At 55.0% G+C, this 57,439-nt stretch carries 54 protein-coding genes and 2 tRNA genes (1 of these 56 cut by a window edge); 19 read left to right on the top strand and 37 right to left on the bottom strand.

The features are described from left to right. The 4 genes from yjfF to ytfQ all read right to left on the bottom strand — a co-directional run. Positions 1-262, bottom strand: partial view of a galactofuranose ABC transporter, permease protein YjfF gene (yjfF, locus tag ACERJC_RS11515; protein WP_152401731.1) — the start only. The gene continues 740 nt to the left of window position 1, outside the view; the window shows 262 of its 1,002 coding nt (coding positions 1-262); the start codon lies at positions 260-262; the stop codon falls past the left edge of the window. Next, entirely contained in the window at positions 249-1,271 is a 1,023-nt protein-coding gene (gene ytfT, locus ACERJC_RS11510) for a galactofuranose ABC transporter, ATP-binding protein YtfT (RefSeq protein ID WP_152401730.1), read from the bottom strand. The genes yjfF and ytfT overlap by 14 nt, the downstream gene beginning before the upstream one ends. A 13-nt stretch (positions 1,272-1,284) precedes the next feature. Further along, the gene (gene ytfR / locus ACERJC_RS11505; RefSeq protein WP_152401728.1) at positions 1,285-2,787 is read right to left on the bottom strand and encodes a galactofuranose ABC transporter, ATP-binding protein YtfR; all 1,503 of its coding nucleotides are present in this window, start codon (positions 2,785-2,787) and stop codon (positions 1,285-1,287) included. A gap of 142 nt (positions 2,788-2,929) precedes the next feature. Next, positions 2,930-3,886 carry a galactofuranose ABC transporter substrate-binding protein YtfQ gene (ytfQ, locus tag ACERJC_RS11500; protein WP_042999211.1) on the bottom strand — a complete coding sequence of 319 codons (957 nt, stop codon included), beginning with the start codon at positions 3,884-3,886 and terminating at the stop codon, positions 2,930-2,932. Positions 3,887-4,193: 307 nt separating this feature from the next. Between ytfQ and ppa the strand changes: the two genes are divergently transcribed. Then, positions 4,194-4,724: an inorganic diphosphatase gene (ppa, locus tag ACERJC_RS11495; protein WP_008460444.1), complete on the top strand. Its 531-nt coding sequence runs from the start codon at positions 4,194-4,196 to the stop codon at positions 4,722-4,724. A 161-nt stretch (positions 4,725-4,885) separates the two neighbouring features. On the opposite strand, the gene ACERJC_RS11490 is transcribed toward ppa, so the two are convergent. The 3 genes from ACERJC_RS11490 to tamA are packed head-to-tail and all read right to left on the bottom strand — an operon-like array spanning position 4,886 to position 10,739. Continuing rightward, positions 4,886-5,230, bottom strand: coding sequence for a gamma-glutamylcyclotransferase family protein (locus tag ACERJC_RS11490; protein WP_042321581.1), 345 nt, complete (start codon positions 5,228-5,230; stop codon positions 4,886-4,888). 2 nt (positions 5,231-5,232) lie between these two features. Beyond that, a complete protein-coding gene (tamB, locus tag ACERJC_RS11485) occupies positions 5,233-9,009 on the bottom strand; it encodes an autotransporter assembly complex protein TamB (RefSeq protein ID WP_373671717.1) in 3,777 nt (1,258 codons plus the stop codon). Further along, entirely contained in the window at positions 9,006-10,739 is a 1,734-nt protein-coding gene (tamA, locus tag ACERJC_RS11480; RefSeq protein ID WP_152401723.1) for an autotransporter assembly complex protein TamA, read from the bottom strand. Before tamA ends, tamB begins: the two co-directional genes overlap by 4 nt. Before the next feature lie 213 nt (positions 10,740-10,952). On the opposite strand from tamA, the gene msrA reads away from it, so the two are divergent. Next, positions 10,953-11,591, top strand: a complete 639-nt coding sequence (msrA, locus tag ACERJC_RS11475; protein WP_152401721.1) for a peptide-methionine (S)-S-oxide reductase MsrA — start codon at positions 10,953-10,955, stop codon at positions 11,589-11,591. 2 nt (positions 11,592-11,593) lie between these two features. Here the strand turns inward: msrA and ACERJC_RS11470 are convergent, their stop codons facing one another. Further along, a complete protein-coding gene (locus ACERJC_RS11470; RefSeq protein ID WP_373671716.1) occupies positions 11,594-12,649 on the bottom strand; it encodes a LacI family DNA-binding transcriptional regulator in 1,056 nt (351 codons plus the stop codon). A 190-nt stretch (positions 12,650-12,839) separates the two neighbouring features. On the opposite strand from ACERJC_RS11470, the gene ACERJC_RS11465 reads away from it, so the two are divergent. From ACERJC_RS11465 to paeA, 6 genes are all read left to right on the top strand, one after another. Next, entirely contained in the window at positions 12,840-13,994 is a 1,155-nt protein-coding gene (locus tag ACERJC_RS11465; RefSeq protein WP_286631161.1) for a Gfo/Idh/MocA family protein, read from the top strand. A gap of 15 nt (positions 13,995-14,009) precedes the next feature. Beyond that, positions 14,010-15,194 carry a Gfo/Idh/MocA family protein gene (locus tag ACERJC_RS11460; protein ID WP_373671715.1) on the top strand — a complete coding sequence of 395 codons (1,185 nt, stop codon included), beginning with the start codon at positions 14,010-14,012 and terminating at the stop codon, positions 15,192-15,194. Further along, entirely contained in the window at positions 15,191-16,258 is a 1,068-nt protein-coding gene (locus tag ACERJC_RS11455; protein ID WP_373671714.1) for a Gfo/Idh/MocA family protein, read from the top strand. Before ACERJC_RS11460 ends, ACERJC_RS11455 begins: the two co-directional genes overlap by 4 nt. A gap of 10 nt (positions 16,259-16,268) precedes the next feature. Then, the gene (locus tag ACERJC_RS11450) at positions 16,269-17,291 is read left to right on the top strand and encodes a Gfo/Idh/MocA family protein (RefSeq protein ID WP_373671713.1); all 1,023 of its coding nucleotides are present in this window, start codon (positions 16,269-16,271) and stop codon (positions 17,289-17,291) included. 70 nt (positions 17,292-17,361) lie between these two features. Next, entirely contained in the window at positions 17,362-18,906 is a 1,545-nt protein-coding gene (locus ACERJC_RS11445; RefSeq protein WP_373671712.1) for an MFS transporter, read from the top strand. Between the two features lie 144 nt (positions 18,907-19,050). Then, the gene (gene paeA / locus ACERJC_RS11440) at positions 19,051-20,388 is read left to right on the top strand and encodes a polyamine export protein PaeA (protein ID WP_046495436.1); all 1,338 of its coding nucleotides are present in this window, start codon (positions 19,051-19,053) and stop codon (positions 20,386-20,388) included. An 81-nt stretch (positions 20,389-20,469) separates the two neighbouring features. Here the strand turns inward: paeA and ACERJC_RS11435 are convergent, their stop codons facing one another. Next, positions 20,470-20,676, bottom strand: coding sequence for a DUF1107 domain-containing protein (locus ACERJC_RS11435; protein WP_004857160.1), 207 nt, complete (start codon positions 20,674-20,676; stop codon positions 20,470-20,472). Positions 20,677-20,999: 323 nt separating this feature from the next. On the opposite strand from ACERJC_RS11435, the gene ACERJC_RS11430 reads away from it, so the two are divergent. Beyond that, complete coding sequence (locus tag ACERJC_RS11430; RefSeq protein ID WP_152401707.1) at positions 21,000-21,557, top strand: YtfJ family protein; 558 nt, start codon at positions 21,000-21,002, stop codon at positions 21,555-21,557. Here the strand turns inward: ACERJC_RS11430 and cysQ are convergent. Further along, on the bottom strand, positions 21,547-22,287 hold the full coding sequence (gene cysQ, locus ACERJC_RS11425) for a 3'(2'),5'-bisphosphate nucleotidase CysQ (protein ID WP_152401704.1): 741 nt from the start codon (positions 22,285-22,287) through the stop codon (positions 21,547-21,549). The two genes, ACERJC_RS11430 and cysQ, sit on opposite strands and share 11 nt — an antisense overlap. 188 nt (positions 22,288-22,475) lie before the next feature. Between cysQ and cpdB the strand changes: the two genes are divergently transcribed. Further along, positions 22,476-24,419: a 2',3'-cyclic-nucleotide 2'-phosphodiesterase gene (cpdB, locus tag ACERJC_RS11420; RefSeq protein WP_373671711.1), complete on the top strand. Its 1,944-nt coding sequence runs from the start codon at positions 22,476-22,478 to the stop codon at positions 24,417-24,419. A 38-nt stretch (positions 24,420-24,457) separates the two neighbouring features. Here the strand turns inward: cpdB and ACERJC_RS11415 are convergent, their stop codons facing one another. After that, a complete protein-coding gene (locus tag ACERJC_RS11415) occupies positions 24,458-24,838 on the bottom strand; it encodes a winged helix-turn-helix transcriptional regulator (protein ID WP_371895031.1) in 381 nt (126 codons plus the stop codon). A 90-nt stretch (positions 24,839-24,928) separates the two neighbouring features. Between ACERJC_RS11415 and ACERJC_RS11410 the strand changes: the two genes are divergently transcribed. The 4 genes from ACERJC_RS11410 (at position 24,929) to ytfE (ending at position 28,520) form a co-directional block, all read left to right on the top strand. Beyond that, complete coding sequence (locus tag ACERJC_RS11410) at positions 24,929-25,777, top strand: SDR family oxidoreductase (RefSeq protein ID WP_371895030.1); 849 nt, start codon at positions 24,929-24,931, stop codon at positions 25,775-25,777. An 81-nt stretch (positions 25,778-25,858) separates the two neighbouring features. After that, positions 25,859-26,683, top strand: coding sequence for an AraC family transcriptional regulator (locus ACERJC_RS11405; RefSeq protein WP_373671710.1), 825 nt, complete (start codon positions 25,859-25,861; stop codon positions 26,681-26,683). A gap of 76 nt (positions 26,684-26,759) precedes the next feature. Further along, positions 26,760-27,731, top strand: coding sequence for a DMT family transporter (locus tag ACERJC_RS11400; protein ID WP_178825160.1), 972 nt, complete (start codon positions 26,760-26,762; stop codon positions 27,729-27,731). Positions 27,732-27,857: 126 nt separating this feature from the next. After that, on the top strand, positions 27,858-28,520 hold the full coding sequence (gene ytfE, locus ACERJC_RS11395; RefSeq protein WP_371895029.1) for an iron-sulfur cluster repair protein YtfE: 663 nt from the start codon (positions 27,858-27,860) through the stop codon (positions 28,518-28,520). Positions 28,521-28,619: 99 nt separating this feature from the next. Here ytfE and cycA read toward each other — a convergent pair whose 3' ends face one another. Both cycA and bamJ read right to left on the bottom strand, forming a co-directional pair. Next, entirely contained in the window at positions 28,620-30,029 is a 1,410-nt protein-coding gene (cycA, locus tag ACERJC_RS11390) for a D-serine/D-alanine/glycine transporter (RefSeq protein ID WP_286631170.1), read from the bottom strand. A gap of 323 nt (positions 30,030-30,352) precedes the next feature. After that, on the bottom strand, positions 30,353-30,973 hold the full coding sequence (gene bamJ / locus ACERJC_RS11385) for a BamJ family beta-barrel-assembly machinery protein (protein WP_152401692.1): 621 nt from the start codon (positions 30,971-30,973) through the stop codon (positions 30,353-30,355). Between the two features lie 221 nt (positions 30,974-31,194). On the opposite strand from bamJ, the gene ACERJC_RS11380 reads away from it, so the two are divergent. Further along, positions 31,195-31,839, top strand: a complete 645-nt coding sequence (locus ACERJC_RS11380; RefSeq protein ID WP_152401690.1) for a LysM-like peptidoglycan-binding domain-containing protein — start codon at positions 31,195-31,197, stop codon at positions 31,837-31,839. Positions 31,840-31,917: 78 nt separating this feature from the next. Here the strand turns inward: ACERJC_RS11380 and ACERJC_RS11375 are convergent, their stop codons facing one another. The 6 genes from ACERJC_RS11375 to ACERJC_RS11350 all read right to left on the bottom strand — a co-directional run bounded on the left by ACERJC_RS11375 (position 31,918) and on the right by ACERJC_RS11350 (position 35,355). Beyond that, positions 31,918-32,847, bottom strand: a complete 930-nt coding sequence (locus ACERJC_RS11375) for a DMT family transporter (protein ID WP_373671709.1) — start codon at positions 32,845-32,847, stop codon at positions 31,918-31,920. Between the two features lie 144 nt (positions 32,848-32,991). Next, complete coding sequence (rplI, locus tag ACERJC_RS11370; protein ID WP_152401685.1) at positions 32,992-33,441, bottom strand: 50S ribosomal protein L9; 450 nt, start codon at positions 33,439-33,441, stop codon at positions 32,992-32,994. Between the two features lie 41 nt (positions 33,442-33,482). Continuing rightward, positions 33,483-33,710, bottom strand: coding sequence for a 30S ribosomal protein S18 (rpsR, locus tag ACERJC_RS11365; RefSeq protein ID WP_000135199.1), 228 nt, complete (start codon positions 33,708-33,710; stop codon positions 33,483-33,485). A 4-nt stretch (positions 33,711-33,714) separates the two neighbouring features. Further along, a complete protein-coding gene (gene priB, locus ACERJC_RS11360) occupies positions 33,715-34,029 on the bottom strand; it encodes a primosomal replication protein N (protein WP_042321531.1) in 315 nt (104 codons plus the stop codon). Positions 34,030-34,035: 6 nt separating this feature from the next. Beyond that, the gene (rpsF, locus tag ACERJC_RS11355; protein WP_042321529.1) at positions 34,036-34,431 is read right to left on the bottom strand and encodes a 30S ribosomal protein S6; all 396 of its coding nucleotides are present in this window, start codon (positions 34,429-34,431) and stop codon (positions 34,036-34,038) included. A gap of 159 nt (positions 34,432-34,590) precedes the next feature. Further along, positions 34,591-35,355, bottom strand: coding sequence for a TSUP family transporter (locus ACERJC_RS11350; RefSeq protein ID WP_152401683.1), 765 nt, complete (start codon positions 35,353-35,355; stop codon positions 34,591-34,593). 300 nt (positions 35,356-35,655) lie between these two features. Between ACERJC_RS11350 and yjfY the strand changes: the two genes are divergently transcribed. Next, entirely contained in the window at positions 35,656-35,931 is a 276-nt protein-coding gene (yjfY, locus tag ACERJC_RS11345; protein WP_152401681.1) for a DUF1471 family protein YjfY, read from the top strand. Between the two features lie 99 nt (positions 35,932-36,030). Here yjfY and yjfP read toward each other — a convergent pair whose 3' ends face one another. Further along, positions 36,031-36,780, bottom strand: a complete 750-nt coding sequence (yjfP, locus tag ACERJC_RS11340; protein ID WP_152401679.1) for an esterase — start codon at positions 36,778-36,780, stop codon at positions 36,031-36,033. Positions 36,781-36,962: 182 nt separating this feature from the next. On the opposite strand from yjfP, the gene bsmA reads away from it, so the two are divergent. Both bsmA and yjfN read left to right on the top strand, forming a co-directional pair. Then, a complete protein-coding gene (gene bsmA / locus ACERJC_RS11335) occupies positions 36,963-37,292 on the top strand; it encodes a biofilm peroxide resistance protein BsmA (RefSeq protein WP_046494428.1) in 330 nt (109 codons plus the stop codon). Positions 37,293-37,439: 147 nt separating this feature from the next. Continuing rightward, on the top strand, positions 37,440-37,715 hold the full coding sequence (gene yjfN, locus ACERJC_RS11330) for a DUF1471 family protease activator YjfN (protein WP_080950102.1): 276 nt from the start codon (positions 37,440-37,442) through the stop codon (positions 37,713-37,715). Positions 37,716-37,752: 37 nt separating this feature from the next. On the opposite strand, the gene ACERJC_RS11325 is transcribed toward yjfN, so the two are convergent. From ACERJC_RS11325 to nnr, 15 genes are all read right to left on the bottom strand, one after another. Further along, positions 37,753-39,375 (bottom strand): isovaleryl-CoA dehydrogenase, encoded by a 1,623-nt coding sequence (locus ACERJC_RS11325; protein WP_152401677.1) that lies wholly within the window; start codon positions 39,373-39,375, stop codon positions 37,753-37,755. Between the two features lie 113 nt (positions 39,376-39,488). Further along, the gene (rlmB, locus tag ACERJC_RS11320) at positions 39,489-40,220 is read right to left on the bottom strand and encodes a 23S rRNA (guanosine(2251)-2'-O)-methyltransferase RlmB (protein WP_042321448.1); all 732 of its coding nucleotides are present in this window, start codon (positions 40,218-40,220) and stop codon (positions 39,489-39,491) included. Between the two features lie 66 nt (positions 40,221-40,286). Continuing rightward, on the bottom strand, positions 40,287-42,740 hold the full coding sequence (gene rnr, locus ACERJC_RS11315) for a ribonuclease R (RefSeq protein WP_152401675.1): 2,454 nt from the start codon (positions 42,738-42,740) through the stop codon (positions 40,287-40,289). 156 nt (positions 42,741-42,896) lie between these two features. Further along, positions 42,897-43,322: a nitric oxide-sensing transcriptional repressor NsrR gene (gene nsrR, locus ACERJC_RS11310; RefSeq protein WP_042321442.1), complete on the bottom strand. Its 426-nt coding sequence runs from the start codon at positions 43,320-43,322 to the stop codon at positions 42,897-42,899. Positions 43,323-43,539: 217 nt separating this feature from the next. Beyond that, complete coding sequence (locus ACERJC_RS11305) at positions 43,540-44,838, bottom strand: adenylosuccinate synthase (protein ID WP_152401673.1); 1,299 nt, start codon at positions 44,836-44,838, stop codon at positions 43,540-43,542. A 103-nt stretch (positions 44,839-44,941) separates the two neighbouring features. Beyond that, entirely contained in the window at positions 44,942-45,139 is a 198-nt protein-coding gene (locus ACERJC_RS11300) for a DUF2065 domain-containing protein (RefSeq protein WP_046494405.1), read from the bottom strand. Between the two features lie 86 nt (positions 45,140-45,225). Then, positions 45,226-46,230, bottom strand: a complete 1,005-nt coding sequence (gene hflC, locus ACERJC_RS11295; protein WP_178825513.1) for a protease modulator HflC — start codon at positions 46,228-46,230, stop codon at positions 45,226-45,228. Between the two features lie 2 nt (positions 46,231-46,232). Then, the gene (hflK, locus tag ACERJC_RS11290; protein ID WP_373671708.1) at positions 46,233-47,489 is read right to left on the bottom strand and encodes an FtsH protease activity modulator HflK; all 1,257 of its coding nucleotides are present in this window, start codon (positions 47,487-47,489) and stop codon (positions 46,233-46,235) included. Between the two features lie 189 nt (positions 47,490-47,678). Continuing rightward, positions 47,679-48,959, bottom strand: a complete 1,281-nt coding sequence (gene hflX, locus ACERJC_RS11285) for a ribosome rescue GTPase HflX (protein ID WP_285923554.1) — start codon at positions 48,957-48,959, stop codon at positions 47,679-47,681. 74 nt (positions 48,960-49,033) lie between these two features. Beyond that, positions 49,034-49,342, bottom strand: coding sequence for an RNA chaperone Hfq (gene hfq, locus ACERJC_RS11280; RefSeq protein WP_042321423.1), 309 nt, complete (start codon positions 49,340-49,342; stop codon positions 49,034-49,036). Between the two features lie 83 nt (positions 49,343-49,425). Beyond that, positions 49,426-50,376: a tRNA (adenosine(37)-N6)-dimethylallyltransferase MiaA gene (gene miaA, locus ACERJC_RS11275; RefSeq protein ID WP_373671707.1), complete on the bottom strand. Its 951-nt coding sequence runs from the start codon at positions 50,374-50,376 to the stop codon at positions 49,426-49,428. Then, positions 50,369-52,231 (bottom strand): DNA mismatch repair endonuclease MutL, encoded by a 1,863-nt coding sequence (gene mutL / locus ACERJC_RS11270; RefSeq protein ID WP_373671706.1) that lies wholly within the window; start codon positions 52,229-52,231, stop codon positions 50,369-50,371. The genes miaA and mutL overlap by 8 nt, the downstream gene beginning before the upstream one ends. A 9-nt stretch (positions 52,232-52,240) precedes the next feature. Further along, on the bottom strand, positions 52,241-53,563 hold the full coding sequence (gene amiB, locus ACERJC_RS11265) for an N-acetylmuramoyl-L-alanine amidase AmiB (RefSeq protein ID WP_373671705.1): 1,323 nt from the start codon (positions 53,561-53,563) through the stop codon (positions 52,241-52,243). Positions 53,564-53,579: 16 nt separating this feature from the next. Continuing rightward, positions 53,580-54,041, bottom strand: coding sequence for a tRNA (adenosine(37)-N6)-threonylcarbamoyltransferase complex ATPase subunit type 1 TsaE (gene tsaE, locus ACERJC_RS11260; protein WP_152401661.1), 462 nt, complete (start codon positions 54,039-54,041; stop codon positions 53,580-53,582). After that, the gene (gene nnr, locus ACERJC_RS11255) at positions 54,013-55,560 is read right to left on the bottom strand and encodes a bifunctional ADP-dependent NAD(P)H-hydrate dehydratase/NAD(P)H-hydrate epimerase (RefSeq protein ID WP_373671704.1); all 1,548 of its coding nucleotides are present in this window, start codon (positions 55,558-55,560) and stop codon (positions 54,013-54,015) included. Before nnr ends, tsaE begins: the two co-directional genes overlap by 29 nt. On the opposite strand from nnr, the gene queG reads away from it, so the two are divergent. Then, positions 55,559-56,698 (top strand): tRNA epoxyqueuosine(34) reductase QueG, encoded by a 1,140-nt coding sequence (queG, locus tag ACERJC_RS11250; protein ID WP_178823109.1) that lies wholly within the window; start codon positions 55,559-55,561, stop codon positions 56,696-56,698. The genes nnr and queG overlap by 2 nt on opposite strands. Before the next feature lie 269 nt (positions 56,699-56,967). Here the strand turns inward: queG and ACERJC_RS11245 are convergent. Next, positions 56,968-57,043 (bottom strand) — tRNA-Gly (locus ACERJC_RS11245). A gap of 157 nt (positions 57,044-57,200) precedes the next feature. Further along, a tRNA-Gly gene (locus tag ACERJC_RS11240) sits at positions 57,201-57,276 on the bottom strand. Between the last annotated feature and the right edge of the window lie 163 nt (positions 57,277-57,439).

The following is a 57,439-nucleotide window of genomic DNA, read 5'->3' as shown; positions in this document are numbered from 1 at the left end:
GCGGCGAGATCCCCCAGTAGCCGATAGCCTTTGCCAGGAATACGCCGGTGAAGGCGATGACCGATCCGACGGAGAGATCGATCCCACCGGAGAGGATCACGAAGGTCATCCCCACGGCGATGATCCCCAGAAAGGCGTTATCGGTCAGAATGTTGCAGATAACCCGCGTGGAGGCAAAGCCGGGGAACTGGGTTAAGCAGTAGAGATAGCCCAGCACGAAAACCCCGAGGGTGATCATTAACGGTAAATTACGTTTTATCACGACCACGCACTCCTTTTAGCAGACTGATAAAGCGCTGTGACTGCACAATCAGTACGCACAGCACCACGATGGCTTTGACCACCTGGTTCATCTCCGGCGGGAATCCGGACAGCAGGATCCCGGTGTTCATCCCCTGAATAATCAGCGCACCCACCACTGACAGCAGCAAATTAAAACGCCCGCCCATCAGGGAACCGCCGCCGATCACCACCGCCAGAATGGCGTCCAGCTCCAGCCACAATCCGGCATTGTTGGCATCAGCACCGCGAATATCCGCCGTGACGATAATCCCGGCAATCGCCGCGCACAGCCCGCTCAGCACGTAGGTGAGCATGACGATGACCCGCGTGTTCACCCCGGCATTTTTCGCCGCCCGGATGTTGATCCCTACGGCTTCAATAAACATCCCAAGCGCCGTTCGCCGGGTCAGCAGCCAGAACAGCACCAGCGTGATCAGCGCGATAATGACCGGTGTGGGAAACAGCAGCAACGAACCGCTACCAAACCAGGAGAGCGTGGACGAGTCGAAGGTGACAATCTGTCCGGAGGTGATCAGTTGCGCCACGCCGCGCCCCGCCACCATCAGGATCAGCGTGGCGACAAAGGGCTGAATTTTGAGGATTGCCACCAGAACGCCGTTCCACAGGCCGGCCAGAACGCCGGTCCCCAACGCGGCGAGCAGCACCACCGGCAAGCTGTGACCCGCGACGGTCATCGCGGCGGTCGTGGCCCCGGCAATCGCCATCACCGCGCCAACGGAAAGGTCAATGCCGCCTGTGGCAATCACCAGCGTCATCCCTATCGCCAGCAATGCGACGGGGGCGGCGCGGTTCAGGATATCAATCGGGCTGCCGAACAGACGCCCGTCCTGCAACACAATCTGGTAAAAGTGGGGGGCGACAAGGCTGTCCACCAACAGCACCAGCAACAGCGCAATCAGTTGCGGCATGCCGGTCGGCCAGCGAAAGCGTCGCTTCGGCGGCGTGGTTTGCGGGAGAGATTGGGGCATCACAAGAGTCTCCTTACGCCGCGATGGCGTTCATGATCGCCGGAACGGACAGTTCAGCCAGCGGGATCTCCGCCACCTGTTTGCGGTCACGCATGATGATCACCCGATCCGCATACCCCACCAGTTCCTCCAGCTCCGAGGAGATCACCAGCAACGCCAGACCATCAGCGCACAGGGTTTCGATCAGGCGAATAATCTCGGCATGCGCCCCCACGTCGATCCCTCGCGTCGGTTCGTCGAGGATCAGAAACTGCGGTTTGGTCAGTAGCCAGCGCGACAGCAGCACTTTTTGTTGGTTGCCGCCGGAGAGAAATTCGATCGGCTGTTCTGCGCTGGGGGTGCGAATGCCAAGCTGGCGGATAAACCGCTCGGCAATGTCATTCTGTTCTTTGCGCGCAATCGGCCGCAGCCAACCGCGCTGGGCCTGTAGCGCCAGGATGATATTTTCCCGCACCGAGGCGGCGGCAATAATGCCGTCCGTTTTCCGGTCTTCCGGGCAAAAACCGATTCCCAGGCATGACGCCTGGTGAGGGGATCGCAGCGTCTGCGCTTTGCCTTTGATCTGCGCGCTGCCGCTGTCCGCCGGTTTGATGCCGAAGATCACCTCAGCCGTTTCGGTGCGTCCGGATCCGAGCAGTCCAGCCAGACCGACGATCTCACCGGGACGAACGTCGAGATCGAACGGGGAGATAGTCCCTTTCTTGCCGAAATTTTTGAACGCGGCAACCGGTTTGTCGCTAAGCAAGGTGCGTCCCGCGCGCTGTAGCGCATGGGTGTCCAGCTCGCGTCCCAGCATCATTTTGACCAGTTCTATCTGCGGCAGCTCGCGGGTTTCACGGCAGCCGACAAAACTGCCGTTACGCAGGACGGTGATCCGATCGCTAACCTGATAGACCTGATCGAGAAAATGGGTAACAAAAATCAGACTCACGCCGCGATCGCGCAGATGACGCATCAGGCCGAACAGCATCTCAACCTCTTGCGTATCGAGGCTGGCGGTGGGTTCATCGAGGATCAGGACTTTAGCGGAAAGATCGATCGCCCGGCAGATAGCCACGATCTGTTGCATCGCCACCGAATAGCGGTTCAGCGGTTCGCGCACGTCGAGGGAAAAGCCGTAAGACGCCATCAGTTCCGTGGCGCGCTTTTCCATCTCTTTGCGCCGCAGCAGGCCAAAGCGCTTAGGTTCACGGCCAATAAACAGATTGTCCGCCACCGACATATTCGGCAGCAGGTTCACTTCCTGATACACCGTGCCAATACCCAGTTGTTGAGCATGTGCGGTATTTCTGGGGGAGATGGCGCTGCCTTCCAGCCAGATGGTACCGCGATCGGCGTGATAGACGCCGGTCAGCGCTTTAATGAGCGTGGATTTTCCGGCGCCGTTCTCGCCGAGCAGCGCCATGATTTCCCCGCGACGCAGGCTGAAATCGACGTTATCCAGCGCTTTGACGCCAGGAAAGAATTTACTTAACCCCTCTGTACGGAGGATCTCCTGGTGTTGTTCAGTCGTCATGATCTTCCTCCGGTACAAAGCGTGGCCGTAGGCCCGTAGGCCGGATAAGGCGGTTACGCCGCCATCCGGCAGAACATTTGCCTGATGGCGCTTCGGTTATCAGGCCTACGGTGTAAGGTATGCCACCAGAACGGGTCTGAACTTAGTAGCCCATGTTTTTCTTCTTCTCTAACTCTTCTTTCGCGGTATCCGGCAGGTACAGCGTCGATTTGGTGATAGTGACCTTCTCAGGCATCGTGCCATCTTTCTTGAACTTCTCGAGTGCGTCGAAGGCTGGACCCGCCATGTTCGGCGTCAGTTCAACGCTGGCATTCGCTTCACCGTCAATCATTGCTTTATAAATGTCCGGTACGCCGTCGATAGAACCGGTCAGAATATCTTTGCCCGGCTTCAGCCCCGCTTCTTTGATAGCCTGGATAGCCCCGATCACCATGTCATCGTTATGGGCGTAAACCATGCAGATGTTCTTGCCGTTGTTCTCCGCTTTGATAAAGCTTTCCATGACCTCTTTACCTTTACTGCGGGTGAAGTCACCGGACTGGGAACGGATGATTTTGATGTTTGGCGCTTTGGCAATGGCCTCAGCAAACCCTTTCTTACGGTCAATGGCCACACTGGCACCGACGGTGCCCTGTAACTCAACCACATTACACGGCTTACCATTAACCTCTTTGATCAGCCAGTCACCGATCAGTTGGCCTTCGAGCACGTTGTTGGCGGTGACGGTGGTCATATAGAGAGATTTGTCTTTTACATCGATGGAACGATCGAGCAGGAAGACCGGAATCTCGGCATCTTTCGCTTCCTTCAGCACCGGCTCCCATCCTGTCGCCACCACCGGCGCAATGAAGATGGCATCAACGCCCTGAGCGACAAATGAACGCACGGCTTTAATCTGGTTTTCCTGCTTTTGCTGACCGTCAGCGATTTTCAGCGTAATGCCGCGCTTCTCGGCCTCGCTTTTCGCCACGTTGGTCTCTGCGGCGCGCCAGCCGGACTCAGAGCCGACCTGCGAAAATCCTACGGTTAATGGGGCGGCCATGGCCATAGACGACATGGCTGCCGAAACTGCTGTGACGATAAGTAAGCGCTTCCACATAACTGTGTCCTCGTAGGGTAGGTTATTGTTGGTTAAGAAACAGTCGCGAAAAAACTATAGACAATCGAGCATGTAACGGATTGCGTTACATCACACTTCAAAAAAGTAAATAGAACGTTAATCACAAGTTTGTAATCGCTTCCATTTCCCTATGAAAAAAGCGGCTGAAGATATGGATTTTCCTGTCATGCGAGTGGTCTGAAAAGACCGGTACGAGGCGAGTGAAAACAAAATCAGGCGAAGACATTCGTCGCGAGATCGCTATAATACTCGCCACTTGTTTACGACACAGTTAAAGGAAACAGACATGAGCTTACTCAACGTCCCAGCAGGTAAAGACCTGCCGGAAGATATCTACGTTGTTATCGAGATCCCGGCTAACGCAGATCCGATCAAATACGAAGTCGACAAAGAGAGCGGCGCACTGTTCGTCGACCGCTTCATGTCCACCGCGATGTTCTATCCGTGCAACTACGGTTACATCAACCACACTCTGTCTCTGGACGGTGACCCGGTTGACGTTCTGGTCCCGACCCCGTATCCGCTGGAACCAGGCTCCGTTATCCGCTGCCGTCCGGTTGGCGTACTGAAAATGACCGACGAATCCGGTGAAGATGCGAAACTGGTTGCCGTGCCGCACACCAAACTGAGCAAAGAGTACGATCACATCAAAGATGTGAACGACCTGCCGGAACTGCTGAAAGCACAGATCACGCACTTCTTCGAGCACTACAAAGATCTCGAAAAAGGCAAGTGGGTGAAAGTGGACGGTTGGGACAACGCTGAAGCCGCTAAAGCTGAAATCATTGCCTCCTTCGAGCGCGCCGCGAAGAAATAAGTTCGCTGAACGCTGAAAACCCTGAACGCCGGGTACCGGTCAGTAAGGGTTTTTTTATGCCTGCGTTTTGGCAAAAGGGGAAAAGAGCACCGGAAGGCCGGCAATCCGGAATGCGAGTGACATCGCATAAAACAACGCCACCCGAAGGTGGCGCGGAGGTTTCAGTACTGGTCTCTGTCTAACCAGTTACCGCTGTCGATCAGCGTTAATCCGTCCACCGGGCGCTGGTACACGTACATCCATGCACTGCCGTACGGCGTCTGGATCAACTGGCGTGCGTATTCACCGCCGCGGGTGCGCAAAGCATCCAGCTCGGCCAGAGTCGCATTATCAATACGATAAACCTCACCGTGTACCGTTCCGTTCCCCGGAACTGCGCCTGGATAGTGGCCCAGACTGTACAACTGGTAGTTATCGATACTGTAATTTCCCAGCAACTGGGCGTTGGTCATCCAGTGGCTGTTGCCTTGTTTGGTTCGTAAACTGCCGTAGACAAATATTCGCATTGCTAAAACTCAAACTGATAGAGCAAATCCAGTGCCTGATCTACGCCAGACACGGCTTCCAGATATAGCTTAGGCATCAGACGATAACGTAACGTGAGTGTCGCCAGTGAGTCAAATATACCCACACCATATTTCACCTGCAGACCTGGCAGTACATATCCGCTGACCACGACCTGGGAGGAGTCGCCCACCCCCTGCGTGTCCAGTGCCAGATTGCTTACGCCAAATGTCTCCCCGATTTTACCCACAACCTGACCACTTTGTGCAACCCCCAGACCAATAAGCATTGAGGTCATTGCGGCACTGTCGCTTTGATCGCTGCTCAGGCCCTGGCCACGCAGCAGATAAGAGAGCGCTTCCTGCTGCGACATCGCCGGGTCAGAGAAGATCTCAGCCTTCGGCTCATCTGCCGTTCCGGTGACGCGAACACCGGCGATCACCGCATCCTCTGTCGCCTCCGGGTTACGAATGGCTTCGATATTCAGCAACGGCTGATCCGGCGGTCCCGAGAACAACAGCTCGCCTTTACGCACAATCAGATCCTGACCGTAGGCGTGGAAGCGACCTTCCGGAATGTTGATCTGTCCGTTTAGACCCAGTCCCTGTTTATCCTGCGCCACTTTCAGATCGCCTGTCAGACGGGCTTTCAGACCAAACGCATCCATCCGCACGTTATTACCGACGTGTACAATCAGATTGCTGTTGATCGGGATCCCGGCACTCTGCGGCTTCTCTGGCTGCAGGTCATTATTGAGCATCACTTCGTCGCTCGACACGCCCACGGCGCTCTCTGGCAGGTCGTGTACCACAATACGCGCCCACGGCACGTCTACCCGTCCGTCCAGCGTAAACAGATTCGGCGTCGCGTCGAAAACCACATCCGGAGAAACGTCGAGGCGCACCATTGGCGGCACGGTGATACGTACCCGACTCCCTTTCGCCGCCACGCGCGCGCGCCAGTTGTCGATCTGGCTCCAGTCGGCGTCGCCGCTCAGATTGATCTGCCCCTGTTGGGTTCGTATCTCCCCGGTAAGCGTCGAGCGCGTACCGTTGAAATTCATCGCCAGTTGGCTCGGTTGCATATCAAACGGCATAAAGTTGCCGTCGATATCCAGACCGCTCAGTTGCAATTGACCAAACATCTGTGGGCTCTGCACATCACCGCCCAGGCGTAAATTGGCGCTCAGCATACCTGCGGCCTTCTCACCACGCGCGAAGATCGGGTTCACCATCGCAAGGTTGACGTTGCGAATGTTGACGTTACCGCCCAGGTTACGACGGCCCTGCGGATCGGTGACCTGTACCTGTCCGTCAAGCTGGCCGTTATTGGTCAGGCGGATCAGCCAGCCCAGTTCCGCACGATTGTTGCGCAGATCGGCCGTCACGTTCAGGGTATCGAACGCCAGCGGCAGCGGCGCGTCGTTGACCGTCTGCGTCACCTTCACGTTACGCCCGGAAAGCGTGACATTGCCCTGCGGCAGCCCCTCTTTAGTGGTGTCCCACGACACGTCCGCTTTGCCGGTGAATACGCCACTGGCCTGAGTCGCCTCCGGCATAAACGGTTTCAGCATCGCCAGATCAAAGCGGTTGAGATTCACCACCGCCCGCCCTTCGGCACCGGCATCGATAGTTTGCGGCACGCACAGTTCAGCATTCGGGTTTGCCCAGCAGTGTGGCCCGATGCTGATTTTCTGCTCCTGGTTACGGTAGTCGAGCGCGATGGCGCGGGTCAGGGTTAACGGCCCTACCGGCGTCTGGAAACGCGTATTGCTCAGCGAGCCTTTCCAGCGCTCTTCTTTACGATCAAAGCTCCCGATCAGATCCAGTTGACCAGAGACCGGCTCACCCTGAACGCGCAGTTGCAGTTCATGTTGCTTCTCGCTCCCTTTGGCGTTCAGCGTCACGAGGCTGATGTTCACGTCAGGCTGCGAAATGCGCTCAACCCGCACGTTGAGGTTACCGGCAATCTGGTCGGTCGATTTAATGTCGCCTTCCACGCGCACCTGGGCAACCGACAGTTCCTGCCAGCGCAGCCCACGGGCGGTGATATCCGCCAGCAGTTGCGGAGCGTCAACCGTACCACGTACTTTGACCAGCCCTTTTGCCGTACCGCCGAGTCCCGGCAATGCGTTGTCCAGTCCCGGCGCGTCAATGGTCGCATCCAGATTGAGATCTTTAACGCCCAGTTCACCTTTCACGTCGGCGCTGTTTGGCCCCAGTTCCAGGTGCAGCCCTGGAATGGTCCACTGCATGTAGCTGTTGCCTTTCAGCGACCCATTAACGTTAACCTTGTTCTGCTTAACGTTACCGGTCAGCTTCAGCTCCGGCACCTCCATCTGCCAACTGCCGCCATACAGGCTGCCCCGGGTTTTAATCAGACCATTGAGCTTCGACGGCCAGTCCGGCACCTCTTTCGCCGTATTGATGCCGTCCAGCGTCAATTCGCCTCGCCAACTGATCGCCTGCTGCCAGTCCACCAGCGCCTTCAGCTCGGTTTTCCCTTCCAGCGCAGCCACGCTGAGCTTGTCGAGGTTAATCTGCTGTTCGTTGCCCTTCGCATCGAGCATGATGGTCGCCGGTGGGATATCCTGTCCTTTCACCGCCGTACGCATCGAGAGCGTATAGTCCGTCATCTTGCCGGTGAGCTTGAGTTTGATATCGTCGGCCTGGAACTGTTTGTCGCCGGTAAACGGCCAGTAAACCTGCTTGCTGACCACTTCCAGATTCAGCGGCAGCCCGGCTTCCGCCAGACGCGTCTGGGCACGCAGATCCAACGCCACCGGTCCGGAGAGGTTCACGCCCACTTCCAGTTGTTCACGCAGCGCACCGCCTACCTTCAACTTCACCTTCTCGCCTTTCAGCGGGTCCATGTTCAGCGTGCTGTTCAGGGTGATGTCTACCGGCCAGTTGTCGGTTAACTGGGCCGACCCGCTGGCGTTCACCGTGCCCTGGTTAGAGTCAACGTCCAACGCATCGAGCTTCATGTTGCCATCGATACTACTCACCTTCAGCAGCAGGTTATGCACCGTCAGGTCAGTATCGCCGGTGATGCGCAGTTGTTCGCCTTTGAACTCTTCAATATTGAGATTGAGCGGCAGATGCACGTCCGTCATCTCCGGCAGAACCGGTTTTGAGAACAGATCTTTCAGCGTTTCGCCAAGCGGCTTTTCATCCGGCTGCGGGTTCTGGATCTTCGGCTCGACGACTTCTTCCTGAGCAACCTCCGCCACTTTCGGCAGCGCGATCAGCAATCCCTGCAACGACGTGGGCTTGAGGGTCAGATCCTTCTCCTGCCAGTGCAGGCCGGAGGTAAACGCCATCACCGACACGGTGGTGTCATCAATTTTAATATTGACGTTGTTCAGCGCCACACGGGAAAGCGTTACCGGATACGGCGTGGAGAGATTCAGCGGGCCGCTCTCTTCTTCTTCGACCGGCGCGGACGGCGGCATTTTTTTACTGTCGATCGCCACATTAATGTCTTTGAGCGACAGATCGTTCACGCACAGACTGCTGTTCCACAGGCAATCCAGCCCCACGGCCAGATGCACTTCACCCGCGTTAACCGCCACGCCGGGCTGGTCAAAGCGGATATTTTTCAGAGACAGATCGCGCCAGCCGCCGGTAACCTGGCCGATTTCCAGCCCCGGCACCCAGCGATTCGCAGCATTGAAGATCAGATGCAGACCGGTTGTCGTTCCAACCAGAAACGCCACCGTCCCCAGCAACAGCAGGATAAAAATCAGTACGCCGAGGCTTATCTTCTTCCATAAACTCATAATTCAGGCCCCAGACCGATGTAAAACTGTAAACCGTGTTCATCTTTGTCGCCGACCGGAACGGCAAAATCGAGCTTGATGGGCCCGACCGGAGACTGCCAGCGTACGCCCACCCCGGCACCGGTTTTGATATCGCTTTTACGGATATCACTGACGGCTTCACCACTGTCGACAAACATCGCCCCCCACCATTTACCGGTGACGTTGTACTGGTATTCCAGCGACCCGGTCGCCAGTTTTGAGGCCCCTTTCAGGTCGCCGTTACTGTATTTTGGTGAGATGGATTTGTATTTGTAGCCGCGAATACTGCGGTCGCCCCCGGCAAAGAAACGCAGGTCTGGCGGCACTTTGTCGAAATCGCCGGTTTCGATCCAGCCGAGATTGCCGCGCATCACGAAGCGATGGCGATCGTACAGAGAACGGATCCAGACGTTTTGTGCCTGAAAGACCGAGAAATCGACGTCGGAGCCCCAGGCGGTGTTGGAGTAATCAATGGAGTAACGCTGAGAGTCGCCCCAGGTGGGCATCAGGCCGCCGCGCGAACGGGTACGGCTGATCATCACGCCGGGATAAAGCAGCATGGTGGTGTTCGTCACCTCCCCCTGAGTAAAGTGGTCGAGACTCCAGCGCAGGTTAATGGCGCGCTGCCAGCCGCTGGAAAGATCCCAGTAGCGGGAAACCGCAAGCGTGGTGGAGTCCTGTTCGGTATCGTTGAGATCGGTACGCTTAAAACCGCCCTGCACCAGATAGTATTGCTCCAGCGGGTTCTTCAGCAGCGGCATTTTATAGCTAAAATCCAGTTGCTGTTCTGGTGACGAGATACTGGCGCTGGTCGTCAGGCTGTGGCCGTAAGCGTTCATCCACGGTTTTTTCCACGTGGTCTTCACGCGCGGCCCCACGTCGGTGGAATAACCCACCCCGGTCTCAATGGTGTTTTCCGTTCGCGGCGACACCACCCCCTTCAGCGGCAACACTTTGGTTTTTCGCGCTTTATCGAATTCGGGTGCGACAACCACAGAGTTAAACCAGCCGGTCGCCGACAGTCGGCGGTTCAGTTCGCCGAGATCTTTCGACTCGTACGCATCCCCTTCTTTAAACGGCACCAGGTTTTGCAGGTACTCCTCGCGGATCTGCGAGCCTTCAAAAGAGACGTGACCAAAGCGATAACGTTCACCGCTGTTGTAATCGATATCCCAGAACGCCTGATGACGATCAAGCGCAATACCCAACTGGCTCTTATTAAATTCGCTGTCGAAATACCCTTTACGTAGCGCCACGCTGGTTAATGACTTTTTGAAGCTGTCATAGTCCCCATGATCGAGCACTGTACCGATCGCCGGACGCGTTTTCAGCAGATCCAGGTAATCTCTGTCGGTACGCGCGCCGCCGCGTAAAATGACTTCTGTTCCGCCAATGCGCACCGGTTCACCGGGCGTCACTTTGGCCACCAGCACCTGACGCCCTTTCGCCGGAGGCGGACGCAGATCGAAATCAATAGTCGGTTCGTAATAGCCGAGTGCCTTTAATCCTTCGCGAATGGCGTCATCCACGCGCGCGCGAAAACGCCGGTCCGGCGTGACTTCATCACCCTGGATGGTTGAGAGTTGTGCCCGGACGTTTTTCTCCAGTTCTCCTGATAGCCCTTCGACCTGTAAACGGACGTTCGCGGCAAAGGCAGAACTGCTTAAACACAACAGGCTCACCCAACATAACTGACGGATATGTGGCACTTTTTCTCCTGAATATCCCTTATTTCCACCCTGGAAAAAATCATAACGCCGATCCACGGCTTAACAAAAACCCAACAACTGGGATTGAAAAACAGACGACTACCCAAATATTTCTTATGTTTACTGTAGACGCATTCCTAACGGTTATTGTGTGCAAATACGCGTCTTGTTACAACCTTAACCCCAATTACTGATTTTCGGGAGAACCGCACCATGAGTCTATTTGATAAAAAGCACCTGATTTCACCATCGGATGCATTACCTGGGCGCAATACCCCGATGCCCGTGGCGACGCTGCATGCCGTCAACGAACATTCGATGACGAACGTCCCTGAAGGGATGGAAATCGCGATTTTCGCGATGGGCTGTTTCTGGGGCGTAGAACGGTTGTTCTGGCAGTTGCCCGGCGTTTACAGCACGGCTGCGGGGTACACCGGCGGCTACACGCCGAATCCCACCTACCGGGAAGTCTGTTCCGGTGAAACTGGCCACGCCGAGGCGGTGCGCGTGGTGTACGATCCGGCGGTCATCAGCTATGAACAGTTGCTGCAGGTTTTCTGGGAAAACCACGATCCGGCACAGGGCATGCAACAGGGCAACGACCACGGCACCCAATATCGTTCGGCTATTTATCCGCTGACACCGGAGCAGGACAGCGCCGCTCGCGCCAGTGTTGAGCGCTTCCAGGCCGCCATGCGCGCGGCGGGGGACGATCGCCACATCACTACCGAAATCAGCAACGCGACACCGTTTTATTACGCGGAAGACGACCACCAGCAGTATCTGCACAAAAACCCGTACGGCTACTGCGGTATCGGCGGGATTGGCGTCTGTTTACCCCCTGACGCGTAAGATCAGCGTTCCACCGTCACGCGGGCCGCATGCCGCGTGGCGCTGGCGACAGTCCCTTTCTGTGAAAGCATCCCTTTCAGCAACAGATTAAATACCGGCGCGTCGGGCCGGTTCAGGCGATGTTGCAGCAGATGCACCGCCTCCACGCCCAGCGCCCGGCAGGGAATAGTCATGCTGCTCACCGTCGCCACGATGCGGGCGTCCAGCTCCTGTACGCCCGTGGTCATCAGCGACATCTCTTGCGGAACGCGCACCCCGTGGGCGTTCAGTACCTGCAGGATGCCGGTAGACATCGACGCGCCGGCGCAGAAAATCACTTCCGGCCAGTCGTGACGCGGTGTATCGCGCAGCCATTCGCCCATCGCCTGCTCCGACTCTTCTGCAGTGAACCCTTCCGTCACCAGCAGATCGCAATGGGTATCAAACGGGATCTGGTACTGACGATAGACCTCTTTAATGCCTTCCAGCCGCCAGTACATCGTCTCCCGCCGCAGGCTGGTGACGTTGAGAATGCGCCGGTGCCCTTGATCGAACAGATACTGCATCGCCCGGTTGCCAATTGCCCGATGGTCCGGCGACACCGAATCCAGCAGCCCTTCCCTGTCCTGCGTATTGATCAACACACAGGGCTTCTCCAGCGACAGCGCCAGCTTGTGGATCGTCGGATCATCAATGCCGATCAGAATGATGGCATTGATGTTCTTATGGTTGGCCTTTTCCAGAAAAGCTTTGATATCCGCACGCTGTTCATCCAGGCCGCAATAGCTCACCCAAACATCGTGTGACGCGACCGCCTCAGCAATGCCGCGCGTCACTTCAAGGTAGAAAGCATCACCCTGCGCCGTGAACGTACGCTGCGGGGCGAAGACGGCGATGCCGTTAATCAACAGTCGTCCACTGGCGAGTGAGTCGAGAACGCCCAGTTGTCGCGCACATTTCACTATTGCCTCACGCGCCTTGTCGCTGGTGTAGGACTTCCCGCTTAGCACCCGCGAAACGGTGCTCACTGAGAAGCCCGTTAAGGCGGCAATTTCATCCATTTTCAGCTTGCCCGGCATTCTGTGACCTCGCTCGCAATGTATCTTTGCAAATTTTTGCAGACATACTTCGTTGATTCTAAAACACCTTTTTAATTAGCACGCTAACTTATTTTGCATCCTGCAAGCGCTCTCACAAAATCACGTTGTCGACCTTCCAGGCGTTTCTTATGTTCCGCTTATCCCTCCTTGTTCCTGAATAAGGCATGACATGAAAAAAGTACGTTTTGGCATTATTGGCGTGGGTAACATCGGTACCGTCCATGCCCGTTATCTGTTGGCGGGAACCGTGAATGACGCCTGCCTGACCGCCGTCTGCGACAACAACGCCGCCAAGCATGCCGCCATCCGCCAGTTGGTGGGCGAATCCGTGACGCTGTTCAGCGATGCGCGCGACATGCTGGAGAGCGGACTGATTGACGCCGTCATTGTCGCGACACCGCACTATGATCATCCAGGGCTGTCCATCATGGCCATGCGTCTGGGGATCCACACGCTCTGTGAGAAACCCGCTGGCGTCTACACCGCTCAGGTTAAGGAGATGAACGCCTGCGCCCGCGAGTGCGACGTGGTCTTCAGCATGATGTACAACCAGCGCCCTAACCCGCTGTATCAGAAGGTGAAAGATCTGATCGACAGCGGTGAGCTGGGCGAACTGCGACGCTCCAACTGGATTATCACCAACTGGTATCGCTCGCAGAGTTACTACAACTCCGGCGGCTGGCGCGCAACCTGGAAAGGCGAAGGGGGCGGCGTATTGCTGAACCAGGATCCGCACCAACTCGATCTCTGGCAGTGGCTGGTCGGTATGCCCGTGCGGATGCGCGCTTTCTGCCAGTTCGGTAAGCATCGGCAGATTGAAGTCGAAAACGAGGTGACGGCGTATGCCGAGTACGCGAACGGGGCGACGGGGGTTTTCATCACTACCACCGCCGAAGCGCCGGGCACCAACCGTCTGGAAATTGTCGGCGATCGCGGCAAAGTGGTTGTCGAAGAGGGTCGCCTGCGTTTCTGGCGATTACGTGAGTCCGAAACAGAATTTAACGCTCGCTGGCAAAACGGTTTCGGCGAACCGGAGTGCTGGGAAGTTTCCATCCCCACCGCCCCGGAGTGTAGCGAACACGTTGTTATTACCCGCAATTTCACCGCCGCCATTCTGCATGGCGAACCACTCATCGCCCCCGGTCTGGAGGGCATTCACGGCCTGACGCTTTCCAATGCTATGCATCTCTCCACCTGGATAGATGACTGGGTCGCGCTGCCCATTGACGAGCAGCGCTACTACCAGCTGTTGCAGGAACGTATTGCGTCATCGGTCGAAAAAACGGTTGCCAGCCGCACGCTGGACGCCTCCGGAACCTGGTAACGGCGAGGAGTGATCATGCTGAATATAGCGATTGTCGGAACGGGGAATATCTCTCATCAGCACATTCAGGGCTATCTGACGTTTCCTGAGCGCTGTCGGATTGTCGCCCTGGTGGATATTTTTCCCGAAAAGGCCGAAGAGAAAAAAGCGCGTTACGGACTGCACGACGCACGGGTTTACGCCAGCCATCAGGCAATGCTGGAAGCCGGGACGACGGTTGACCTGGTGGATGTCTGCACGCCGCCCTATGTTCACGCGGAAATCGCCATTGATGCCCTGAACCGCGGCAAACACGTCCTCTGTGAAAAACCGATGGCAGCATCGCTGGAAGAGTGTGACGCGATGATTGCTGCGCAACAGGCCAGCGGCAAAACGCTGTCTGTCATCGCGCAAAACCGTTTTACCGACGCCTTCTGGCGTTTGAAAACGGTGGTGGATTCCGGCCTGGCGGGCAAGATTTGTCACGCTCAGGTGGATTCCTTCTGGTGGCGTGGACACTGCTACTACGACCTGTGGTGGCGCGGCACGTGGGAGAAGGAAGGCGGTGGCTGCACGCTCAATCACGCGGTACACCATATCGACGCCATCCAGTGGATGCTCGGTTTTCCCAGCGAAGTGGTGGCAATGATGACCAACGTCGCCCATGACAATACGGAAGTGGAAGATCTCAGCGCCGCCATCTTCCGGTATCCCAATGGCGCGCTGACCCAACTGACCGCCTCCGTGGTGCATCACGGTGAAGATCAGAAAATTGTGATTCAGGGTGAGAAGGCGCGTATTTCCGCGCCATGGAACGTGTTCGCCAGCCAGTCCGCAGACAATGGTTTCCCACAGGCAGGAAACGACTCTGCGCGAGAAGACAGTCTGACAACGCGGTTTCACGCCACTCCGGCCCTGCAATGGACGTTGCATACCGGGCAAATTGACAATGTGCTAACCGCTATTGAGCAACAAATCGAACCGCTGGTAGATGGCGAACAGGGCAAACTCGCGCTGGAACTGATCGCCGCTGTCTACAAATCGGCGATCACCCGGTCGGTCGTGACCCTGCCTGTTCAGCGCGACGACGCGTTTTATCGCACGGGAGGCCTGCTCGAGAAGGCCCCACATTTTTATGAGAAATCCGCCTCGGTGAGCAACTTTGCCGAGGTGGGCGCGATCCCGCTGGGTAAAGATTTAGATTCAGGAGTTGAAGAATGAACAAGCATGACGGAATGAACTACGCCCCGACCGGCAAACCACAGCCGGTCGTCAAGCCAGGCGAATTTATCATTGCCGCTGCAGCGCTCGATCACGGCCATATCTATGGCATGTGCAACGGGCTGATTGAGGCCGGCGCGACGCTGAAATGGGTATACGACCCGGATCCGGCAAAAGTGGCAAGCTTTCTACAACAGTATCCACAGGCGCAGGTCGCTGACTCACTGGCAACAATCCTCACTGACGCAACGGTTGACCTGGTCGCCAGTGCGGCGATCCCTTCGGAACGTTGCCCGCTGGGGCTGAAGGTGATGGCCGCCGGGAAAGACTATTTCACCGACAAAGCACCGTTGACCACGCTGGAGCAACTAGAAGAGGCCAGAGCAATGGTGGCAAAAACCGGACGCAAATACGCGGTCTACTACAGCGAACGTCTGCATGTGGAAAGCGCCGTCTTTGTGGGTGATCTGATCAAACAGGGCGCAATTGGCCGGGTGATACAAACCCTCGGCACTGGCCCGCACCGTGAAGGCAGCGGTCGCCCGGACTGGTTCTACGAGCGACGCTATTTCGGTGGCATTCTCTGCGACATCGGCAGCCATCAGATCGAACAGTTTCTGTTCTATACCGGCAACAGCGACGCGCATATTGTGGCAAGCCAGGTACGCAACGTGAATCACCCGCAATATCCTCAGTTCGAAGATTTTGGCGACGCGATGCTGGCAGGCGATAACGGCGCAACGGGCTACTTCCGTTGCGACTGGTTCACACCAGGCGGCCTCTCAACCTGGGGCGATGGACGCCTGACGCTGCTCGGCACCGAAGGCTATATCGAAATCCGCAAATATGTCGATATCACTCGCGGCGAGCAGGATGTGGTCTATCTGGTCAACAAAGAGGGGGAATTTCGTTATCCCGTCGCCGGTAAGGTGGGTTTCCCGTATTTTGGTCAGCTCATCCTCGACTGTATCCGGCGTACTGAAAACGCCATGACGCAGGAACACGCCTTTAAAGCGGCGGAGCTGTGCGTTAAGGCGCAGATGCGGGCAAACGCGAGCATGTGACGGAGGCACCATGAACACAGTGAATGCCGCCATTATTGGCGGGGGTGCTATCCATGCCATCCACGCTGAGGCGCTGCAGCAGTTGCCCAACGTCAGGCTGCGCGCGATTGCCGAAACGGACATCAACAAAGGACGACAACTGGCGGCGCTTTATGATTGCCATTTTTATCATGACTACCGCGAAATGCTCTGGGATGACGCGATCGACGTTGTGCATATTTGCACCCCGCATTATCTGCATAAACCGATGATCCTTGCCGCGCTGGCGGCAGGGAAACATGTGTTTTGCGAAAAGCCGGCGGTGATGCGCGCGCTGGACGTGGCAGAAGTCGAGACGGCCCTCGCCCATGCGCGGGGCACGCTTGGGATCTGTTATCAGAACCGGCTCAATCCCACCAGTCTCGCCATTAAGCAGCAGTTGCAGGAGGGCGCGATAGGCAAGATGCTCGCCATTAAAGCCGTGCTGACCTGGTCGCGTGGCGGCAGTTATTACACCGCCAGTCCCTGGCGTGGAAAAGCCGCCACCGAAGGCGGCTGTCTGCTCATCAACCAGGCGATCCACACGCTCGATCTGATGCAATGGTTTGCCGAGGGCGTGACGCGGGTCAAGGGGGTGGTCGACAGCACCTGGCTTGCCAGTACCATCGACGGTGAAGACAGCGCCATGGCGACCTTTGCCTTTCGCAACGGCGCGCGTGGACTGTTTTATGCCAGCAACTGCCACACCACCAACTCACCGCTCCAGTTGGAAATACACGGTGAAAAAGGCACGTTGCTTCTTGAGGGGAGCGAGCTGTGGCATATCAACGGGGAGACGCGACAAAAGCTGGCAAGCGACGCTGCCCCTGATGGCAGCGGCAAAAGCTACTGGGGCGTCGGTCATCGTGAAGCGATCCGTCAGTTCTATTATGCCCTACACCATCCCACCACCGGGAGCGTATGCAACATTCACGAAGCCGCTAAATCATTGCAGATCGTCGATGCCATTTATCGTTCGTCGCAATTACATACCTGGATAAACCTGGAGAAATAAATCCGCAGAAAGTGAATCCCGACCGGATAAGGCACATCCGGCAATCAAGTCATACTACAGGAATAATCATATGGCGAAACCTACTGAACGTAGAGTAGGTTACGGCGTAGCAATTGGCTACGGCGTAACCGATTTATTTGGTGGCGGTGCATTCGCAGTTATTGGCACCTGGCTGTTATTTTTTTACACCACCTACTGTGGACTGTCTGTACTGGAAGCCGGTTCTATATTTGCTATTGCACGTATCATCGATGCAATATTAAGCCCGGTGATGGGTTATATTACCGACAACTTCGGCAACACCTGGCTTGGTAGAAAATTTGGCCGTCGGCGTTTCTTTTTATTGATAAGCGCTCCGCTCATGTTTCTCTATGCGCTGGTGTGGATTACCGACATGAGCTACTGGTATTACCTGGGAACGTATCTTTCCATCGAACTGCTCTCGGCGATGGTGCTGGTGCCCTGGGAGACGCTGTCAGCAGAGATGACCAACCGCTTCAGCGAACGTACGCGCCTCTCTGGCGTGCGCATGATGTGTTCACAACTGGGTGGTTTTTTAGCGGTTTCCGTACCCGGCATTATTATGCAATATACGGGTAAAGATAATTCATTGACCTATACCCTGACCGGGATCGTGTTTGCGATTATTTATTGTGTCGCCGTATTCACAACCTGGGCAACGACCTGGGAAGCAAAAGATGTGCGGGAAGAATATGAATTCACACCGGACACGCAGCGCAGTACCGGATTATTAAACCACCTGAAGTATTTGGTCGTGGATCTTTTTTCTGCCTTTAAACTGCGTATTTTCCGCCAGCATATTCTTATCTATATTTGTTCATTCACTGCCCTGGATGTCTTTGGCTCCGTTTTCACTTATTACGTGATCTATGGATTAAAACAGGATGCGGCCACGGTTTCCGGACTGTTAAGTATCGCGGCGTTTGTTTCGGTCCCCGGCACGTTCGGCTTTATGCTGCTGATGAATAAGCTCAACATGACGCCTTCTGCGGCACTGCGCCTCTCCTACGGCAGTATTTTCTTCGTCCTGGCCTGTCTTTTTACCCTTTATCTGGGCGATATCCAGCTCCCGGCCCTGCTCTTTTCCGCAATATTTGTCCTGTTCGGCCTGGCAAAAGCCGGGTTGTATTACATCCCGTGGAACATCTACAGCTTTATTCCGGATGTGGATGAGATAGTCACCCGTCAGCGTCGGGAAGGCATTTTTGCCGGGGTGATGGTGCTGACCCGAAAAAGCACCGTTGCGCTGGCGATTATGTTGATTGGCGTGGTGCTGGAAGAGAGCGGCTTTGTCAAAGGCGGCGGTTCGCAACCCATCGGCGCGCTACACGCCATTATTGGTCTGATGATATTTGCGACCGCAGCCCTGCTGGCCGTCAGCTTTTACACCACGTTCCGCTTTAAGCTGACGCAAAAGACGCACAAAATCCTGATCAAAGAGGTGGCGCGTCGCAAACTCGGCGGTAAATGTGAAGACTGCGACGAAGAGACCCGCGCCGTCATTAAGTCACTCACCGGCTTCGCCTACGATGAAATATGGGATGCCGCGCCAGGTGAACGAAATAAGCATCGGACGGCTACCGCTGAAAATTAACCCTCTGGCGGCTTTACAGTCCCTTACGCTATACTAGCCCCTGAACTTACCGGCTCACCTCTACGAGCCGGTTTTCAATAAGCATTACCACATGGATTTATCAATTTCCCTTCCGAGGATCTGACCTGAACGGTTAGATAAAATATGTTAAACAGTATTTTCATTATTCTTTGCCTGATAGCCGTGAGTGCGTTCTTCTCGATATCCGAGATCTCACTTGCCGCTTCACGTAAAATTAAGCTCAAACTGCTGGCCGATGAAGGCAATCTCAATGCGCAACGCGTGTTGAAAATGCAGGAAAACCCAGGGATGTTCTTCACGGTGGTGCAAATCGGTCTGAACGCGGTCGCTATTCTTGGCGGTATCGTGGGCGACGCCGCATTTTCTCCCGCCTTCAATGCGTTATTTTCTCGCTACATATCGCCAGAGCTCTCTGAGCAGTTGAGTTTTATCCTCTCCTTCTCGCTGGTCACCGGTATGTTTATCCTCTTCGCGGACTTAACCCCGAAACGCATCGGTATGATTGCGCCAGAAGCTGTGGCTTTGCGTATCATCAACCCGATGCGCTTCTGTCTGTTTGTTTTCACGCCGCTGGTGTGGTTCTTCAATGGGTTAGCGAACGTGATCTTCCGCATCTTCAAGCTGCCGATGGTACGCAAAGATGACATCACGTCTGATGATATCTATGCCGTGGTGGAAGCTGGCGCGCTCGCAGGCGTGTTGCGTAAACAGGAACATGAGCTGATTGAGAACGTGTTCGAGCTGGAGTCGCGTACCGTACCGTCATCCATGACGTCGCGTGAAAACGTGATCTGGTTCGATCTGCATGAAGACGAGCAGAGTCTGAAGAATAAAGTGGCGGAACATCCGCACTCCAAGTTCCTCGTCTGTAACGAAGATATTGACCACATCATTGGTTATGTCGACTCGAAAGATTTACTGAATCGCGTCCTGGCGAATCAAAGCATGGCGCTGAACAGCGGCGTGCAGATCCGTAACACACTGATTGTGCCAGACACGCTGACCCTTTCAGAAGCGCTGGAAAGCTTCAAAACGGCCGGTGAAGACTTCGCGGTAATCATGAACGAATACGCGCTGGTCGTGGGTATCATCACCCTGAATGACGTCATGACGACGCTGATGGGCGATCTGGTCGGCCAGGGTCTGGAAGAACAGATTGTGGCGCGCGACGAGAACTCCTGGCTGATTGACGGCGGTACGCCGATCGATGACGTGATGCGTGTGCTGGATATCGATGAATTCCCGCAGTCGGGCAACTACGAGACGATTGGCGGCTTTATGATGTTCATGCTGCGTAAAATCCCCAAACGTACCGATTCCGTGAAGTTCTCGGGCTACAAATTCGAAGTGGTGGATATTGATAACTACCGTATCGATCAGTTGCTGGTGACCCGTCTTGACAGTAAACCGAGCGTACTGGTACCAAAACTGCCGGATGCGCAGGAAGACGTGAAAGCGTAGTTTGCGCCCGTCAGGCCTGCTTCAGAAACATCAACGGCTCCCAGTGGGAGCCGTTTTTTAAACTACTGCATAGCACTTTGGTTAAGCCATCTCAGTTTGCAGACGCAGAACCTGACGGTTGACTTCGGACATCACAGACAGATGCTGTTTATCCTTCACTTTTGGGATAAGAATCTTGCCCTTATCAAACTCAAAAGCGCCAACGTCCTTGATATATAACCGTCCACGAAACAGGATCTTCACGTACTTCGCCACTTGCAGTGGGTTGTACCGTTGGAAAATTTTCATTGTTATCTCCTGCTTAAGTCACGCCCTTGTGGCTCCACAATCGGTCCAACCGTTCTAAGGCGCAAAATTTAATGCCATTTGACTATAGACTATCTGTACGATGTTTCCAGCGCGTATAAGTTTATTTACCTTTTCATTACAGTTAATCAGAATCATCTCTGAATCACGGCGCTGTCCTCAGTATAAGCCTTCGTTTTTCGCAGGATTTGTGCGCCCGTCCGCAAACTGGCATCGCTCTTGCGGGAAAAAGCATCATTCGCACATATGATTAAAAATCAGACCTAAGTGGTCGGATCACCTGCAAACAATAAGAAGGAAACACCATGACCTTACGTAAGATTCTGGCGCTGGCGTGCCTGTTAGCGCCGATGATGGCCTCCGCGCATAGCTTCGAAACGGGCCAGCGCGTCCCGCCGGTAGGGATTGCCGATCGCGGCGAATTGATTCTTGAAAATGATAAATTCAGCTATAAAAGCTGGAACAGCGCGCAGTTGCCCGGGAAGGTGCGCATCCTTCAGCACATCGCCGGACGCACCTCCGCCAAAGAAAAAAATGCGACGCTGATTGAAGCCATCAAAGCGGCAAAACTGCCCCATGACGTTTACCAGACCACGACTGTCGTCAACACCGACGATGCCATTCCAGGCTCCGGTATGTTTGTGCGCAGCAGCCTCGAGAGCAATAAGAAGCTCTACCCGTGGTCGCAGTTTATCGTCGACAGTGACGGCGTGGCCCGTAAGGCCTGGCAACTGGATGAAGAGAGTTCAGCTATCGCGGTGCTCGATAAAGACGGTCGCGTACAGTGGGCGAAGGACGGGGCGCTGACCCAGGAAGAGGTGCAGCAGGTGATTGCCCTGCTGCACAAGTTGCTCAATAAATAGAGACCCGGAAGCCGGGGTTCAGGAACGATTCACGCGGGGTGTAGTCCAACGGCTTACCCTGCCAGTCGTGAACGTGTGCCCCGGCGGCGGCTGCAACGGCATGGCCTGCCGCCGTGTCCCAGACGTTGGTCGGTCCAAAACGCGGGTACAGTTGCGCCTGTCCCTCCGCCACCAGGCAGAACTTCAGCGACGAACCAATCGACGTCGTCTGGTGCTCACCCAGTTGCTGCAAATATTCTTTCAGTTCGTTATCGGCATGGGAACGGCTAATTACCACCAGCGGCGGGCGGGCGTCGCGGACCTGAATTTGCTTGCGCACGTTGCACTCTTCTTTCCAGGCTTTACCTTCCGCCGCGCTGTACATCACCTTCATGACCGGTGCGTAGACCACGCCCAGTACCGGCTTACCCTTCTCGATAAGCGCAATATTCACGGTGAACTCACCGTTACGTTTGATGAACTCTTTGGTGCCATCCAGCGGGTCGACTAACCAGTAGCGCTGCCAGTGCTGGCGTACTTCCCAGGCCGGCGGATCTTCTTCTGAGAGGACCGGAATATCCGGCGTCAGCGTCGTTAAGCCTTCGAGAATCACTGCGTGCGCGGCGAGATCGGCCGCGGTTACCGGAGAATCGTCCTGCTTGCTGGCAATCTCCATCGGTTTGACTCCATCATAGACCTGCATAATGGCATCGCCCGCGTTCCGTGCAAGCTGGCATACGTGTTCTAACATTCTCCACCTCGTTTGTGGCAGTGGCGTTAACTCATTGTTTTACTTATACCCGATCAGAGGCGAATCCGCCAACTGTGATAGTGTCTGCGGTTTTGCTTGCTAAACTGATGCATGATTCACAGTTCTGTAAGCAAGAAGATTTATATACATTTTCTTTTGTGGCTTAGATCTGAAAAGGATGCCCCCTGATGATTAAGTTTAGTGCAACGCTCCTGGCCACGCTGATCGCGGCCAGCGTGAATGCCGCAACCGTCGACCTGCGGATAATGGAAACCACTGATTTACATAGCAACATGATGGATTTCGATTATTACAAAGATACCGCAACCGAAAAATTCGGACTGGTACGTACCGCAAGCCTGATTAACGCCGCGCGCAATGAAGCAAAAAACAGCGTGCTGGTCGATAATGGCGATCTGATTCAGGGCAGTCCGCTGGGCGACTATATGGCGGCCAAAGGGTTGAAAGACGGTGATATCCATCCGGTCTATAAGGCGCTGAATACGCTGGATTACGCAGTGGGTAACCTCGGTAACCATGAATTTAACTACGGCCTGGAGTATCTGCAAAAGGCGCTGGCTGGTGCCAGGTTCCCCTACGTTAACGCCAATATCATCGACGTTAAGACCAAGAAGCCGTTGTTTACCCCCTATCTCATCAAAAAGACTGACGTCGTCGATCAGGAAGGCCACAAGCAGACGCTGAACATCGGCTATATCGGGTTTGTTCCTCCGCAGATCATGACCTGGGATAAAGCGAACCTGAGCGGTAAAGTGACGGTTAACGACATTACCGCCACCGCGCGCCAGTATGTCCCGGAAATGCGCGAAAAAGGGGCCGATGTGGTGGTAGTGATTGCGCATTCAGGGCTCTCTGCTGACCCCTACCAGAGCATGGCGGAGAACTCCGTTTATTATCTCAGCGACGTGCCCGGCGTGGACGCAATCATGTTTGGTCATGCCCACGCGGTCTTCCCCGGTAAAGACTTTGCCAGCATCAAAGGCGCAGATATCGCGAAAGGGACGCTGAACGGCGTACCGGCGGTGATGCCAGGCATGTGGGGCGATCATCTGGGCGTGGTGGATCTGGTGCTCAATAACGACAGCGGCAAATGGCAGGTGACGCAGGCCAAAGCCGAAGCGCGCCCCATTTACGACGCGGCCGCGAAGAAATCACTCGCTGCCGAAGACAGCAAACTGGTGGATATTCTGAAAGCCGACCACGACGCCACCCGTGAATTCGTCAGTAAGCCTATCGGTAAATCCGCCGATAATATGTACAGCTATCTGGCGCTGGTGCAGGACGATCCGACCGTTCAGGTGGTCAACAACGCGCAGAAAGCCTATGTCGAACACTTCATTCAGGGCGACCCGGACCTGGCGAAACTGCCGGTGCTTTCCGCCGCTGCGCCGTTTAAAGTCGGCGGGCGCAAGAACGATCCGGCCAGTTTTGTCGAGGTCGAAAAAGGCCAGTTGACCTTCCGTAATGCTGCCGACCTCTATCTGTACCCGAACACGCTGGTGGTTGTAAAAGCCAGCGGCAAAGAGGTGAAAGAGTGGCTTGAGTGCTCAGCCGGACAGTTTAATCAAATCGATAGCACCAGCAGCAAGCCGCAGTCGCTCATTAACTGGGAGGGTTTCCGCACCTATAACTTCGATGTCATCGATGGTGTGGAATACCAGATTGATGTCTCGCAGCCCGCACGTTATGACGGCGAATGCCAGACGGTCAATCCGACAGCGGAAAGGATTAAAAATCTGACCTTCAACGGCAAGCCGATTGATCCCAATGCCACCTTCCTGGTCGCCACCAATAACTATCGCGCCTATGGCGGTAAGTTTGCCGGAACCGGTGACAATCATATTGCTTTTGCGTCACCGGATGAGAACCGCTCGGTGCTGGCGGCATGGATTGGCGCGCAATCTAAACGCGCCGGGGAAATTCATCCGGCTGCCGATAACAACTGGCGTCTGGCGCCGATTCACAGCAAGACGAAACTGGATATCCGTTTCGAAACGTCGCCGAGTGATAAAGCCACCGCGTTTATCAAAGAGAAAGGGCAATACCCTATGCAGCACGTCGCCACCGATGATATTGGTTTCGCGATTTATCAGATAGATTTAAGCAAATAACGTTAATGCCGGAGGGCACGCCGCCATCCGGCAACGTTTTACGCCGCCCGTTCTTCCCGTTGTGCTAACACCTGTGGCAAATTTAACTCAATCCAGTCCGCCAGTGCGGCAACTTTGTCACTGACCTGCTCGCCCAACGGAGTCAGGCTGTACTCCACATGCGGCGGCACAACCGGATACGATACCCGTTTGATAAACCCATCCTGCTCCAACGCCTGCAAAGACTGCGCCAGCATCTTCTCGCTCACGCCGCCCATTTTACGGCGCAGATCGCTGAAACGGTGAGTGCCGTCGCGTAGCGCCACCAGAATCAACACGCCCCAGCGGCTGGTCACATGCTTTAACACCTCACGCGACGGACACTGCTCAGCAAACAAATTGCCGTCACGGAGTTGTTGAGAAAGGGTCGGTGCACTCATCTTTATACTTACCTTTTTGTGCGTACTTACTAAAAGTAAGTTTAAGTGCTAGCTTTATAAAACACAAGCGACACATTAAGGAGTCATCCCATGATTGCCATTACCGGCGCGACGGGCCAACTGGGCCAACACGTTATTGAGAATCTGCTGAAAACCATTCCAGCCAGCCAGATTGTTGCGATAGTTCGTAACCCGGCGAAAGCCAGCGCATTAAGCCAACAGGGAATCACCGTACGTCAGGCGGATTACCGCGACGAAACCACATTTACCCAAGCGTTGCAGGGTGTCGACAAGCTGCTGCTGATTTCCTCCAGTGAAGTGGGACAGCGTGCCGCTCAGCACCGTAACGTCATTAATGCGGCAAAGGCGGCGAAAGTGAAATTTATCGCTTACACCAGCCTGTTGCATGCCGACCGTTCTCCGCTGGGCCTGCACGTCGAACACATCGAAACCGAGAAGATGCTGGCAGACTCCGGTATTGCCCACGCGCTGCTGCGTAACGGTTGGTATACCGAAAACTATCTTGCCAGCGTCCCCCCCGCGCTGGAGCATGGCGTGTTTATCGGTGCCGCAGGCGAAGGCAAAATTGCCTCCGCAACCCGCGCTGACTACGCCGCCGCCGCCGCACAGGTCATCAGTACAGAAGGTCATGCCGGTAACGTGTATGAACTGGCAGGCGATGAATCCTGGACGCTGAGCCAGCTGGCCGCTGAACTGAGCAAACAAAGCGGTAAACAGGTCGTCTATCAGAACCTGAGCGAAGCTGATTTCGCCGCCGCGTTGAAGGGCGCAGGCCTGCCAGCGGGTCTGGCGGATATGCTGGCCGATTCAGACACCGGGGCATCCAAAGGCGGTCTGTTCGATGACAGCCACACGCTGAGCAAACTGATCGGTCGCCCAACCACTCCGCTGGCCGAAAGCATCAAAGGCATTCTGTAAGTGTTAAAAATCGGTTAATTATGGTGGCATCCCCGCGCATCCTCTCTGATAATGACAGGATGATGCGTGGGGAGAGAAAACGTGCAAGGTGTACCTGAGCAGTTTAGCGATGAAAAAGACCGTGCCCGCTTTCGCCATCTGGCGCAGGTACCGGGCGTTGAGCTGTATCACGCGCACATTTCACGCTACGCCTTTGAACCGCACACCCACGAAGCGTTCGGCATTGGCGCGATAGAAGCCGGAGCCGAGCGTTTTCGCTATCGCGGCACGCAGTACGTTGCCCCTGCCCACTCGGTCGTGACGATGAATCCGGATGAGTTGCATACCGGCGAGGCCGAAACCGCCGACGGCTGGCGCTACCGGATGATCTATCTGGAACCCGACCTGCTGGAAAAAGTGTCCGGGGTCCGTCACTGGTGGTTTCATGACGTCACGCGTCACGATCCGCTCCGCTCGCGTCAGATCTGTTCGCTAATCCACGGCCTGTGGCACACCGACGATCCCTTAGCGCAAAAAGGGTTGCTGTTGGATCTGATAGACACCTTCCAGCCGCTGGCGCGCCATGCTCCGGTGTCGCGGGAAGGTGCGCATCGCTTTGATCGCGTGCGCGACTATTTGCATGACAACTACATGCGGCCGATCGCTCTCGACGAACTGGCACGCGTTGCCTCGCTAAGCCCCTGGCATTTTCAACGTCAGTTCAAAGCCCATTTCCACGTGACGCCGCATCAGATGCTGATGGCAATCCGCCTGTGGCGAGCGAAAGGTTTTCTGACTCTCGGCATGCCGGCAGCAGATGTTGCCGCCGCGACCGGCCTGACCGATCAGTCCCACCTCACCCGCGCCTTTACCCATCGCTATGGCATTACTCCTGTACGCTATCAAAAGCAGGTTTATTCGCGCTAATGCGCAAGCTCATACAATACGCACGCCTGTTCCCCGCCTACACTTTTCGTCATGTTTAACGTTGTGGATGTAAAGCATGATTAGCGGTGTGTTGTACGCCCTGCTGGCAGGGTTGATGTGGGGACTGATTTTTGTCGGGCCGTTGATCGTGCCGGAATATCCGGCGGTGCTGCAGTCGATGGGACGCTACCTGGCATTAGGCTTGATTGCCCTGCCGCTGGCATGGCTCGGGCGCGTGCGTCTGCGACAATTGTCACCGAAAGACTGGCTGACCGCGCTGGCGCTAACCATGATGGGCAACCTGATTTACTACGTCTGCCTTGCCAGCGCCATTCAGCGTACCGGCGCGCCGGTCTCAACGATGATCATCGGTACGCTGCCGGTCGTCATTCCGGTGTTTGCAAACCTGCTGTACAGCCATCGCGACGGCAGGCTCTCCTGGCGACGACTGGCGCCCGCGCTGGTGCTGATTGGCATCGGGTTGTTGTGCGTGAACATTGCGGAACTCAACCAGGGCCTGCCTGATTTCAGCGGCTGGCGTTACGGTTCCGGTATTGCGCTGGCGCTGGTGTCGGTGGTGTGTTGGGCCTGGTATGCGCTGCGCAACGCCCGCTGGCTGCGGGAGAATCCGGATAAACACCCGATGATGTGGGCGACCGCGCAGGCGCTGGTGACGCTGCCCGTGTCGCTGCTGGGCTACCTCGCCGCCTGCCTCTGGCTGCACGGGCAAACGCCTGACTTCGCCCTGCCGTTCGGCCCGCGACCGGCGGTGTTTGTCGGCCTGATGGTGGCGATTGCGGTGTTATGCTCATGGGTGGGGGCGCTATGCTGGAATATTGCCAGCCAGCGGTTACCGACGGTGATCCTCGGCCCGTTGATCGTGTTCGAAACGCTGGCGGGTTTGCTGTATACCTTTATCTTACGCCAGACTCTTCCCCCCGCGCTGACTCTCAGCGGTATCGCCTTGCTGGTTGTCGGCGTGGTGGTGGCGGTCAGAGCAAAACCGGAAAAACCGCGCGTCATTCCGCTTTCGGAGCCGGGCAGTTAACCCTTCCCCCCGCGTTCTCGTTCGTCATTGCGCCATCACAAAAGGTCCTGCCCCGAAAGAGTTATAGCGCCCGATTAAAGTTGTATTTAAAATACAACTTATATTATTGAGAATGAGGTAACGGCTATGGCTTATCGCGATCAACCTTTAGGTGAACTGGCGCTCTCTATCCCTCGCGCTTCGGCACTGTTTCGTAAGTACGATATGGATTACTGCTGTGGCGGTAAGCAGACGCTGGCGCGTGCTGCCGCCCGTAAAGAGCTGGATGTTGACGCCATCGAAGCACAACTGGCACAACTGGCACAACAGCCGATCGATAAAGACTGGCGCACCGCGCCGCTGGCCGACATTATCGACCACATCATCGTGCGCTATCACGACAGACACCGCGAGCAGTTGCCGGAACTGATCCTACAGGCCACCAAAGTTGAACGCGTTCATGCCGATAAGCCCAATGTACCGAAAGGTCTGGCGAAGTATCTGACCATGCTGCATCAGGAGCTTTCAAACCACATGATGAAAGAGGAGCAGATCCTGTTCCCGATGATCAAACAGGGCATGGGCAGCCAGGCGATGGGGCCGATCAGCGTCATGGAAAGTGAACATGATGACGCGGGGGAACTGCTGGAAGTGATTAAACATACCACCCAGAATGTGACGATCCCGCCAGAAGCGTGCACCACCTGGAAAGCGATGTACAACGGCATCAATGAGATGATTGATGATCTGATGGAACACATCAGCCTGGAAAATAATGTATTGTTTCCTCGGGCGTTAGCGGGGGAGTAAATAAAATGCCCGGTGGCGCTAACGCTTACCGGGCCTACGGGAACTCACCGTATCGACGTTTTGTAGGCCGGATAAGCGCAGCGCCATCCGGCAATCGAATTAACGAACGCCTGCCATCCGCTTCTTACCAATCAGCCACCAGCCCAGACCCAGCGCAATGAACCACAGCGGCGTGACGATCAGCGCCTGACGGGTATCATCTTCAAGGGTCAACAGCACCAGAACGAAGACGAAGAACGCCATGCACACCCAGCACATCACCTTACCCAGCGGCATTTTGTAGATCGACTTCTCATGCAGATGTGGACGCTGTTTGCGATACACCAGATATGAGCACAGGATGATGGTCCAGACGAACATAAACAGGATTGCTGACACGGTGGTGATCATGGTGAACGCGCCAATCACGCTCGGATTGACATACAGCATGACCACGCCGCCCAGCAGGCAGATACAGGAGAAGGTCAATCCTTTCGCCGGTACCGCGCGTTTAGACAGCTTGGCAAACGCTTTTGGCGCTACGCCTTCCTGTGCCAGACCAAACAGCATACGGCTGGTGGAGAACACGCCGCTGTTGGCCGATGACGCCGCAGACGTCAGAACCACGAAGTTAATCACGCTCGCGGCAGCAGGCAGGCCCACCAGTACGAACAGTTCAACGAACGGACTCTTATCCGGCACCACGGAACTCCACGGCGTCACGGACATAATGACGATCAGCGCAAAGACGTAGAACATGATGATACGAATCGGAATCGAGTTGATGGCGCGCGGCAGGGATTTCTCCGGATCTTTGGTTTCCGCTGCCGTCGTCCCGACCAGTTCGATCCCGACAAAGGCGAACACCGCAATCTGGAAACCGGCAAAGAAGCCGCTAATGCCTTTCGGGAACCAGCCGCCGTCATTCCACAGATGCGCAAACGAGGCTTCCACACCGGTTGGCGACTGGAAATGCATGGCAATCATCACCAGGCCGACAATGATCAGCGACACGATGGCGACGATTTTGATCATCGCGAACCAGAACTCCATCTCACCAAACATTTTCACGGTGGCGAGGTTGAGGCTCAGCAGCAGGACGACTACCGCCAGTGAGGCGACCCAGTCGGAAAGGCCGGGGAACCAGAACTGCGCGTATGCGGTAATGGCAACGACGTCCGCCATCCCGGTAACCACCCAGCAGAACCAGTAGGTCCAGCCGGTGAAATAACCTGCCCACGGTCCCAGCAGATCCGAAGCAAAGTCGCTAAAAGATTTGTATTCCAGATTCGAGAGCAGCAATTCTCCCATTGCACGCATCACGAAAAAGAGCATGAAGCCGATGATCATATAAACAAAAATGATCGACGGCCCGGCGAGACTGATGGTTTTACCCGACCCCATAAACAGACCCGTGCCAATGGCGCCGCCGATGGCAATAAGCTGGATATGTCGGTTTGTGAGATTGCGCCGTAGCGACTGTTCAGTCGGAGCCTGTTCGTCGGCAGCGACTTTTACCTGATCTACCATGTTTTATTCTTCCTGTACCTGTCTGTGTTGTGCGGGCTCTACGGCCTTTAGTGCGTCTGTTGTGTATCGCTATGATACGACGATCCTGTCTTCAGGACTCATCGATATTAGGTAAGAATCGGCGGGATGAATACTAAGATTTAGATATTATGTTAATTATATGTTTAAAGTGAGTGTCATATCACTCTGGCAACGCGAATTAGCTCACAAAAATACACGCAACTCATGCATTTGCAAGATAAAATTCCGATATCAGACAAACAGGCAGCGTTATTACGTATTTTTCGTCCCCCTCCAGCGTGGAGGGGAACAGAAGTGACTGCTTACAGGATTTCCAGCAGTTCTACGTCAAACACCAGGGTGCTGAACGGCGGGATCGCTGCACCAGCGCCACGTTCGCCGTAAGCCAGTTCCTGAGGAATGGTCAGTTCCCATTTAGAGCCAACCGGCATCAGGGTCAGGGCTTCAATCCAGCCAGGAATAACACCGTTTACCGGGAATTCAGCCGGTTCGCCACGCGCAACGGAGCTGTCAAAGACGGTGCCGTCGATCAGCTTACCGGTGTAGTGAACGCGAACGCGGTCAGTACGGGCCGGGATAGCGCCTTCGCCCTGGGTCAACACGCGGAATTGCAAACCCGACTCCGTGCTGTTCACACCGTCTTTCTCACGGTTTTGTTCCAGATACTTCACGCCATCCGCAGCCATTGCCTGGAAGCGTTCGCGACGTACGGCATCCGCACGTTCATGAATATCACGCAGCGCGCGATGTACCACATCAACCGGCACGGCTGGCTGCTTGCCTTCCAGCGCGTCAGCAATACCGGCAACCAGCGCTTCAGGCAACAGCCCTTCCAGTCCGGATTCGCTCAGTTGCTGTCCTACCTGCAAACCAATGCCGTAGCTTGCTTGCGCTTCGATAGTGTCAAAAGTCGGGGTTGCCATCGTATTTCCTTTCATCGGATATAAAAAGTAGCGGGCAGCATAACAGCCAGGCCTCTCCCGGTAAAATGTTGTCTCGGGGAGGATGACAAATCACGACGAAAAAGAAACAATAGGGATATCCCCCTGGATATGAGCCAAAAGCGGGGAATATCACGAACATCATAGCGTTAGCGGTCTATACTCTATGATTGAGGAACGAGACGCGGAGCAGGAGGAAAGCCATGCCCGGGCGCTTTGAATTAAAACCAACCCTGGCGAAAATCTGGCATGCACCGGACAATTTTCGCATTATGGATCCGCTTCCGTCTATGCATCGCCGCGGCATTATCATTGCGGCGATCGTGCTGGTCATCGGTTTCCTGCTCCCCTCAAATGACACGAACGATGCGCCAGTAGTAACCCGCAACGCGCAGTTGGATCTCCAGTCGCAGTCTCAACCGCCGACCGAAGCACAGCTTCAGGCCCAGCTGGTTACCCCGCAAAACGATCCGGGGCAAGTCGCTCCTGTCGCGCCGGAACCCATTCAGGAAGGCCAGCCGGAAGAGCAGCCCCAGGCACAGCAACCGCAAACCCAGCCTTTCCAGCAAAACAGCGGTATTGACCAGCAGTGGCGCTCTTATCGCGTCGAGCCAGGTAAAACGATGGCGCAATTGTTCCGCGATCACGGATTGCCGCCAACGGACGTGTACGCGATGGCGCAGGTTGAAGGTGCAGGCAAGCCGCTCAGTAATCTGCAAAATGGGCAGATGGTGCAAATTCGTCAAAATGCGAATGGCGTGGTAACCGGGCTGACCATCGATACCGGAAACAACCAGCAGGTGCTGTTTACCCGTCAGCCTGACGGCAGCTTTATACGCGCACGCTAAGCACAGCGCCATCAGGCATATCAGCGCAGTGCCGGATGGCGGCTTTGCCTTATCCGGCCTACACCTTCACTGGTGGCGTTACCGCTTCACCTTATTGACCCACCATATCCCCGAGCACACCAGCAGCAGTGCCATCGCGTATTTCCACTCCAGGATATTCTCGCCGAGGAAAATCGCGGACAGTACCGCGCCAGAGACCGGGATCAGGAAGTTAAACGGCGCAATCATCCCCACGCGGTTGTACTTGAGCAAAATGCTCCACAGCGCAAACGCCAGCGAAGAAAGCAACGTCAGGTAACCGAGAATCGCCACCGACGCGAGACCGTGGACCGCCAGTGTGCCGCCAAAGGCATAACCGCCAATGACCAACACCAGGCCGCCGATCCCTAGCTGGTAGCCCGTCATCACCGTCGGATCGACTGTCTGAGAGATTCGCTTACCGTAAAGCGTCGCGGCGGAGAGAATAAATGCCGCCAGCACAATCGAACCATCGCCTGCCAGAGTAAAACTAAAATCCAGCAGCCCGCTGTTGAAGTTCACCACCATCACGCCTGCAAAACCGAGAATACAACCCAGCGTTTTGTTGTAGCTCAGCTTATCGTTCTGGTAGATGAAGTGCGCCAGCAGTACGCTGAAGAAGGTGCCCGTGGCATTCATGATCGACCCTTTCACGCCGGTAGTGAACGCCAGGCCGATGTAAAAGAAGATGTATTGCAGCGAAGTCTGCGTCACCCCCAACAGCGTCAGTTGCCCAAACTGCCGGGAACTCAGGCGGCCTATCGGCTTACGTTGCGCCATTGCCAGCAGGAGTAACAGCAGTCCAGCGAACAGGAAGCGGTATCCGGCGAAAACAATTTTGGAGGGGATATCGTCAGCGGCTATCTGGAAAATCTCATAGCCACTTTTTATGGCCGGATAGGCGCTGCCCCAGAGCAAACAACAAAACGCTGCGCTCAGCCAGACGACATTTTTACGCGCAAACAGAGGTTGCGGGTGCAGAGTATCCATTCATCACCACATTGAAATTGTGTTTTATTTTTGGTGATTATCCCGAAAAGGATAAGGAATAGCCAGAGCGAAAAATGAGGGGAGCAGAAAAGTAAAACGCCGACACGAGGCCGGCGTTTCTTACGAGATTGTCAGAATAAAAACTTATTCTGCAACAACGTTAATGGTCAGCTTAGCGAATACTTCGCTGTGAACCTGGAAGTCCACTTCGTGCTCACCAGTGGTACGCAGAACGCCGTTCGGCAGACGAACTTCGCTCTTAGCCACTTCAACGCCAGCTGCATTTACTGCATCAGCGATGTCGCGGGTACCGATGGAACCGAACAGTTTACCTTCGTCGCCTGCTTTAGACGTGATGGTAACAGTTTCCAGTGCGTTGATTTTCTCTGCGCGTGCATTTGCAGCAGCCAGAACGTCAGCCAGTTTAGCTTCCAGTTCAGCGCGACGTGCTTCGAAGTATTCAACGTTTTTCTTGGTAGCAGGAACAGCTTTACCCTGTGGTACCAGGAAGTTACGAGCATAGCCCGCTTTAACGTTAACCTGATCACCCAGGCTACCCAGGTTTGCTACTTTATCAAGCAGAATAACTTGCATTACCTTATCCTCTCAAAGTCGTATTAATGGACCGTGACCGATTACTGATGACGATCAGTGTACGGCAGCAGAGACAGGTAGCGAGCGCGTTTGATAGCGCGAGCCAGCTGACGCTGGTATTTTGCACGGGTACCGGTGATACGGCTTGGGACAATCTTACCGCTTTCGGTGATGTAGTTTTTCAGCGTAGCGATATCTTTATAGTCGATCTCTTGAACGCCTTCCGCGGTGAAACGGCAGAACTTGCGACGACGGAAATAACGTGCCATATGGCTAGTCTCCAGAATCTATCAATTCAATCTGCTCGGCATGCAGAACCATTTTGCTCAGGCCGTTCTTTGCCTTGTGGCAAGAGATGAACCCCTGAACGGTCACTGCGCTACCGACCGTTATACTGTGAGTAATGGCCTGGTTTTCGTGTCCGCTAACAATAACGGGCATTTGGCACCACGCCTGCCGGTGAAATCCGGCTTCCTCCTGCACAGAACGATGCTCAAGCACGAACTGGCAGTGCGGAATTCCTGATGGACTGACCTTTCGAAGGGGGGTCCTGCACACGGTGCCGGACAACACCAGACGGTTGGTCATCAGAAATTACTCTTCAGAATCCCCAGCTTCAGCATCATCTGCGGTTTCGTTTGCGAAATCATCGCGACGCTCACGGCGCTCGTCTTTCGCTTTAACCATCGGAGATGCTTCGGTAACAGCGTGCTTAGTACGCATTACCATGCTGCGGATAACGGCGTCGTTGAAGCGGAAAGTTGTTTCCAGCTCATCGATCACTTCCTGCGGAGCTTCAACGTTCAGCAGAACGTAGTGTGCTTTGTGCAGTTTGTTGATCGGGTAAGCCAGCTGACGGCGGCCCCAGTCTTCCAGACGGTGGATCTTGCCTTCTGCACCAGTGATGGCAGCAGAGTAACGCTCGATCATACCCGGAACCTGTTCGCTCTGGTCAGGATGGACCATAAAAACGATTTCGTAATGACGCATCGAATTGCTCCTTACGGATTATTCAGCCTCCTGTCTGGGTCAGCCGCGGCCCATGGAGGCAAGGAACGTGTTAAAGGTCGGCTGAAAAATTGACGCGTCATAATACTGGTGACAGGCCGCAAACTCAAGGTGATTCCAGGAATATTTGTCAGGACGCCCTTAATACATATCCAACAGCATCTTGCCGCTGATGCAGATGGAAACAATCACGATCATCGGCCTGATAACTTTCTTGCCGCGCGTGAGTACGACCGTCGCCCCCAGACGTGCGCCAAGCGCCTGTCCGACGAACATCACCAGCCCCAGCGACCAGATCATCTTGCCGCCAAAAATGAAAAACAGAATAGAAGCGATGTTGGAGGCAAGGTTGATGAAATTAGAGTGAATTTGCGCCTTATCGATGCTGTAACCCCACAGCAGGATGTAGCACAGGGTATAAAAGGAACCGGCACCAGCGCCAAGGAATCCGTCATAAAAACCGACACACCCTCCCCCCACCAGGGAGAAGAGAAACAGTGATACCTGCTGCTTCTTTTTCGGCTCGGTGAGATTGGGGGCAAAAATAAAGTAGAGCGCCACCGCAATGATGAGTACCGGCAACAGCTTTTTCAGCAGTTCCGGTTCAATGAACTGGATCAGTGTCGTCCCCAACGCCGATCCCACAAACGCCGCTAAAAAGACGTACTTATGCTGCTGAACGTTGATATGCCCACGACGCAGAAAGTAGATCCCCGACGTGAGTGAGCTGCCCAGCGCCTGAATCTTATTGGTCGCCAGCGCATTGGCCGGCGGCAATCCTGAGATCAATAGCGCTCCAATTGATAAAAACCCACCACCGCCTGAAACTACATTAATAAAACCCGCTATCAGCGCCACCATAAACATGATGGCGAAGTAGCTGAAATCCATGAATGAAGTATCCATATCTTTTTGCCTTATTATCATAAAGTTAACTTTATGTTTCGGCTCACTATAAGCGGCGGTGGCCGGTAGCGATATTGACGATTCGGTAAGAGTTCTTGCCAGAAAAACAGGTATTTTTAGCCGCAGCGAAGCGGGTTAGCCGATTGTTAACTCACAAGAAGAACGGGTTGCGGTATTTTTTTGAACAACTGCATCAGAAATGGTCGCTATCGACCGACAAAGTAGCGATTAAAATTAAATCAGACGTTATCGACTTACAGGAGAAATCACTCACCAGAGTCAGCTGTCGAGGAGGTAGGTATGCGGATCCGTTTTGTCACCCTTCTGGCGGGACTGTTGCTCAGTGCAAATACACTCGCCGCCATTGAAATAGACCACCAGCAAGCCAGAAACATGGATGATGTGCAGAGCTTAGGCGTGATTTACATCAATCATAACTTCGCCACTGAAAGTGAAGCAGATCAGGCCCTGAATGAAGAGACCGACGCGCAAGGCGCAAAGTACTACCACGTGATCCTGATTCGGGAACCCGGTAGCAACGGCAACATCCACGCCAGCGCGGATATTTATCGCTAGCACCAGGAAAGTCCAACGAAAAGAGAGCCATAGTTTGACTTGCCCCCTGTTCAGGGGGCTTTTTTTGCGTGATGACGTATTGTGAGTTAGCGACGGGAGTCAGAGATGCTGACGGAAAAAAGACACCGTTGCGCTCAGGGCTTCGGGCGTAATGCGATGGCGCACGCCCGCTTGCCACTGGCAGGTCAGATTCTGGTCCAGCCCGGCCTGAATCATCGCCTGCTGCAAACGGAAACTTTCCGCCGCCGGAACCACGTCATCGTCCTGGCCATGCCATAACAGCAACGGTCTGTCGGCCAGTCGGTCAAGCTGCTGCGACACGTCCCACTTCGCCAACGGCGCAATAATGCGGGCGAACGCCTCTTGCCGGGCGGGTGTGTCCAGGGCGGAAGGGGGAAACAACGTTCGCGCCAGACGGGTGAAATAGCCCGATCCCATCAGGCTGGCGACACAGTTGACCTCCGGATGCTGAGTCATAATCCCCAGCGCAGTCATTGCCCCCATTGACGCGCCTCCGACCGCGAGGCGGTCATCCAGCAGCCAGTTTTCTGCGTCCAGAGCCGCTCGTAATGCCGTAAATTCCTGCATGTTTTGTTGCAAAATCTGCCAGAAATGACCCATTCTCGCCTGTGCGTCACCGTTGAACCGCGCCCCATGCTCGGCGGCGTCTGGCATAATGACCCGAAATCCGGCCTGCGCCAGCGCAACGGCAAAGTAGCTGTAGACCAGGCTGGAAGAGGTAAATCCGTGATAGAAAACAATACACGGCAAAGGTGTATTGCGCTGCCCCGCAGGAAAGGCGTGAAGCAGGTGATGTTCCGCCAACTGACGTGTTTCAATTTCAATCATTTGCGTCCCCTTTTGGCTCTGGTATGCCACGGGTCACATTATTAAACAAGGTAGCGTGTTCAACAACGATTCATAATGTTGAGAACTGGATTACGCTTTCGCGACATTTTCATTCGAAAATCGCGCGGAAGGTAACATTTTGGGAACATTCCCCCAAAGGGAAATTAATAAGGCACTACACTATGGCTATCAGGAAACGAGATAGAGTGATGCGTCGGTTTACCTCATTGATATTGGTGATGCTCTTAAGTGGATGTAGCATTCTTCAGGGAACGCCGCAGCCAGCGCCACCCGTCGCCGATCATCCGCAAGAAATTCGTCGCGATCAAACACAAGGGTTGCAACGGATGGGAACGGTGACCTCTCTGGTCAGAGGCTCTCCGGATGATGCAGTCGATGAAGTCAAAGCGAAAGCCGCCGCAGCGAAAGCCGATTATTACGTTATTGTCCTGGTTGATGAAACCATCGTGACGGGCCAGTGGTATTCACAGGCCATCTTATATCGTAAATAGTCATTGAGGGAATTTAAGGCAATTTCACGTAGCTTTACGCCTCTATACGTTTACCTGTGCACAATAAACCGACAGCAGGAGGCTGGACGTTTATTTCGGCGATGGAATGCCCTGCGCATTGCGGGGAAACATAAAATGGAGCTGACGATGAAACAATCTCTTGCCTTATCCTCACTGCTGTTAACTGCCGGACTGGTGAGTACGACGGCGCAGTCTGCCGAATTCGCAAGTGCGGATTGCGTGACTGGCCTCAATGAAATTGGCCTGATCTCTGTCAGTAATATTTCCGGAAACCCACAGGATGTGGAGCGTATCGTGGCGCTAAAAGCCGATGAACAAGGTGCATCATGGTATCGCATCGTTCAGATGTACGAAGATCAGCAGCCCGATAACTGGCGCGTACAGGCTATTCTCTACGCGTAACAGATTGCCGGATGGCACAGGCGCATCCGGCAAAGTATCAGCGCAATCCCCCCGTCGCCCGTAGCAACAGCGCGTCCTGTACCCGTTCTGATAGCAACATCCTACCGCGCGTATCCAGCATCATCTGACACCAGGCTTGTGCAACAGGCGGTGACGCATGTCGCAACATTTCCGTTCCGCATCCCAACAGAAAAATCTGCTGAGTGATATCGCGGCCCAGTTCTTCAGAAGGCTTGCGCAGTCGCGGCAAAAGCTGACGTACCGCGCGATCGAAGTGTCTGTCCTGACCCCTGACGTCAGAGAACGCTTCGCTCAGCATCTCATCGACACCCGTTTGTTTACCGATGACCCGCAGAACATCGAGGCACATAACATTGCCAGAGCCTTCCCAGATGCTGTTAACCGGCATTTCCCGGTACAACCGCGGCAGTTCGCTCTCTTCGCAATACCCTATCCCGCCGAGTACCTCCATCGCCTCCGCCACAAACGGGATGCCGCTTTGACAGACGACGAATTTCGCAGCGGGGGTGAACAGCCGCGCCCAGAGCCGTTCATTGGCATGGCTACGCCGATCCCAGGCGTGAGCCAAACGAAACAGCAACGCGGTTTGCCCTTCCAGCTGTAACGCCATGCGGCTGAGCATCTGGCGCATCATCGGTTGCTCGATCAGCGGCTTGCCAGACACCATACGCTGGTGTGCGTGGTAGACAGCAACCGAGAAGGCGCGACGCATCAGGCCGTGGCTGCCAAGCGCGCAGTCAAAACGCGTCAGACCGCCCATCTTCAGAATATGACGAACGCCTTCGCCCTCGTCTCCCAGCAGCCAGCCGATGGCATCCTGAAACTCCACTTCCGCACTGGCATTAGAACGATTCCCCAGCTTGTCTTTTAGCCGTTCGAGGCGGATCGCATTGCGCTGACCGTCGGGTAAAAAGCGGGGGACAAAGAAGCAGGAGAGGCCGCCTTTTGCCTGCGCCAGTACCAAATGGGCATCACTTTGTGGCACCGAGAAAAACCATTTATGACCCACCAACCGGTACGATCCATCCTCCAGCCGCTCGGCGCGGGTGGTGTTGCTCAGCACATCAGAACCGCCCTGCTTTTCCGTCATCCCCATACCAATCAGCAGACCACGCTTTTGCCCACCCGGTGCGAGGTGCGAATCATAGCGATCGCTTTGCAGAGGCGTTTGCCAGTCGGCAAACGTAGCGGGCAACATCTGCTGCAACAGCGGCGTGGCGGCGAAGGTCATGGTGATGGGGCAGAGCGTCCCGGCTTCCACCTGCGCATGCAAGATAAAGCGCGCGGCCCGGGCAACAAACGATCCGGCGCGCGCCTCCTCCTCCCAGGGCAGGTTATGTACACGGTTGGTACACAGCCCCTGCATCAACAGGTGCCATGCGGGATGGAAGCGAACGTCGTCCAGTCGCTGCCCCCGAGGGTCGTAACGCAGCAGCTCCGGTGGCCAGGCGTTTGCCAGCCGTCCCAGTTCAAGAGATTCGGCGGTGCCGAGTTGTTGACCGATACTGGCGAGAAGTTCGCTGTCCCAGCCCGCCCCCTCGCGCGCCACCGCTTCGCAGAGCGCACCATCAGACAGGAACAGATTACTGTTATTCAGGGGTAACGGCTGATTAAAAACGGTGTGAGTTTGCCAATGCATTATGTTTCCCTCCTTCAATGGCATCTCAGTAAGTATGGTCAGTCTGAGCGGAGAATGCCTGGAAAGGAGGACACAAAAAAGCCATCCTGCTGGATGGCTTCGGGGATATGACATTAGCTACGCTGGCGAACGGCCTCGAACAGACAGATACCTGTGGCGACAGAAACGTTAAGTGATGAGACGCTACCGGCCATTGGAATGCTGATCAGTTCGTCACAATGTTCACGCGTCAGACGACGCATTCCCTCACCTTCTGCCCCCATCACCAGCGCCATACGCCCCGTCATTTTGCTCTGATAGAGGGTATGGTCAGCTTCACCCGCCGTGCCGACAATCCAGATATTCTCTTCCTGCAACATACGCATGGTACGCGCCAGGTTAGTCACCCGGATCAACGGAACGCTTTCCGCTGCGCCGCAGGCGACTTTCTTCGCTGTGGCATTCAGTTGGGCAGAACGATCTTTCGGCACAATCACCGCATTGACGCCGGCGGCATCGGCGCTACGCAAACAGGCGCCGAGGTTATGCGGGTCGGTCACGCCATCCAGGATCAGCAGGAAAGGTTGATCCAGTGAGGCGATCAGATCCGGCAGATCGTTTTCCTGATACTGACGGCCCGGCTTCACGCGGGCGATGATGCCCTGATGTACGGCCCCTTCGCTTTTCTCATCCAGAAACTGACGGTTCGCCAGTTGGATGACCACACCCTGCGCTTCGAGGGCGTGAATCAGCGGCAGCAGGCGCTTATCTTCACGGCCTTTGAGAATAAAGACATCCTGAAAACGTTCAGGAGCACGCTCCAGCAGGGCCTGCACCGCATGGATGCCGTAAATCATTTCACTCATGAAATTACTCGTTAATAGTTAATCATGCCGGGTGACGCTCTGCGTCCCCGGCTTACACTGTGTGGCTTACTGCGCGTCTTTCTTTTTCGCGGCGCGTTTTGCTTTCGTGGCTGCTGCGATTTTAAGCGTTTTTGTCGATGGCTTTTTCGCTTTTTTATCGCCTTTCTTCTCCGCCGCAGGCTTAGCCCCGGCCTTGCCTTTCTTCTCGCCGCGGAAAGCGCTGTCAGGCTCAAAGTTCACTTTTTTGCCGACCTGACGACGACGCCCGGTTTTTTTACCCGCATCGCCTTTTTTCGCTCTTTCGCGCGCCGTTTTACCTTCGTTACGCGGTGCTCGTTCGCTGGAGATCAGGCTGAAGTCGATCTTGCGCTCATCCATATTGACCGCTTCTACGCGCACTTCCACGCGATCGCCAAGACGGTAAGTCTGACCGCTGGATTCGCCGGTCAGGCGCTGCCCCACCTGGTCAAAACGGTAGTAGTCGTTATCAAGCGAAGAGACATGCACCAGACCATCAATAAACAGCTCGTCCAGACGTACAAAGAAGCCAAAACCGGTGACGCTGGCAATCACGCCTTTAAAGACATTGCCAACCTGATCCAGCATGAAGTCGCACTTCAGCCAGTCAGCAACGTCACGGGTTGCTTCATCCGCACGACGTTCGGTCATCGAACAGTGCTGGCCCAGTTGCAGCATCTCTTCCATCGAATAGTGATAACCGCCGGTCTCGGTGGTGTTGCCCTTATGACCCTGCTCTTTCGCCAGCAGATACTTAATGGCGCGGTGCAGCGAGAGATCCGGGTAACGACGGATTGGCGACGTAAAGTGCGCATACTGTTGCAGCGCCAGGCCAAAGTGACCGCGGTTTTCCGGATCGTAAATCGCCTGCTTCATCGAGCGCAGTAGCATAGTTTGCAACATTTCGGCATCGGGACGATCGGCAACCGATTCCAGCAGTTCCGCGTAGTCACGTGGTTCCGGCTTGTTACCGCCCGGCAGTTCCAGCCCCAGTTCCGCCAGAACGGAACGGAAGGAGGTGATAGCCTCGGTAGTCGGCTTGTCGTGAATACGGAACAGCGCAGGCTCCTGGGCCTTCTCAACGAAACGCGCCGCCGAGATGTTTGCCAGAATCATGCACTCTTCAATCAGCTTGTGCGCATCGTTACGCTGGGTTTGCTCAATCCGCTCAATACGACGTTCCGCGTTGAAAATGAACTTCGCTTCTTCACTTTCAAACGAGATACCGCCGCGCTCTTCACGGGCTTTATCCAGCACCTTGTAAAGATTGTGCAGTTCTTCGATATGCGTAACCAGCGGCGCATACTGCTCGCGCAGCTCTTGATCGCCCTGCAATATATGCCAGACCTTGGTATAGGTCAGACGCGCGTGCGAGCTCATCACCGCTTCGTAGAATTTATACCCTGTCAGACGTCCTTTGGTCGACACGGTCATTTCGCAGACCATGCACAGGCGGTCAACCTGCGGGTTCAGTGAGCACAGGCCGTTGGAGAGCACTTCCGGCAGCATCGGTACCACCTGCGACGGGAAGTACACGGACGTCCCGCGATTACGCGCTTCCTGGTCGAGCGGCGTCGGCGGACGCACGTAATAGCTCACGTCGGCAATGGCCACCCACAAACGCCAGCCGCCACCGCGTTTCTTCTCGCAATAGACCGCATCGTCAAAGTCGCGGGCGTCTTCGCCGTCGATGGTGACTAACGGTAAATCGCGTAAATCCACACGACCGACTTTTGCCTCTTCAGGCACCTCTTCTTTCAGACTGGCAACCTGTTTTTCAACGGCAGCAGGCCAGATGTACGGGATTTCATGGGTCCGTAGCGCCATATCGACAGCCATACCGGTACCCATGTTATCGCCCAGCACTTCAACGATTTTACCTACCGCTTTGGTGCGGCGCGTCGGACGCTGGGTGAGTTCAACCACCACCACAAATCCCATACGGGCGCCCATCACCTCTTCCGGCGGGATCAGAATATCGAAGCTCAGGCGACTGTCATCCGGAACGACAAAGCCCACGCCTGCCTCGGTGAAGTAACGACCGACAATCTGGCTGGTTTTCGGCACCAGTACGCGTACGATACGCGCTTCGCGGCGGCCTTTACGATCTGCACCCAATGGTTGCGCCAGCACCTGATCGCCGTGGATGCAGGTTTTCATCTGCTCGCTGGAGAGATATAAATCGTCTTTACGTCCTTCGACGCGCAGAAAGCCGTAGCCATCACGGTGGCCAATAACGGTACCTTTCAGCAGATCGAGACGTTCCGGCAGCGCATAGCACTGGCGACGGGTGAAGACCAGCTGTCCGTCACGCTCCATCGCGCGCAGACGACGGCGCAGGGCTTCCTGCTGCTCTTCGCCTTCAATGTTCAGCTCCACAGCCAGCTCATCACGGCTGGCCGGTTTTTCACGTTTTGTTAAATGTTCGAGGATAAATTCCCGGCTTGGGATAGGATTTTCGTACTTTTCAGCTTCGCGTTCCTGGAAAGGATCTTGTGACATTGAGGTTCCTCCATTGTCAGCTCCGGTGGAATTCCGTCGTCTTTCTCGCCGTCTCTTTGTTGGCTGCTTTTGCTCTCCCCAGTCACTTGCTTTTGTAAGCGCGTGGGGATTCGCTCAGTTGCCGCGGTGATACGACGCGAAATACTGTGGACTTCATTATTCCACCAGCAATAATTTATAAAGCGGTTGATTTTCTTCAACCAAATCGGCAAGCGTGTAGTTATCCAGTTCCGTAAGAAAACTTTGCACGGCCTTAGAAAGTGCCTGTTTGAGTCGACAGGCAGGGGTAATGTGGCAAAACTCGCTGCTACAGTTCACCAACGACAGCGGTTCGAGCTCGCGCACGACATCGCCAATCCGAATGGTATTCGCGGCTTTGCCTAAGCGGATCCCACCATTTTTCCCCCGAATAGCAGTCACAAAGCCCGCCCGGCTAAGTTGATTGATTATTTTGACCATATGATTACGGGAAACGCCGTAGACATCCGTCACCTCCGAAATACTGGTCATGCGACCCTCCGGGAGTGACGCCATATAGATTAGCGCTCGTAGTCCGTAATCGGTGAAACTCGTTAACTGCACATCGACCTCAGGGAAAAGGGGGGAACGGGATACATCTTATATATTGATGATAAACCAGCCATCTGTCCGACTGCCAATTTATTTCACTCGGGAAGGAAAAAGCGAGGATTTAACGCACGATTAAGCCGGATGGCGACGCTTTGCGTCTTATCCGGCCTACTACACTCTGTAGACCTGATAAGCGCAGCGCCATCAGGCACTGCGCCACGAACCAAAATTATGCGTCGAACGGGTCGCGCAGAATCATGGTCTCAGTACGATCCGGGCCGGTAGAAATAATATCAATCGGTACACCGGTCAGTTCTTCGATACGCTTAATGTAGTTCAGCGCTGCCTGCGGCAAACCGCTACGCTCTTTCACGCCAAAGGTGGATTCAGACCAGCCCGGCATGGTTTCGTAAATCGGCTCGATACCTTCCCAATTGTCAGCCGCCAGCGGTGTCGTGGTCACTTCACGGCCATCCGGCATACGATAAGCGACACAGATTTTCACCTCTTTCAAACCGTCCAGTACGTCCAGTTTGGTCAGGCAGAAGCCCGACAGGGAGTTGATCTGTACCGCACGGCGCACAGCAACGGAGTCCAGCCAGCCGGTACGACGACGACGACCGGTAGTGGCACCGTATTCGTTACCCTGCTTGCACAGGAACTCACCGATATCATCAAACAGCTCAGTCGGGAACGGACCCGCACCCACGCGAGTGGAGTAAGCCTTGATGATGCCCAGAACGTAATCCACATAACGCGGACCCAAGCCTGAACCGGTCGCCACGCCACCTGCAGTGGTGTTAGAGGAGGTTACGTACGGATAAGTACCGTGGTCAACATCCAGCAGTGTCCCCTGCGCACCTTCGAACATGACGAAATCGCCACGCTTGCGCGCCTGGTCCAGAAGATCGGAAACATCAACTACCATTGCGGTCAGGATGTCGGCAATCGCCATCACATCATCCAGCACTTTCTGGTAGTCAACCGCGTCAACTTTGTAGAAGTTAACCAACTGGAAGTTGTGATATTCCATCACTTCTTTCAGTTTTTCAGCGAACGTGGCTTTGTCGAACAGGTCGCCAACGCGCAGACCACGACGTGCGACTTTGTCTTCGTAAGCCGGCCCGATACCACGACCGGTAGTGCCGATCGCTTTCGCGCCACGAGCTTTCTCACGCGCGTTATCCAGCGCAACGTGGTAGTCCAGAATCAGCGGGCATGCTTCAGACAGCAGCAGACGCTCGCGAACAGGAACACCACGATCTTCCAGTCCTTTCATCTCTTTCATCAATGCAGCCGGAGACAGCACAACACCGTTACCGATGATGCTGATGACGTTCTCACGGAGAATACCTGATGGAATAAGATGGAGGACGGTTTTTTCACCGTTGATTACGAGAGTATGGCCTGCGTTGTGACCGCCCTGGTAGCGTACAACATATTTAGCCCGTTCAGTCAGAAGATCGACGATCTTTCCTTTACCTTCGTCACCCCATTGGGTGCCCAGTACGACGACGTTGTTACCCATTTTTCAAAATCACCGTTTGCTTAAAAATGGATTCTACCATCGCTTTTTCAGATATACAGCACTTTTTGCATGCAAAAATTAGCTAATTTCGCACACTTTTTGATCAGCCAATCGTTTTCCTCAACATGTAGTAGACCACAACGCCCGCAACCACAAGTCCGCCGCCAAAACGACGTAACGTATTTTCGGGCAACTGCGTCATGGCAGAAATCATCTTCTTCCATGCTCGCGGATAGAGCATCGGGCCTAAACCCTCAAGCACTAACACCAGGGCAAGTGCCAACCAGATTGTTGAGTTCATTGGACGTCCTTATAAAAAAGAAAACCACCGCATCCCTGAGGATGCCGGTGGTTTTATGCGTCTAACCTAAAACCGTTGGAGCGATATTATCGCGTTGCGGTGCTCGGTGTCTTCATGTAGCGGAAGAAATCGCTGTCCGGGCTCATGACCATGACATCCTGATTGCCTTCGAAGCTCTTCTCGTAAGCGCGCAGGCTACGAATAAAGGCGTAGAAGTCAGGATCCTGGCTGAACGCATCGGCAAACAGTTTCGCCGCTTCAGCATCCCCTTCACCGCGCATGATACGACCCTGACGCTCAGCTTCCGCCAGCGTTTTGGTCACTTCATAGTCGGCTGTCGCGCGCAATTTCTCTGCTTCTTCCTGACCTTGTGAACGGTGACGACGCGCTACCGCTTCACGCTCAGCGCGCATACGGTTGTAGATCGCTTCAGACACTTCGGTCGGCAGGTTGATCTGCTTGATCCGTACGTCGACCACTTCGATCCCCAGCGCCGCCATACTGTTCGGGTTGATCACCGGCACTTTACCATTGGTTTCTGCGGTCACGCGCTCAGCGGCTTCCGCAATCGCGTTATCCGCGGCTGGCGTCGCCACTTCGTCTTCCGTTCCGGCAGAACCAGAGTTCAGCGCGTCACGAACTTCCAGGGTCAGACGACCACGGGAGTCGGTCACGATGTCTTTCACATCCAGACGACCAATCTCAGAACGCAAACGGTCAGAGAACTTACGTTTCAACAACACTTCAGCCTGAGAAATATCGCCGCCGCCCGTCGCCAGGAAGTAACGGCTGAAATCGCTGATGCGCCACTTGATGTAAGAGTCGACAATCAGGTCTTTCTTCTCTTTGGTGACAAAGCGATCGGCCTGGTTATCCATCGTCTGGATACGCGCATCGAGCATTTTCACCGATTGAATAAAGGGAACCTTAAAGTGCAGGCCTGGCTCATAAATCAACGGTTTTTTGTCAGCATCGCGCACGACGCTGCTGAACTGGAACTTGATTCCGCGCTCACCTTCTTTCACCACAAAAATAGAGGTGTACAGCACTACCAGCACGATGATGATAATCGCAATAACTGACTTACGCATCGTTATTCCCCCTGACGCTGGTAGTCGTTACGCTGCGCGTTGGCGCGGCGTTGGTCCATAATATCGCCCTGACTGGTGGACGAGGTGTTGCTTGCTCCGGTGCTGCTGGAAGAAGACGTGGAGGGCAGACGAAGCAGGTTTGAACCGCTATCGCTCTTTGCCGCTGGCGTGCTCGCGCCTTTCAGCATCTGATCCAATGGCAGAACCATCAGATTGCCACCTTTGTCGTTAACCAACACTTTGCGGGTATGGCTCAACACTTTTTCCATCGTCTCGATATACAGACGCTCGCGAGTAATCTGCGGTGCGGCTTTATATTCCGGCAGGATCTTAGCAAAACGCGCCACTTCACCCTGTGCTTCCAGGATGGTTTGCGTTCTGTAGGCACGTGCCTCTTCGAGGATACGCTGTGCCTGACCGTTCGCACGCGGCTGAACTTCGTTGGTATACGCTTCCGCTTCACGGATGTACTGCTGTTCGTTCTCACGTGCAGCAATTGCATCGTCAAACGCCGCTTTCACCTCTTCCGGCGGACGCGCTGCCTGGAAGTTGACGTCCAGCAGGGTAATACCCATGTTGTACGGACGAATGGTCTCTTCCAGTTCACGCTGGGTATCGCTACGAATAACGGTACGCCCTTCGGTCAGGATACGGTCCATGGTGTATTTACCGATTACGCCACGCAGGGCGCTGTCGGTCGCCTGACGCAGACTGTCATCTGCGCTGGTCACGCTGAACAGATATTTCTGCGGATCGGTGATACGGTACTGCACGTTCATCTCAACGCGCACGACGTTCTCATCCGAGGTCAGCATCACACCGGAAGCGGCCAGTTCTCGGACGGCTTCCACGTTCACCGGCGTAACCTCGTCGATAAACGTTGGCTTCCAGTTCAGGCCCGGTTCAACCAGATGGCTGAACTTACCGAAGCGTGTCACCACGCCGCGTTCTGCTTCTTTGATGGTGTAGAAACCGCTTGCCGCCCAAATAATGACGATAGCTGCCGCCGCGACGGTGACGACACGCCCGCCCAGATGCGGACGCGGGCCTTGCGATGAGCTTCCGCCGCCAGAGCCGGTACCTTTACCGCCCCCCAGACCACCGAGTTTTTTACTCAGTTTGCGAAAGATGTCATCGAGATCAGGTGGCCCCTGCTCGCGACCACCTTTGTTTCCATTTCCCTCAGAGTTGCCGCCTGGTTTGCTGCTTCCCCACGGGTCGCGGTCTTGTCCGTTATTACCGGGCTGATTCCACGCCATGTTTGTGCTCCATATTTGTTATGCGATGCTATACCTGTGTCTTTTGCGCTACAGATGCGTTGGCTACATCCCTCAACCCCAGTCACATAGTTGACTATATTCCAGGGGCTTTCAGAACTTGCCGCCTTCCTGACGCACAACATCCACAAGGTACAGAGGCGAAAAAATCTTCAGGCCATATCCGTCAGGTCAGACAACATAGTCTTCCAGTGCCGGTTCTTGTTTACAGAGGCGACGCCAGTCAACGATCGGCAGGCGAACTTGCAGACTTACGCTACCGTCATCCTCCATCCACTCTTTTTCTATTGCCTGAAGCTGATAAAAACGGCTTCTCAGACGCCCTTCCTGCGGCGGCAAACGCAACGTGTGCTGCGCCACCTCGCCGGAAAGTCGCTCCGTCAAAGCCTGAAAAAGCTGTGGTATCCCAATCCCTGTCTGCGCGGAAAGCCAGACACGGATCGGTTTGTTCTCTTCATCCCGGTCGATACGCGGTTCAAAGTCATCCAGCATATCGATCTTGTTCATCACCATCAGGGACGGGATCTCGTGAGCATCGATCTCTTCGAGAACCGTATCCACTGCGTCGATGTTTTCCTGCACACGCACGTCCGCTGCATCAACCACATGCAGCAACAGCGTCGCCTGACGCGTTTCCTGGAGGGTCGCTTTAAACGCCGCCACCAGATCGTGCGGAAGATGGCGGATAAATCCAACGGTATCCGCCAGCACAGTTTCCCCGACATCCGCCACGTCAATGCGTCGCAGCGTCGGATCCAGAGTGGCAAACAGTTGATCTGCCGCATAGACCCTGGCTTCGGTTATCTGGTTGAAAAGGGTGGATTTTCCGGCGTTGGTATATCCCACCAACGAGACGGTCGGGACATCCGCCTTAATGCGCGACTGTCGCCCCTGCTCACGTTGCTTTTCAACTTTTTCCAGGCGCGACTGGATCTGCAATATACGGTTTCGCAATAAACGACGGTCGGTTTCGAGCTGGGTTTCACCCGGACCGCGCAAACCAATCCCGCCTTTCTGTCTTTCGAGGTGGGTCCAGCCACGGACAAGACGCGTAGCCAGATGGCGCAACTGCGCCAGCTCAACCTGCAATTTCCCCTCATGGGTACGTGCACGTTGCGCAAAAATATCTAAGATAAGGCCGGTGCGGTCGATAACACGACACTCACACAGGCGCTCCAGGTTTCGCTCCTGGGCCGGGCTCAATGCATGATCGAATAATACGACGGCAGCGCCTGTCGCTTTTACGGCTTCCGCAATTTCAACGGCTTTACCTTCACCAACAAAGTACTTCGGGTGCGGTGCTTTACGGCTACCGGTAATCACCTGCATTGCTTCGACACCGGCGGAAGAGACCAGAGACTCAAACTCTTGGAGATCTTCCATATCTTTGTCTTGCGAAAAATAGATGTGTACCAGTACCGCCTGCTCACCGGCGTCATAACGGTCAAACAAGCGTCAACCCCTCGATATAGATCAGCGGGGAACGCAGAAATTCTGGCTCCCCGTGTGTAAAACAGTCAAAAACCTTATTCGGTCTCTTCGCTGTCCTGTTGCGCAGCAGAACCCTGCGCGCTGCTACCGTGATGATAGTTACTGCTGGTACCGCCACCGGCATTGTTGCTGTGATGAGAAACCGGGCGAGACGGGACAACAGTAGAAATCGCGTGCTTATAAACCATCTGACTGACCGTGTTTTTCAACAGGATCACAAACTGATCAAAAGACTCGATTTGACCTTGCAGCTTAATACCATTCACCAAATAAATAGAAACTGGAACACGTTCCCGACGCAGTGCGTTCAGGAACGGATCTTGTAAAGATTGCCCCTTAGCCATTCTCTCTTTTCCTTATATGCTTATTTGTACTTTGAATCTTTCGATTCTGAAAATTGCGCACGATACGCCTTAATTGTACACATTCAGTTCGCGATAGCACCAACAACCTGTAATACTTCGTTCCGCGCCTGCTCAGGATTCTCACTGTCAAGCCAGTGCACCCCTTCCCAACCGCGCAACCAGGTTACCTGGCGCTTTGCCAACTGCCTCGTGGCGCAAACACCTCTATAAACCATTTCATCGTATGATATTTCGCCTTCAAGGTATGACCACATCTGGCGGTATCCCACACAACGAATGGAAGGCAAGTCCGTATGCAAATCTCCGCGGGCAAAGAGCGCCCGAACTTCTGCTTCAAATCCTGAAGCCAACATCTGATGAAAACGCTGCTCGATGCGTTGATGCAATAGCTCACGGCTCGCTGGGGCGATAGCAAACTGATGCACCTGGTACGGTAAAGCATCACCTGACGTTTGCGTCAGTTCCGTTAAAGTTTTACCCGAAATGAAAAAAACTTCCAGTGCCCGGGAAAGTCTTTGCGGATCATTCGGATGAATACGCGCAGCAGCAACCGGATCGATTGTCTGCAACTGCTGGTGCAACGCATCCCACCCATGCTCTGCCGCCTGTTGCTCAATTTTGGCCCTGACCTGCGGGTCTGCCGACGGTAACGGCGAGAGACCTTCCAGCAATGCCTTGAAATACAACATCGTACCGCCCACTAACAGCGGAATACGCCCCGCCGCAGTGATCTCACTCATCTGCGCCAGCGCATCGCGGCGGAAATCCGCGGCAGAATACGCCTGCGACGGATCGCGAATATCCAGCAATCGGTGCGGAGCCACTTTTAACTCTTCAGCGTCCGGTTTCGCCGTCCCGATATCCATCCCTTTGTAAATAAGGGCGGAATCAACGCTTATCAACTCTACTGGCAAAACTTTACGCAATTCAATCGCTAGCGCTGTTTTGCCCGAGGCCGTTGGCCCCATCAAGAAAATTGCCTTTGGCAGGCTCGCCTTACTGATATCACTCATGTTTCAGGGCATTCATCGCCGTATGTAAATCAACAGGTTGCAACAGACCACCCGGCGGTGCCTTCACGAGCTGCGGGCAAAGCCGCTCCACATCAGCCAACAGGGTAATGGCCTGAGCCATTGTCCACTGCGCATGCTCGCTCATCAGATTACGCGCAATCCACTGCGCCAGATTGCCAGGTTCAAGCGCTGGCTGCTGCGTCAGGTAGCCTATCAGTTCAGGAATCAAGATTTGTAAATTTTGTTGGCGTAAGGGTAAAGGCACCGCTCGAATGGTCACATGCTGGGCATCTGCCTGAAATTCAATCCCTAATTCCACCAGCGCGCCCTGTGCATTTTCCAGCGCGACCTTTTCATCCACAGAGACTTTTAGCCGCAGCGGAATCAACAACGGCTGGGCACAGACTTTTCCCTCTTGCGCAGAGAGCTGCGCCTGACGCAACCAGCGTTCTGCAACGGGCAGCGCCAGCAGGTAAATGTTCCCTTCGCGTTCCAGCAGCGCGCAGTCGTTGCCAACGATAGTGAGCACGCGCCCGAAGCTCTGACTGTGTCCCGCCAGTGCTGACACCGCAGGTTCCGCCGCGGGCGATTTTGTCACCGCCGTCGGCGTTTGCAGGAGCTGGCGATACACTTCGCCCTGCTGTTTCTGGTAGCCCGGTTGGGCATGCGGCCAGCTTGCCGCTGTCGGGCGCGGAACGCTGCTGCCCGCTGACGGCGCGGAGGCGTAACGTGGTGCCGTGGGTTCGCGCACCGGCGCCGGCTCGGCAAAATGGTTACGCCCGGCGGCCACGCGGTTTTCGGGAACGTGTCGGGGTGCAGGCTCACCTTCGGCTTCCAGTGGTAATGGCGATTCAAGCTGCTGTTGCAGCACACTCAGTACACCCTGGTAGATAAAGTCATGCACCAGGCGCGACTGATGAAAACGCACTTCGTGCTTGGCCGGATGCACGTTGACATCCACCTGATGCGGGTCAATCTCGAGGTACAGCACAAACGCGGGCTGCTGATCGGCACCCAACTTATCTTCACACGCCTGACGAATCGCATGGTTGATCAGCCTGTCACGCATCATACGTCCGTTAACGTAGCAGTACTGAATTTCCGCCAGCGCCGTCGTGGTGTGATTGGGATCGGCGACCCAGCCGCGTAAGGTCAGATCGCCATGCTGCCACTCAATCGCCAGCGCCTGCTCAAGAAACGGCGTGCCGCAAATGGCCCCCAGACGACGCTCTTGCGGCCCGTCTTTCGCTACCGCACGGTACTGACGCACCATTTTGCCGTTGTGCGACAAGTTGATCGTCACATCAAAACGCGCCAGCGCAATGCGTCGAATGATCTCGTCAATATGGTTGAATTCGGTTTTCTCGGTGCGCATAAACTTGCGCCGGGCGGGAGTGTTATAGAACAGATCGAGCACTTCCAGCGTGGTCCCTACCGGATGTGCGGCCGGTTTGACCGTCACATCCATATCGCGCCCTTCGGCGTAGGCTTGCCAGGCTTCCTGCTGCTCTTCAGTGCGCGACGTGAGCGTCAGGCGAGAAACCGAACTGATACTCGCCAGCGCTTCGCCGCGAAAACCGAGGCTGATGATCGCTTCCAGATCGTCAAGCGACGCGATTTTACTGGTGGCATGACGCGCCAGCGCCAGCGCCAGTTCATCTTTCTTGATCCCACAGCCGTTGTCACGAATGCGGATAAGCTTCGCGCCGCCGCGCTCGATATCAATATCGATCCGCGTCGCCCCGGCATCGAGACTGTTTTCCACCAGCTCTTTGACCACCGATGCAGGTCGTTCAACCACCTCACCTGCGGCAATCTGGTTCGCCAGTTGTGGCGGTAACACCTGAATCGGCATGCAAATTCCTTAGTTGATCAACGACTCACCCGGCGTCGCGGCGCTCGCGGTTTGCGCCGCGCTTCCCTGTGGGGCCGACTGCATCGGATGCGCCTGGAAGTAGTTACGCAGCCCTTTGTAGATCGCGTCGGCCAGCTGCTGCTGATACGCATCGCTCGCCAACAGACGTTCTTCACTGTGATTACTGATAAAACCGGTCTCCACCAGCACCGACGGAATATCCGGCGAGCGCAGAACGCCCAGGCTGGCATGCTCAGGACGCCGTTTGTGCAGTGAACCAATCCGTTCGAGCTGGCCTAACATGTTGGTTGCCACATCATACCCTACGCGTTGGGAATGGCCGAACTGCAAATCCAGCACCGCCTGGCTTAAGTAAGGATCGGACTGGCTGTTTGCCAGCACATCCCCCGCACCGCCCAGCAACTCTGACTGTTTTTCATGCTCTTCCAGCCAGTTTGCCATTTCGCTGTTGGCGCGCCGGTTCGACAGCACCCATACGGAAGCACCGGTGGCGCTTCGGTTGGGCGCGGCATCGGCGTGAATTGACACCAGGAAGTTGGCGTTTTGCTTTCGCGCCACGTCGGAACGCCCCATCACGGAGATAAAATAATCCCCATCGCGGGTTAACACGCCTTTAAACATCGGGTCGGCATTGAGTAATGTGCGCAGTTTACGGGCCACCGCGATAGTGACATTTTTCTCACGCGTACCGCCAGGACCAATCGCGCCGGGGTCCTGTCCGCCGTGCCCGGCATCGATGGCGATCACCACTTTGTCACCACTGCTGGATGTCGCCCTGGCCGCAGGGCGTGTTGCCGTATTGCTACTGGTCACGGCGGTGGTTCGATCGTCACTGGCTTTAAACGGATTGCGTGCAGGTTCACTCGGACGTGGCGTCACCACTGGTGTCTCCACGCGTTTAGCGACAACGGGCGCAGGAGGGGGGGTATCGGCGTTAATGGTAAAGACCACCGTGTAATTTCCGCCATTCTGCCGTTTTACCGCCTCGGTCTTCCCATTTTCAGTTAAATCCACCATCAGTCGTAGTGACTGCGGATCTTTCGCCGTACCGGAACGAATGGTCTTCACCAGGTTGTTACCGCTAAACATCAGCGGAAGCCCCTGAATGACCCCCGTTTGCTTAATATCCAACGCAACGGTACGTTTGCCTTCATGGGAAAAGGCATAATCAGGATCGCCAATAAAGCTGAGCGTAATACGCGCCTGCCGATCGCCGTTGGAGACCTGTATATCGGAGAGGCTGGCAGCCCCGGCCTGCGCGCACAGCAGAACCAGCATAGCCACCAACCCATTTCTGATGCGATAAATCATCCCGCCACCTTTAAGGTTAACCGGCTAAACGCGCCAGCAACAAATCACCTGATGAGGAGACAGCACTGATGCGCGCCTCACGACCTTGCGCCTGGTAATCTATGTGTATTTCGACATCCGGGTCCGGGAGTACACCTTTACCCTGTTGTGGCCATTCCACCAGGCAAATGGCATCGTTGGCAAAATAATCGCGGATCCCCATAAATTCGAGCTCCTCGGGATCGGCAAGACGATACAGATCGAAGTGATAGACCATCAGGTTATCGAGAGAATAGGGTTCGACCAGCGTATAGGTTGGACTTTTTACATTACCGGAATGGCCTAACGCCTGCAGGAATCCCCGACTAAAGGTGGTTTTACCCGCACCTAAATCACCATAGAGGTAGATAACGGTCGCGCCATTGCAGGCCTTGGCTACCCGTTGTCCCAGGTCTAATGTTGCCTGTTCGTCAGGTAGCGGAATTACTCGATTCATCATGATAAACGTCAATCACATCAGGGTTAACAATACGCTGTAGCGTGGAAAAAAGATCGGTTGCCAACATACCGCGCATACCTACGCTCGCCGCCAGAACATCTGCCGCCGCACCGTGGGCCACGCAGCCAGCACAGGCTGCATCATACGGGGTAAGCTTCTGTCCGAGCAATGCGCCAATAATACCGGAGAGCACATCGCCCATGCCACCGCTGGCCATGCCCGCGTTCCCGACATCGACAATTCCCAATGCCTCTGGTTGTGCGGCAACTACCGTTCCCGCCCCTTTCAACACCGCAACGCCTCCGTAACGTTTTACCAGACGCTGTGCAGAATGTAAGCGATCGCTTTCAATTTCTGCGACAGAACACCCCAGTAACCGCGCGGCTTCTCCCGGGTGCGGTGTGATGACGCGATTGTGACGTTTATCGGGGTTGATTGCCAGCAGGTTCAACGCATCCGCGTCCCAGAGCATCGGTTTACGAAAATTCTCGACTTTTTGCAGCGCTTTTTTGCCCCACTCCGCCTGTCCAAGCCCAGGACCAATGATGATGACATCCGCCCATGCGAGGCTTTCGTCAAGGGACTGCGGCGTCAGCTCATGCACCATCAGTTCGGGACGAGCGGTCAACAGCGGGGCGATATTCTCGCTGCGCGTCAGCACGCGTACCAGTCCCGCCCCGGCACGCAGCGCCGCTTCGCCAGCCAGCCGAATCGCGCCTGCCGTACCGTGATCGCCGCCAATCACCACCAGCCGACCGTGATCGCCTTTATGCGACGTTGCACGGCGCGGAGAGAGCCAGTGTGCAAGTTGCGAGGCGTCGAAGCGTTGAATCGGCGCATCCTGCCCCGCCAGCCAGTCGTCCAGGCCTAGCGAATTAAAATGGACGCGCCCGGTGACATCACGGGCTTTTCCTGTCAGCAGGCCCGGTTTCAGGACGATAAAGGTAACCGTGCGTTCGGCCATGATGACCGCTCCGGGCGTCGCTCCCGTTTGTGCCAGCAACCCGGAAGGTATGTCTATCGAGACAACAGGTGCAGGATGGGCGTTTGCCCGTTCGATTAACGTAGACAACGGTTCGCGCGGCACCTGGGTTAACCCAGTCCCTAACAGCGCGTCAATAATCAGGTCGATATTTTCCGGCCAGGCGATCGCCGGGGAATGAATAACGCCGCCTGCGTTCAGCCAGGCCTCTCGCGCCTGTGCGGCTTCCTCGGGGAGCGGTTTGTCGCTCTCCTGCGCTATCAAGGTGACCAGAATCCCAGCCGCCTTCGCCAGCCTCGCCACCACGTAGCCATCGCCACCGTTATTACCGTGACCGCAGAGCACCAACCAGCGCCGGGCATAAGGCCGGGACTCTCGAGCCACATCAAACACCGCCTCACCCGCCCGCAGCATCAGTTCGAAGAGCGTAAGCCCTAGCGCGTCGGCGGCCTCTCGCTCCAGTCGTTTGATGTCATCGGCGGGCCAGATGGAGTGTGGTATACTGATGGGGTTTTTCTTCATTGTATGGTCCGTCATGTCAGAGCCCCTCGATCTCAATCAGTTAGTGCGAAAAATTAAGCAGTGGGGGCTGGAACTGGGCTTTCAGCAGGTCGGTATTACCGATACCGACCTGAGCGAGTCCGAACCCAAACTGCAGGCGTGGCTGGACAAACAATACCACGGCGAAATGGACTGGATGGCGCGTCACGGCATGATGCGCGCGCGTCCCCATGAGCTGTTGCCCGGCACGCTACGCGTCATCAGCGTGCGCATGAACTATCTTCCCGCCCACGCCGCGTTTGCCAGTACGCTGAAAAACCCCGCACAGGGCTACATCAGTCGCTATGCCCTGGGGCGCGACTACCATAAGCTTTTACGTAACCGCCTCAAAAAGCTGGGCGAGATGATTCAGCAGCATTGTGTCACGCTGAATTTTAGACCTTTTGTCGACTCTGCGCCCATACTTGAGCGCCCGCTGGCGGAAAAAGCCGGTCTTGGATGGACAGGTAAGCACTCACTTATCCTGAACCGCGAAGCGGGGTCGTTTTTCTTTCTCGGTGAGTTACTGATTGATTTACCCCTGCCGGTTGACGATCCCGTGGAGGAAGGATGCGGGAAATGCGTCGCCTGCATCACCACCTGCCCGACCGGTGCAATTGTTGCCCCTTACACGGTGGATGCACGTCGCTGCATCTCTTACCTCACCATCGAACTGGAAGGCGCGATCCCTGAAGCCCTGCGGCCACTCATGGGCAACCGGATCTACGGTTGTGATGACTGCCAGTTGATCTGTCCGTGGAACCGCTATTCACACCTGACCAGCGAAGACGATTTCAGCCCACGCAAGGCACTTCATGCGCCCGAGTTGATTGAGCTGTTTGCCTGGAGTGAAGCAACATTTTTAAAAATTACGGAAGGATCGGCTATTCGCCGTATTGGTCATCTGCGCTGGCTGCGTAATATTGCTGTCGCCCTCGGCAATGCCCCCTGGAGTGACGCCGCCCTTTCCGCGCTGGAAAGTCGTCGGGGTGAGCACCCACTTCTTGATGAGCATATTGAATGGGCAGTCGCGCAGCAAATCGCGAAGCGAAACGCCTGCGTGGTTGACGTGCAATCCCCGAAGCAAAGGCGACTGGTCAACGCTATCGAGAGGGGACTCCCGCGGGACGCCTGAATCTTCCACAGGCTGTGAATAAAAATAAAAACACATTGCTATTCAAGAACGAGAAGATCGTCAAGTGATCGCATTAACAATTTGCAATCTTAATTTTAACTATGATTTCAGGCAGTTAAAGAAAAACTATTCACCCGGCGAAGTATCTGAATATTCCAAAGAAAAATCTTAAGCTGTGGATAACTCTGTTCACAAGAATGTGACAAAGGCAAAATAAAATGACCCCAATACAAAAATGTACTGTGGTTGATTTTCTGGAGATAAGAATTTGGAGCGGGAAACGAGACTCGAACTCGCGACCCCGACCTTGGCAAGGTCGTGCTCTACCAACTGAGCTATTCCCGCTTAATCTTTGTATTTCGAACCGCTACGGCGTTGGCTGCTTTCACTCACCTTAGTCACTTACTCTGGTAAGTTCTTAAGGATTCGTTTTCTTGCCGCCTTGTCGCAATTCGAAATCCTGCGATTGGGTGGTCCGTGCTAAACAAGCACTTTCAAATTTTGGAGCGGGAAACGAGACTCGAACTCGCGACCCCGACCTTGGCAAGGTCGTGCTCTACCAACTGAGCTATTCCCGCATAATCTTTGTCTTTCGAACCGCTACGGCGTTGGCTGCCTTGTCGCAATTCGAAATCCTGCGATTGGGTGGTCCGTGCTAAACAAGCACTTTCAAATTTTGGAGCGGGAAACGAGACTCGAACTCGCGACCCCGACCTTGGCAAGGTCGTGCTCTACCAACTG

Source organism: Citrobacter telavivensis, from assembly GCF_041807075.1.
Taxonomy (GTDB): Bacteria; Pseudomonadota; Gammaproteobacteria; order Enterobacterales; family Enterobacteriaceae; genus Citrobacter_A; species Citrobacter_A telavivensis.
The sequence above is the reverse complement of the archived record's forward strand: the minus strand, read 5'-3'. Positions and strand labels throughout refer to the sequence as shown.

Bases quoted from the DNA above. Each gene is read 5' to 3' on its own strand.
- ACERJC_RS11380 (WP_152401690.1), top strand. From the start codon at position 31,195: ATGCCCGGGCGCTTTGAATTAAAACCAACCCTGGCGAAAATCTGGCAT.
- ACERJC_RS11325 (WP_152401677.1), bottom strand. From the start codon at position 39,375: ATGCATTGGCAAACTCACACCGTTTTTAATCAGCCGTTACCCCTGAAT.
- yjfY (WP_152401681.1), top strand. From the start codon at position 35,656: ATGCGGATCCGTTTTGTCACCCTTCTGGCGGGACTGTTGCTCAGTGCA.
- ACERJC_RS11435 (WP_004857160.1), bottom strand. From the start codon at position 20,676: ATGAAAATTTTCCAACGGTACAACCCACTGCAAGTGGCGAAGTACGTG.
- ACERJC_RS11305 (WP_152401673.1), bottom strand. From the start codon at position 44,838: ATGGGTAACAACGTCGTCGTACTGGGCACCCAATGGGGTGACGAAGGT.
- rnr (WP_152401675.1), bottom strand. From the start codon at position 42,740: ATGTCACAAGATCCTTTCCAGGAACGCGAAGCTGAAAAGTACGAAAAT.
- rplI (WP_152401685.1), bottom strand. From the start codon at position 33,441: ATGCAAGTTATTCTGCTTGATAAAGTAGCAAACCTGGGTAGCCTGGGT.
- rlmB (WP_042321448.1), bottom strand. From the start codon at position 40,220: ATGAGTGAAATGATTTACGGCATCCATGCGGTGCAGGCCCTGCTGGAG.
- cpdB (WP_373671711.1), top strand. From the start codon at position 22,476: ATGATTAAGTTTAGTGCAACGCTCCTGGCCACGCTGATCGCGGCCAGC.
- cycA (WP_286631170.1), bottom strand. From the start codon at position 30,029: ATGGTAGATCAGGTAAAAGTCGCTGCCGACGAACAGGCTCCGACTGAA.
- ACERJC_RS11375 (WP_373671709.1), bottom strand. From the start codon at position 32,847: ATGGATACTCTGCACCCGCAACCTCTGTTTGCGCGTAAAAATGTCGTC.
- tsaE (WP_152401661.1), bottom strand. From the start codon at position 54,041: ATGATGAATCGAGTAATTCCGCTACCTGACGAACAGGCAACATTAGAC.
- yjfP (WP_152401679.1), bottom strand. From the start codon at position 36,780: ATGATTGAAATTGAAACACGTCAGTTGGCGGAACATCACCTGCTTCAC.
- ACERJC_RS11445 (WP_373671712.1), top strand. From the start codon at position 17,362: ATGGCGAAACCTACTGAACGTAGAGTAGGTTACGGCGTAGCAATTGGC.
- ppa (WP_008460444.1), top strand. From the start codon at position 4,194: ATGAGCTTACTCAACGTCCCAGCAGGTAAAGACCTGCCGGAAGATATC.
- ACERJC_RS11490 (WP_042321581.1), bottom strand. From the start codon at position 5,230: ATGCGAATATTTGTCTACGGCAGTTTACGAACCAAACAAGGCAACAGC.
- ACERJC_RS11460 (WP_373671715.1), top strand. From the start codon at position 14,010: ATGCTGAATATAGCGATTGTCGGAACGGGGAATATCTCTCATCAGCAC.
- ACERJC_RS11430 (WP_152401707.1), top strand. From the start codon at position 21,000: ATGACCTTACGTAAGATTCTGGCGCTGGCGTGCCTGTTAGCGCCGATG.
- queG (WP_178823109.1), top strand. From the start codon at position 55,559: ATGTCAGAGCCCCTCGATCTCAATCAGTTAGTGCGAAAAATTAAGCAG.
- amiB (WP_373671705.1), bottom strand. From the start codon at position 53,563: ATGATTTATCGCATCAGAAATGGGTTGGTGGCTATGCTGGTTCTGCTG.
- ACERJC_RS11350 (WP_152401683.1), bottom strand. From the start codon at position 35,355: ATGGATACTTCATTCATGGATTTCAGCTACTTCGCCATCATGTTTATG.
- ytfR (WP_152401728.1), bottom strand. From the start codon at position 2,787: ATGACGACTGAACAACACCAGGAGATCCTCCGTACAGAGGGGTTAAGT.
- miaA (WP_373671707.1), bottom strand. From the start codon at position 50,376: ATGAGTGATATCAGTAAGGCGAGCCTGCCAAAGGCAATTTTCTTGATG.
- cysQ (WP_152401704.1), bottom strand. From the start codon at position 22,287: ATGTTAGAACACGTATGCCAGCTTGCACGGAACGCGGGCGATGCCATT.
- rpsF (WP_042321529.1), bottom strand. From the start codon at position 34,431: ATGCGTCATTACGAAATCGTTTTTATGGTCCATCCTGACCAGAGCGAA.
- ACERJC_RS11300 (WP_046494405.1), bottom strand. From the start codon at position 45,139: ATGAACTCAACAATCTGGTTGGCACTTGCCCTGGTGTTAGTGCTTGAG.
- ytfE (WP_371895029.1), top strand. From the start codon at position 27,858: ATGGCTTATCGCGATCAACCTTTAGGTGAACTGGCGCTCTCTATCCCT.
- mutL (WP_373671706.1), bottom strand. From the start codon at position 52,231: ATGCCGATTCAGGTGTTACCGCCACAACTGGCGAACCAGATTGCCGCA.
- ACERJC_RS11415 (WP_371895031.1), bottom strand. From the start codon at position 24,838: ATGAGTGCACCGACCCTTTCTCAACAACTCCGTGACGGCAATTTGTTT.
- ACERJC_RS11455 (WP_373671714.1), top strand. From the start codon at position 15,191: ATGAACAAGCATGACGGAATGAACTACGCCCCGACCGGCAAACCACAG.
- ACERJC_RS11410 (WP_371895030.1), top strand. From the start codon at position 24,929: ATGATTGCCATTACCGGCGCGACGGGCCAACTGGGCCAACACGTTATT.
- ACERJC_RS11400 (WP_178825160.1), top strand. From the start codon at position 26,760: ATGATTAGCGGTGTGTTGTACGCCCTGCTGGCAGGGTTGATGTGGGGA.
- ACERJC_RS11450 (WP_373671713.1), top strand. From the start codon at position 16,269: ATGAACACAGTGAATGCCGCCATTATTGGCGGGGGTGCTATCCATGCC.
- hflK (WP_373671708.1), bottom strand. From the start codon at position 47,489: ATGGCGTGGAATCAGCCCGGTAATAACGGACAAGACCGCGACCCGTGG.
- bsmA (WP_046494428.1), top strand. From the start codon at position 36,963: ATGGCTATCAGGAAACGAGATAGAGTGATGCGTCGGTTTACCTCATTG.
- hfq (WP_042321423.1), bottom strand. From the start codon at position 49,342: ATGGCTAAGGGGCAATCTTTACAAGATCCGTTCCTGAACGCACTGCGT.
- msrA (WP_152401721.1), top strand. From the start codon at position 10,953: ATGAGTCTATTTGATAAAAAGCACCTGATTTCACCATCGGATGCATTA.
- priB (WP_042321531.1), bottom strand. From the start codon at position 34,029: ATGACCAACCGTCTGGTGTTGTCCGGCACCGTGTGCAGGACCCCCCTT.
- paeA (WP_046495436.1), top strand. From the start codon at position 19,051: ATGTTAAACAGTATTTTCATTATTCTTTGCCTGATAGCCGTGAGTGCG.
- yjfN (WP_080950102.1), top strand. From the start codon at position 37,440: ATGAAACAATCTCTTGCCTTATCCTCACTGCTGTTAACTGCCGGACTG.
- bamJ (WP_152401692.1), bottom strand. From the start codon at position 30,973: ATGGCAACCCCGACTTTTGACACTATCGAAGCGCAAGCAAGCTACGGC.
- ytfT (WP_152401730.1), bottom strand. From the start codon at position 1,271: ATGCCCCAATCTCTCCCGCAAACCACGCCGCCGAAGCGACGCTTTCGC.
- tamB (WP_373671717.1), bottom strand. From the start codon at position 9,009: ATGAGTTTATGGAAGAAGATAAGCCTCGGCGTACTGATTTTTATCCTG.
- nnr (WP_373671704.1), bottom strand. From the start codon at position 55,560: ATGACGGACCATACAATGAAGAAAAACCCCATCAGTATACCACACTCC.
- ytfQ (WP_042999211.1), bottom strand. From the start codon at position 3,886: ATGTGGAAGCGCTTACTTATCGTCACAGCAGTTTCGGCAGCCATGTCG.
- ACERJC_RS11470 (WP_373671716.1), bottom strand. From the start codon at position 12,649: ATGCCGGGCAAGCTGAAAATGGATGAAATTGCCGCCTTAACGGGCTTC.
- ACERJC_RS11465 (WP_286631161.1), top strand. From the start codon at position 12,840: ATGAAAAAAGTACGTTTTGGCATTATTGGCGTGGGTAACATCGGTACC.
- hflC (WP_178825513.1), bottom strand. From the start codon at position 46,230: ATGCGTAAGTCAGTTATTGCGATTATCATCATCGTGCTGGTAGTGCTG.
- rpsR (WP_000135199.1), bottom strand. From the start codon at position 33,710: ATGGCACGTTATTTCCGTCGTCGCAAGTTCTGCCGTTTCACCGCGGAA.